This is a genomic window from Pseudomonas sp. NPDC079367 (assembly GCF_044542195.1).
Lineage (GTDB): Bacteria > Pseudomonadota > Gammaproteobacteria > Pseudomonadales > Pseudomonadaceae > Aquipseudomonas.
Window position 1 is genome coordinate 1 of the sequence record NZ_JBITTW010000026.1, and the last position, 57,435, is coordinate 57,435.

The window sequence follows — 57,435 nt, forward strand, 5'->3', positions numbered from 1 at the left end:
GGCCCAACTCTGGTTGTGGCTACATAACTCTGTCACGAGCAGGCTACCGCCCGGTTGCAGCAGGTCGGCCATGTGCCTGAGCGCATCGGCCGGGGCGGCGAAATGGTGCAACACCATGTTCAACACCACGCAATCGGCCTGAAGGCTTGTGCCGTTCAATGCATCGGCCAATTGCAGGCTGACGTTAGCCAGCTGTTCACGTTCACACACCTGACGCGCCAGTTCGAGCATCGCCGGGCTGTTGTCCAGCGCGGTCACGGTGCCGAAGCGACGGGCCAGTTCCGGCAGAAAAGCACCATCGCCGGGGCCGACTTCAATGGCCGTGGCTGCACCATTGAAGTTCAGTTTGTCGAGCAGGGCCAGCACGCTGTCACGGTATTGCGGCAGGCCTGCGATCAAGTCTTGCTGGGCTCGGAATTTTTCCGCCACCCGGGCGAAAAAGTCCTGACTGGCGGCGGCTCGCTGGCCGTGAACCTGCTCGATGCGCGCTTGCACATCATCAGGCAGGTCCAGATTGTCGACTTCTTCCAACAATGCCGCGTGCAGCTTGCCGCCGAGCAATTCGCTGTGGGGCAGGGCGCGACGATAGAAAATCGCATTGCCTTCACGGCGTGTCGCTACCAGATCGGCTTGTGCCAACACTTTGAGGTGATGGCTCATGCCGGACTGGCCCATGCCGAAAATCTGCGCCAGCTCCAGCACGCCGAACGAATCGTTGGCCAGCGCGCGCAAGACATTCAGCCGCAGCGGATCGCCGCCGGCCTTGCACAGGGCCGCCAGCTCGTCGCAATCGTCATGGCGAATGGAAGGCACGCGTAGGTTCATAGGGCTGGCAGTCTAGAGACGGGGGGATAGCATCGCAAGGCCAATATCAAAAAGTTTTGATATTGCTCGATAAATGGCACTTCTCAGCGCACGGCAGTCTCTACAAAACGAATAGCGGAAAGGTTTCACCAAGCGAAACCTGTGCTATCGATTGGAAAAACGCCTGCCGATGACTATCTGTCATTGCCCCGAGGCGCATGGGTGAGGGAAAATGCCCTCCTTTTTTCCGTTTCAGTCTATTCACACCCAGGAGATCAGCGATGCCTAGCCGTCGTGAGCGTGCCAACGCCATTCGTGCCCTCAGCATGGATGCCGTGCAAAAAGCCAACAGCGGCCATCCCGGTGCCCCTATGGGTATGGCAGATATTGCCGAAGTGCTGTGGCGCGACTACCTCAAGCACAACCCGAGCAACCCGTCGTTCGCCGACCGTGACCGCTTCGTGCTGTCCAACGGCCACGGCTCGATGTTGATCTACTCGTTGCTGCACCTGACCGGTTACGACCTGTCGATCGACGACCTCAAGCAGTTCCGCCAGCTGCACAGCCGCACTCCGGGCCACCCGGAATTCGGCTACACCCCAGGCGTCGAAACTACGACCGGCCCGCTGGGTCAGGGTCTGGCCAACGCCGTCGGCTTCGCGCTGGCAGAAAAGGTCATGGGCGCGCAGTTCAACCGTCCCGGCCACAACATCGTTGACCACCACACCTACGTATTCCTCGGTGATGGCTGCATGATGGAAGGCATTTCCCACGAAGTCGCCTCCCTGGCCGGCACGCTGGGCCTGGGCAAGCTGATTGCCTTCTACGATGACAACGGCATCTCCATCGACGGTGAAGTTGAAGGCTGGTTCACCGATGACACGCCGAAGCGTTTCGAAGCCTATAACTGGCAGGTGATCCGCAACGTCGACGGCCACGATCCGGAAGAGATCAAGACCGCTATCGAAACCGCGCGCAAGAGCGCCCAGCCGACGCTGATCTGCTGCAAGACCACCATCGGTTTCGGTTCGCCGAACAAGCAGGGCAAGGAAGATTGCCATGGCGCCCCACTGGGTGACGCGGAAATCGCCCTGACCCGTCAGGCGCTGAACTGGAACTATGGCCCGTTCGAAATCCCGGCCGACATCTATGCCGAGTGGGATGCCAAAGAAGCAGGCCGCGCGGTCGAAGCCGAGTGGGATCAGCGTTTTGCTGCCTACTCCGCTGCATTCCCGACCGAAGCCAACGAGCTGATCCGTCGCCTGAGCGGTGAGCTGCCGGCTGACTTCTCGGAAAAAGCCTCGGCCTACATCGCCGAAGTCGCGGCCAAGGGCGAAACCATCGCCAGCCGCAAAGCCAGCCAGAACACCCTCAACGCCTTCGGCCCGCTGCTGCCGGAAATGCTTGGCGGTTCGGCTGACCTCGCCGGTTCCAACCTGACCCTGTGGAAAGGCTGCAAGGGCGTCAACGCTGAAGACGCCAGCGGCAACTACATGTACTACGGCGTGCGCGAATTCGGCATGACTGCGATCATGAACGGCGTCGCCCTGCACGGCGGTCTGGTGCCTTACGGCGCCACCTTCCTGATGTTCATGGAATACGCGCGCAACGCCGTACGTATGTCGGCACTGATGAAGAAGCGCGTGATCCACGTCTACACCCACGACTCCATCGGTCTGGGCGAAGACGGCCCGACGCACCAGCCGATCGAGCAACTGACCAGCCTGCGCAGCACGCCGAACCTCGACACCTGGCGCCCAGCCGATGCCGTTGAATCGGCGGTGGCCTGGAAAAACGCTCTGGAACGCAAGGACGGCCCGTCGGCGCTGATCTTCTCGCGGCAGAACCTGCAGCACCAGGAACGCGATGCCGGCCAGATTGCCGCCATCAGCCGTGGCGGTTATGTGCTCAAGGACTGCGCAGGCGAGCCTGAGCTGATCCTGATTGCCACCGGTTCGGAAGTCGGTCTGGCCGTGCAGGCCTTCGACAAGCTGACCGAGCAGGGCCGCAAGGTCCGCGTGGTTTCCATGCCGTGCACCAGCGCGTTCGATGCTCAGGACGCGGAGTACAAGCAGTCGGTTCTGCCGCTGCAGGTCAGCGCACGTATCGCCATCGAAGCGGCCCACGCCGACTTCTGGTTCAAGTACGTGGGTCTGGAAGGTCGCGTGATCGGCATGACCACCTACGGTGAGTCGGCGCCGGCTTCGGCACTGTTCGAAGAGTTCGGCTTTACCCTGGAAAACATCCTTGGTCAGGCTGAAGAGCTGCTGGAAGACTAAGCAGCAGGAATGCGGTGGCTACGGCTGCCGCGTTCTCCTGCAGGAGCTGCCGAAGGCTGCGATCTTTTGATCTTGATCTTGAAAACAAGATCAAAAGATCGCAGCCTCGTTTCACTCGTCAGCTCCTACAGGGGTTGTGTGTCAGTGAATTCTATCGAGAACCCCATGCCTCAACCGCGTCCCTACAAAGTTGCACTCAACGGCTACGGCCGCATTGGTCGTTGCGTCTTGCGGGCGTTGTTCGAGCGCGGCGACAAGGCCGGGTTTGAAATTGTCGCGATCAACGATCTGGCCGACATGGCCAGCATCGAATACCTGACACGCTTTGACTCCACCCACGGCCGTTTTCCCGGCGAAGTGCGGGTGGAAGGCGATTGTCTGCATATTAATGGCGACTGCGTGAAGGTCCTGCGCAGTGCCACCCCCGAAGGCATCGATTGGGCGTCGCTGGGCGTCGATCTGGTGCTCGAATGCTCCGGTGCCTATAACACCCGTGAAGACGGCCAGCGTTTTCTCGACGCTGGCGCGCCACGCGTGTTGTTCTCGCAGCCCATGGCCAGCGAGGCGGATGTCGACGCCACCATCGTTTACGGCGTCAATCAGGACTGCCTGACCGGCGACGAATTGCTGGTGTCCAACGCCTCGTGCACCACCAACTGCGGCGTGCCGTTGTTGCGTCTGCTCGATCAGGCGATCGGCCTCGATTACGTGTCGATCACCACGATTCACTCGGCAATGAACGATCAGCCGGTGATCGACGCCTATCACCACGAAGACCTGCGCCGCACCCGTTCGGCGTTCCAGTCGGTGATCCCGGTGTCCACTGGTCTGGCGCGCGGTATCGAGCGCCTGCTGCCGGAACTTGCCGGGCGAATTCAGGCCAAAGCCGTGCGTGTACCGACAGTCAACGTGTCCTGCCTCGACATCACGATGCAGACCGCCACCGCGACTGACGCCAATGAGGTCAACCGGATCCTGCGCGAAGCCGCCATCAGCGGCCCGCTCAAAGGCCTGCTGGCCTACACCGAGTTGCCGCACGCCAGCTGTGATTTCAACCATGACCCACATTCGGCCATCGTCGATGCCAGCCAGACCCGTGTCTCCGGCCCCAAACTGGTGAACATTCTGGCCTGGTTCGACAACGAGTGGGGTTTTGCCAACCGAATGCTGGACGTTGCAGACCACTATCTGCAAACAGCAACTTCAAAAAAACCGTAGGAAGTGCGACCCATGACCGTGTTGAAGATGTCCGACCTCGATCTGCAAGGTAAGCGCGTATTGATCCGCGAAGACCTCAACGTTCCCGTCAAGGACGGTGTTGTCACCAGCGACGCGCGCATCCTGGCTTCGCTGCCGACCATCAAGCTGGCCCTGGAAAAAGGCGCGGCAGTGATGGTCTGCTCGCACCTTGGCCGTCCGACCGAAGGCGAGTTCTCTGCCGAGAACAGCCTCAAGCCTGTCGCCGACTACCTGAGCAAGGCGCTGGGCCGCGAAGTACCACTGGTGGCCGATTACCTGGGCGGCGTTGACGTCAAGGCCGGCGACATCGTGCTGTTCGAAAACGTGCGCTTCAACAAGGGCGAGAAAAAGAACGCTGACGAGTTGGCCCAGCAATACGCCGCTCTGTGCGACGTGTTCGTGATGGACGCTTTCGGCACCGCACACCGCGCCGAAGGTTCGACGCATGGTGTAGCCAAGTTCGCCAAAGTTGCTGCCGCTGGCCCGCTGCTCGCCGCTGAACTGGACGCACTGGGCAAAGCCCTGGGCGCACCGGCCAAGCCAATGGCGGCCATCGTTGCCGGCTCCAAGGTTTCGACCAAACTCGACGTGCTCAACAGCCTGAGCCAGATCTGCGATCAACTGATCGTCGGCGGCGGAATCGCCAACACTTTCCTCGCGGCGGCCGGTCACCCGGTGGGCAAATCGCTGTACGAACCGGATCTGCTCGACACTGCGCGCGCCATCGCCGCCAAGGTCAGCGTGCCGCTGCCGGTTGATGTCGTGGTTGCCAAGGAATTTGCCGAAACCGCCGAAGCCACGGTCAAGCTGATCGCTGACGTCGCGGCTGACGACATGATTCTCGACATCGGCCCGCAAACCGCAGCCAACTTCGCCGAGCTGCTGAAATCGTCGAAAACCATTCTGTGGAACGGCCCGGTCGGCGTGTTCGAATTCGACCAGTTCGGCAACGGCACCAAAGTGCTTGCTCAGGCCATTGCTGAAAGCTCGGCATTCTCCATTGCTGGCGGCGGCGACACCTTGGCGGCGATCGATAAATATGGCGTGGCTGAGCAAATCTCCTACATTTCCACCGGTGGTGGCGCGTTCCTCGAATTCGTCGAGGGCAAGGTGCTGCCGGCCGTCGAAGTCCTGGAAAGCCGGGCCAAGGCCTGAGGCCGCCCGTTTGGCCAGGCAAAGGAGTGTTCACATGGTCAAGTCGTTAGCGCTGTTGTTGCTGAGCGGTACGCTGGCGGCCTGCGGGAGTACCCCGAAGGCCGACGCGACGCCAGCACCGAGCGAGCCGCACAAGGGCTGTTATCAGGCCGACTGGCAGGCCGAAACCAACCCGGTGCTGAACAAGCGATCCGGGCCGGACGGTCTGGAGAAATACGAGACGCAAAGCCCGGCCAAGGAACATGGTTGTCCTTGACGGGTCTGACTCTTAACTCAGGGCTGGCGGCGTGCGCCGTCAGCCGAGGAACACGGATGAAAGGCTTGATCGCCATTGCGGCGTTGGCATTGTTGGGCGGTTGCGCGCAGTTGAACCTGTTTCAGTCGTCTGCTCCGGCGGACAACTGGACCACCTGGACCTGCGACAGCCAGGCCAAGGTGCTGTGGCGTTACGCCGATGCCGGCCAGAAGGAAGTCGATGTGCGACTGGGCGGCGGCGATCAGGTCTATCGCCTGAAAGAAGAGCCGGGCGCGTCGGGCACGCTGTACAGCGACGGCATGCTGGCGTTCCACGTCAAGGGTGATGAAGGCCTGGTGTACTGGGTCGCCACCAATGACCTGATTGGCCGTGGTTGTAAAGCCGAGTAAGACGATTGATTTGATTCACAGCGATCCAGATGTGGGAGCGGGCTTGCTCGCGAAGGCGGTGGATCAGCTCGCATAAGATGTTGAATGTTTAACCGCATTCGCGAGCAAGCCCGCTCCCACAGTGGTTGTCTGTAGTTCTTGAGATTTTGCATCACCGAATTCGCAGCCCGGGCCTCAACCCCCGATCTGCATTAACTTGAATAGCCGCCGCCGCTCCGGCAGGCTGGCACGATCAACGACCCTCAACCGGGAGAGACACACACAATGGCACTTATCAGCATGCGCCAGATGCTGGACCACGCAGCCGAGTTCGGCTACGGCGTTCCAGCTTTCAACGTCAACAACCTTGAGCAGATGCGCGCCATCATGGAAGCCGCTGACAAGACTGACTCCCCGGTGATCGTCCAGGCTTCGGCCGGCGCCCGCAAATACGCCGGCGCGCCTTTCCTGCGTCACCTGATCCTCGCCGCGATCGAAGAATTCCCACACATCCCGGTGTGCATGCACCAGGACCACGGCACCAGCCCTGACGTCTGCCAGCGCTCCATCCAGCTGGGCTTCAGCTCGGTAATGATGGACGGCTCGCTGGGCGAAGACGGCAAGACCCCGACCGACTACGACTACAACGTCCGCGTTACTCAGCAGACCGTGGCCATGGCCCACGCCTGCGGCGTTTCGGTAGAAGGCGAGCTGGGCTGCCTGGGTTCGCTGGAAACCGGCATGGCCGGTGAAGAAGACGGCATCGGCGCGGAAGGCGTTCTGGATCACAGTCAGATGCTGACCGACCCGGAAGAAGCCGCCGACTTCGTCAAGCGCACTCAGGTCGACGCCTTGGCCATCGCCATCGGCACCAGCCACGGCGCCTACAAGTTCACCAAGCCACCGACCGGCGACGTGCTGGCGATCGACCGCATCAAGGAAATCCACAAGCGCATTCCGAACACCCACCTGGTGATGCACGGTTCCTCCTCGGTGCCACAAGAATGGCTGGCGATCATCAACCAGTACGGCGGCGACATCAAAGAAACCTACGGCGTACCGGTTGAAGAAATCGTCGAAGGCATCAAGCATGGCGTGCGCAAGGTCAACATCGACACCGACCTGCGCCTGGCATCCACCGGTGCGATGCGTCGCCTGATGGCCACCAACCCGAGCGAATTCGATCCGCGTAAATTCTTCGGCGCCACCGTGACTGCGATGCGTGACGTGTGCATTGCGCGTTATGAAGCGTTTGGTACTGCCGGGAATGCTTCGAAGATCAAACCGATCTCGCTGGAAGCGATGTACCAGCGTTATCTGAAGGGTGAGTTGAACGCGAAGGTCAACTAAGCCTGAGTGTTGAGCTGACATGAAAAAACCCGCCGAGAGGCGGGTTTTTTTGTGGGCGTAATTAAACAAATATTTCCGCTATCTCTTCAAGCGTGGGCATGACTGCTGGATTGACGGTGAGCTCGTCGACGAAGAGTCCTTTATCAGTGACTATTCCTTCAGTTCAACGTGATCCAGTGCCTGATTCACTGCCAGTTCACCGAGCATGACGACCTGCGCGATCCCCAGCGCGGTTTTGCGATGCGAGTTGTCGAGCATCGCGGCGAAGTTGTTGAGCATGACGCTGGCTGAGCCCAAGGTTTCGCTGGCGTTGGCCAGCAGGGATTCGGTGTTGTATTTCGGGTTTGCGAAGTACATGGGCTCGGGTTCGTTGGTGCTCGCCATGATAAGGGTGACGGGGTTGAGGTAGTGGTCGAGGGCGCGTTCGGCGGCGTCGTTGAGTTTTTTTGAGTTGAGGGATTCGTATGGCGAGGCCGGGTCGGTGACCGGCGGGTGTGGCGTTGATTTAGTCATTTGCTCGAAACCTGATTGGAGTGCCTCCGCTCTGGCTACTAATCAAAGTGGAGGCAACTGTACGCAGGTTAGTAGACCGGGGTTTCGAGCAAGCCGGCGCACCCGAAGGTGCCCTGCGCACAGCTGCCATCAAGCGCAGGAATCGAAATCCCCGACTGACAGATGCTTGTGCATCACGCTTGAAACCGCGGGCTACTAAACCCGATCACTGGGAATCAGTGACACGAATCAAGTTACCGATGGCCCGCCAGGCGCACAAGCCGGCGAATTCTGGCGTAGTGGTAGGCAACGACGCAAGCTGTTGTAAGCATCCGGAAGTAACCGCTGACAGCTCTAAACAGCGCTGTTTAAAGGTAGGAGCTGCCGAAGGCTGCGATCTTTTGATTCTGTCTTTTTAGAATCAAAAACAAGATCAAAAGATCGCAGCCTCCGGCAGCTCCTACAGTAGGATTTGCGTTACTTGTCGTGATCAATATCCAGTTTGGTAAACGTCACCTGCCCACCCTCGCTGGTGTATCCGGTGTTGTCCTGCACATACACCCCGGCTTTGAAATACAACGGCTTGTCCCGCCAGGTCGCGCTGACCTGTGAATCCCACTGATAACCTGCCGCACTCACGCCCAGCGCCCCGCCGGGGCTCAAGTGGATGAGGTAGTTGAATTCGCGATCGAGCTTGATGCCGGTGGCGAGGGTTATGACGCGGCTTTCTTCGTCATCGGGGCGCATGCGCACTTTGATCACCAGGTTGCCGGTCTCGGTTTTGGTTTTGTATTGGTATTCGAGTTTGACCATCGGCCGCTGGCTCTCGTACGCATGAATCTGGCCGATGACAATCTTGCCCGAGCTGGGCACTTTGTTTACCGCGAGGGTCGCGCGCAGCAGGTTATCGGCGTCCGGGTAGTACCAGTTGCGCAGGGTGCCGTTGCTATAGGTTTCGCGCAGTTCAGTGCGCGGGTACACGGCGTTTTCGGTTTTTGACCCGGTAACCGGGGACCAGAAAAACAAGGTGCCGGTGTCGGAATGGAAGTATTGATCCTTGAAGCCGTTCACCAGTTTTTCGGTTTCGACGGTGTACGGCGGGCTGCCAACGGGAACGCTGAGGTTCCAGGTTGCGAGATCGATCATGTCGGTTCTTCCACTCGATTCATCCTGAACGCGGGTGCCAGAAGCTCTAGCCCGCGCCTTTTTCGGGGCGCCTTTATAAGCGTAGCGGCTATTTTTGTTAATGCCCGTCCGGCGGTTGATTGACGTCAACATCCTGTCGAAATGCCATCCTCCCCGGTTTTCGGGGGCTGTAGCGGTGACCGTTAGTCGGCTCGATGGAACATTGGCCAAATGATGGCGAAGCGGCAGCTTCTGCTTTGCCGCATCCGCGACTAGAGTGAAGGCTCAGTATGTCTATGGTTTTGCCGGCAACCGGTCCCGAAAAGAGAAGCAGCATGGAATGCGCGCAACCCCAGCCAGGTGAAGGCAGCTCGGTCCTTTTGATCGTCGATGATTACCCCGAAAATCTGATCAGCATGCGCGCCTTGCTGCAGCGGCAGGATTGGCACGTGATGACCGCGGCCTCGGGTTTCGAGGCGCTCAACCTTTTGCTCGAACACGATATCGACCTGGTCCTGCTTGATGTGCAGATGCCCGGCATGGACGGTTTCGAGGTCGCGCGGCTGATGCGCGGCAGCCAGCGCACGCGGCTGACGCCCATCATTTTCCTCACCGCCAACGAGCAATCCCAGGATGCCGTGATCAAGGGCTACGCCAGCGGTGCGGTGGATTACCTGTTCAAGCCGTTCGATCCGCAAATCCTCAAGCCCAAGGTCCAGGCGTTGCTTGAGCACCAGCGCAACCGCCGCGCCTTGCAGCGCCTGAGTCATGACCTGGAAGTGGCGCGCGCCTTCAACGCCTCGGTGCTGGATAACGCCGCCGAAGGCATTCTGGTGCTGAGCGAGGACGGCGTGATCCGCTTTGCCAATCCGGCGATTTCGCGGCTGCTCAACGCGCCGGTGAAGGAACTCGAAGGCAAGGAGTTTCTCGATTTCCTGCAGAAACCGCACATTGCGCTGTGGGCCGATTCCGAGTTCTACGCCGGCTACCAGCGCGGCGAAACCCTGCGCCTGCATGATGCATTGCTGCGTACTGCGCCCGGGCAGCAAGTGCCGGTGGCATTGTCCTGCGCGCCGCTGCCCTCGGAGCAGCACGCGATGGTGGTGACTGTGCTGGACATGTCGGTGGTGCGTCACTTGCACCAGCAGCTGGAGTTCCAGGCGGTGACCGACCCGCTGACCGGCCTGCTCAACCGGCGCGGGTTCTACCAGACCGTGGAAAACCTGCTGTTGCGCGGGGAGCGCAGCGACAGCAGTTGGGTGTTGCTCTATCTCGATCTCGACGGTTTCAAGCGGGTCAATGATTCACTTGGGCATGATGCCGGTGACCGTGTGTTGCGCTGGGTCTCCGAACAACTGAAGGCGTGCCTGCGGCCCTTCGATATTCTCGCGCGCATGGGCGGCGATGAATTTACCGCGCTGCTGGATCTGGAGTTTCCCGAGCAAGCGGCGAAAATTGCCGAGAAGCTCATCGAACGGGTGTCGGTCTGTCAGCAGATCGAAGGTCTGGATATTGTCCTTGGCGCCAGCATCGGCATTGCCACCTATCCCGACTGTGGCCGCAATCTTGATGGCTTGCTGCGCGCCTCGGACATTGCCATGTACGAAGCCAAACGTGCCGGGCGTCAGCAATATCGCTTCTATGATCCTGAAATGAACGGCCGCGCACGCTCGCGCCTGATGCTTGAAGACAGCGTGCGCGAGGCCATCGAGAATCGCGATTTCAATCTGGTCTATCAGCCGCAGGTCGCGATTGGCAGTGGGCGGATTCGTGGCTTCGAAGCGCTGCTGCGCTGGCAGCATCCGAGTGTCGGCGATGTGCCGCCGGGGCTGTTTCTGCCGCTGCTGGAAGAGGCACGGTTGATCAGTCGCCTCGGCAGCTGGATCTATCACCGTGGCGCTGGCCAGCGTAAAGCCTGGGAAAGGCTGTTCGCTGATGATCTGGTGCTCGGTGTGAGCCTCAGCAACACCCAGTTCGGCCTGCCGAATCTGGTCACCGAGTTGCGCCAGGTCATGGAGCGCCATGCCCTGCAGCCACGTCAGCTGGAAGTCGAGGTCACCGAAGAAGCTCTGATGCAAAACCCCGATGAAACCCGCAAACAGCTGCGGCTGTTGCGTCATTTCGGCGTGCGCGTGGCGCTGGATGACTTCGGTTCCGGGCCGTGCTCACTGGCGCATCTGCGTGATCTGGAACTGGACACGCTGAAGCTCGACCGCCACGTGATCGCACGCTTGCCGGACTCGCCGCGCGACGCTGCACTGGTGCGTATGGTCATCGACCTGTGCAAGCAATACGGTCTGCTGGTAATCGCCGAAGGGGTGGAAACCGTCGAGCAATATCGGTGGCTGCAAGCCCATGGCTGCGAATACGTGCAGGGCTTTCTGGTGGCGCGACCCCTGGTCGCCGAGGAGGCCGTCCGCTTCGCCGAGCCGTTCGACTGGAGCGCGCTGCCCGGCTGAATTCGCTACACTGGCGCACCATTTTTTCCAACCGTGCTGCCCGCCCATGACTGCGTTGAAGTACCTCCAGGCCTATCCCGAGCGTTTGCAGGATCAGGTGCGCCAATTGATCGCCGAAGGGCGGCTGGGTGATTACCTCGATCAGCGCTATTCGGGGCGACATGACGTGCAAAGCGACAAGGCCCTGTACAGCTACGCGCTGGATCTCAAGCAGCAGTACATGCGTAACGCGCCGGCCATCGACAAGGTGCTGTTCGACAACCGCCTCGACCTGACCCACCGCGCCCTCGGTCTGCACACCACGGTTTCGCGAGTGCAGGGCGGCAAGCTGAAGGCCAACAAGGAAATCCGCATCGCCTCGCTGTTCAAGGACGCCGCGCCGGACTTTCTGAAGATGATCGTGGTGCACGAACTGGCGCACTTCAAGGAATCAGACCACAACAAGGCGTTCTATAAATTGTGCGAGCACATGTTGCCCGGGTATCACCAGATCGAGTTCGATCTGCGCGTGTACCTGACGTGGCGGGATATGCAGGTTTAACCAATCAGGAAGATGTGGATGGACGTCAGCAAGACCAAGAGCAGTTTCTACCGCCGTTTATACGTGGCTTATCTGATCGATAGCGGCCTGGCGCCAAGTGTGCCGACGCTGACCGAAGTCACCGGCATGCCTCGACGCACGGCGCAGGACACCATCGCCGCGCTGGCCGATCTGGATATCGTTTGTGAATTCGAACAGGAACAGGGCGCGCGCAATCATGCCGGGCGCTATCGAATTCGCGAATGGGGGGCAATTGATCGCGGGTGGATCGAGCGCAATTTGCGGCAAATAAAAGCGGTGCTGGAATATCCGTGATGTCTGCAGTACCTGAGACTGACGTCTTCGCGAGCTAGCCCGCTCCCACAGTGGACCGGCTTCTGCAGTCAGAGCATGGTCAAATGTGCGCGCGAGCTTGCTTGCAAAGGGCCTCAGGAGCGACGCATTCCGATGTGGGGAATGCCATCCTCCAGATACTGCTCACCCGCCACTTCAAAGCCGTACCTACCGTAATACCCCTGCAAATGCGCCTGCGCCGATAGATAGATTGGCACCTGCGGCCAATGCTTTTGCGCCTGTTTCAGCGCTTGTTCCATCATTGCGTGGCCCAGCCCTTTGCCCCGACCGGCAGGCGCGGTGATCACACGGCCAATCACCACGTCGCCGCCCTGGGATTCCGGATCGAGCAGGCGCAGATAAGCCATCAACTGATCGTCCTCCCAGCCCATCAAATGGTAGGTATCGCCTTCCAGATCCTGGCCGTCGAGGTCCGGATAGGCGCATTTCTGTTCGACCACGAACACGTCCGATCGCAGCTTCAGCAGCGCGTACAGCTGCTCTTTACCCAGATCGCTGTGATGTTTGCAGATCCACTCGATTGTCATTTTTCGATTCCTTGAGCATGTGGCCCGATACTAAGCGCACTGGCTCCGTCTGTCTGTATGGCGCAACAGTCTGTGATAAAGGTCAAAATGCCATCATTCCTTTCGCGCGGCGCCTGCGACTTTGTGTAATCTGCTGAAAAGCGCTGGGCACTGGCTCGCATGAGCCAATGTCCAACGGTTGGGTGTTGCCGGTAAGGGGCCTTGGGTTTTTGGCGTGAAGACGCGTCGGGCGGTGCCCGCTGAGGATGTTCAAGCATGCTGCGATTGCTTCAAGCCGTTGCGTTGATCGGACTGCTGTCGCTCGGCCAGGATGCTGCAGCGCAGAAGCTGCGGCTGGCGTTCGATAACTGGCCGCCGTTTACCGACGATGCGCTGGTCAACGGTGGACTGGCTACCGATATTGTCAGCACCGCACTGGCTCGCGCCGGTTATGCCAGCGGGTACGAGCAAGTGCCTTGGGCACGGGCGTTGCTGGGGATTGGCGAAGGACGTTACGACGTGCTGGTCAACGCCTGGTACAACGACGAACGCACGCAGATCGGCCAGTTCTCCGGCGAGTACCTGATCAACCGCATTCGCTTTCTCAAGCGCAAAGATGCACCTATTGACTACAGCAACCTTGAGCAACTGCACACCTATCCTGTTGCAGTGGTGCGCGGGTATGCCTATTCCGCACCGTTCGATGCCGACACGGCGATGCAGAAAGTGCCTGTGCATAACTTCGCCATGGGCGTGCGCATGCTTGCGGCGGACCGGGTCAAGCTGACGCTGGAAGATGAGTATGTGGCCAAGTATTACCTGGCACGTGAATCGGCCAAGGTACGCAATTCGGTGGAGTTTTTACCCAAGCCGCTGAGTGAGAACAGCCTGCATATTCTGGTCAGTCTGAAAAATCCGCAGCATGAGCAGATTGTCGCCGGGTTTGATCGGGCGATTGCAGCGATGAAGGCTGACGGGACATATGACAAGTTGCTGCGGCGCCATGGCATGTGAGGCTGATCCAGCATCTGCTGTGCGGCTGGTGGCCCTTTGGCGAGCAAGCCCGCTCGCGAAGGCGCTCTTTCAGCCAGCGCTGACCTCACTGGTGTCCTTGATCAAATGCGCCGCCAACGTGCGAAGCGGCCCCAGCTGCCGGCAAATCAGCGCCAATTGCGTCTGCACCAACCGCTGCCCTTCATCAATCTCGTCCGGCATCTGCTCCAGCTCATTGGCCAGCGCTTCCTCTTCATCACTCTGAATGGCAATCGGCTGCTTGCTGGCCAGGCCTTGGGCGATTTCGTCGATGCTGGTCGCCAGTTTCACCCCGGCGCCTTCGATCAGATGCTCACGCACTTCGGCTGGCAACTGCGTCTCGCGGTGGGCGCCCAGGCCTGAGAGGTAACTGAGCAACGTGTGCGACAGCACCAGAAAACGGAAGCCGACATCCGCCTCCTTACGGAAATGCCCCGGCTCCATGAGCATGTTTGCCAGGGTCGTCGACAATGCCGCATCGGCGTTGTGCGCGTTGCGTCGGGCGAGGCGATAGGCGAGGTCGTCGCTCTTGCCGGCGGCGTATTGCTGCATGATCTGGCGCAGGTAGATGCTGTTGCAGGTCAGTGTGTTGGCCAGCACTTTGTTCAGGCGCCGACCCTGCCAGTCCGGCAGGAACAGGAACACCGCCAGCCCCGCAATCAGGCTACCCAGCAACGTATCGAACAGGCGCGGCAGGAACAGCCCGTAGCCATCGCCGACCTGATTGAAGCAGAACAGCACCATGATGGTGATCGCTGCAGTCGCCAGGGTATAGCGGGTCGTGCGGTTGGTGAAGAACACCACGCCGGCAGCGATGGCGAAGCACGATTGCACCACCGGGCTGGGAAACAGATCGAACAGCGCCCAGGCCACCGTCAGGCCAATGGCCGTGCCGATGATCCGCTGGCCGAGCTTGCGCCGGGTGGCGCCGTAATTCGGCTGGCAGACGAACAGCGTGGTGAGAATGATCCAGTAGCCTTGCGACGGGTGGATGAGGTGCACCATGCCGTAGCCGATGCTCAGCGCCAATGGCAGGCGCAGAGCGTGGCGGAACAGCAGCGAGGTCGGCGTCAGTTGCGTGCGCAGGCGAATCCACACGTCCTTGAGATTGCGCGGTGAGCGGTCGAGCAGGCTGCTGTCGGTCGCATCAGCGAGGGCATCCGGATTGCTCGCATCGCTGAGCAAGCGGTCGAGGGTGCCGAGGTTGGCCGCCAGTGCGCGCAGCGAGCGCAGCAGCCCGCGCCATGCCGGGTTGCTCTGGATGCGCAAGTGTTCGAGGGAGGCATGCAGGTCGTTCAGGGCTTCGGCGAAACTGGCGTCATAGATGAACGGCTGGCGCATCTGGATCGATTCGGCCAGGGCGCGGCAGGCCTTGCCTTGCTGGCGCAGCAGGCGCTGGCAGCGGAACAGCACGTCACTGTGGAAGAACGCCTCGGCCAGTGCGTTGTAAGGGTAGTGCGAGGAGCTGGCGCGTTCGTGGATGTCCTGGGCAAGGAAGTACAGCTTCAGATACCGGCTGACTTTGGAGCCCGGCCGACCGTTGCCGACCCGGTGCAGGATGATTTCCTTGGCTGTGTTCAGTGCGGCGACCACGCGCCCATTCTGCTGCGCCAGTTCCAGACGGCGGGCTTCGACGTCCATTTGCCGGATGGGCTCGAACAGCGAGGATTTCAGCTTCAGGTAAAGGCCCAGTTCGCGGAACAGCCGCGCCAGACTCTGCTGCACCGGCTGATTGGAAAACAGCGCCTGCCACAGCACCGAGAGCAAGCCGTACCACGCCGCGCCGGCGACCAGCAGCATCGGTTCGTGCCAGAAATCGGTAACCGCGCCGCCGCGCTGATCGACGCCGATCATCGTGTACACGGAAAGGATCAAGGTTGCCGAAGCGATCGCCCCATAACGCTCGCCCAGCGCACCGAGCATGGTCAGCCCGAAACTGGCCAGCGCCAGGGCTACGGCGAAAATGATCGGGTAGGGGAAGAGCAATTCCACCGACAGCGCGGCGATGCTGAAACACACCAGCGTCACCGCCAGAGCGTTGAGACGACCCTGCCAACTGTCATCGGTCTCGGCCAGGGCGCTGGCGATGATGCCGAGGAACAACGGGATCAGCAGGCCCATTTCATCCTGATGCCAGCACAGCGCCATGCTGCCGGTCAGGGCGATGAATACCCGCACGCTGTAACTGAATTTATCCAGCGCCCACAGGCGCCGCAAAGACTGACGAAACGAGGTCGAGGACATGAAGTGCGAAGGCCTTCCGAGGCGATGCCGCTAAATTGAGCCAGTAATGACGCCGACGCAATGGCGCCGAGCACATCTGACAGCAAAAAGTGTTCCTGACTGCATCACACGGAGCAAATGTGGGAGCGGGCTTGCTCGCGAAAGCAGAGTGTCAGCCAACGATGATTTTGAATGACACACCGCATTCGCGAGCAAGCCCGCTCCCACGGTTTTGATTTGCGCTGGATCAGACGTACTGCGCGGCGGCGTAGCCCGAGGCCCATGCCCATTGAAAGTTGAACCCGCCCAGATGGCCGGTGACATCCAGCACTTCACCAATGAAATACAGACCCGGGCTTTTCAGCGATTCCATGGTTTTGGACGACACTTCACGGGTATCGACGCCACCCAGGGTCACCTCGGCCGTGCGATAGCCTTCGGTGCCTGCCGGCACGACTTTCCAGCTGCCCAGTTTGTCGGCGATCTCGGCCAGTTCGGCGTGGGTGTACTGTTTCATCGGTTTGGAGACGAACCAGTTGTCTGCCAACAGATTGGCCATCTTCTTGGTGAAGATTTCGCCGAGCAGCGTCTTCAGCTCGCTGTTCGGCCGTTCGGCCACTTGCTGCTGCAGCCAGCTTGCGGCGTCGTAATCCGGCAGCAGATTGATTTCCACCGTATCGCCCGACTCCCAGAACGAGGAAATCTGCAGAATCGCCGGGCCACTGAGGCCACGGTGAGTGAACAGGATGTTTTCGCGAAAACTCTGCTCGTTGCAGCTGACCAGGCAATCCACCGAAGTGCCGGACAGCTCGGTACACAGTTCCTTGAGCTGATCGGTGATGGTGAACGGCACCAGCCCGGCGCGGGTCGGCAGCAACTCATGGCCGAACTGTTTCGCTACCTGATAGCCGAAACCGGTGGCGCCCAGCGTCGGGATCGACAAGCCGCCGGTGGCGATCACCAGTGACTGGCACTGCACCTGGCCCAGAGTGGTGTCGAGCAGGTAACCGCTGTCGACTTTCTCGATGGTCTGGATCGATGTGTCCAGATGCAACTCGACGCCGGCCTGATCACATTCATCGAGGAGCATTTCGAGGATGTCGCTGGACTTGTTATCGCAGAACAGCTGGCCGAGTTTCTTCTCGTGGTACGGAACGCCGTGTTTACCGACCAGACCGATGAAATCCCACTGGGTGTAACGCGCCAGAGCGGATTTGCAGAAATGCGGATTCTGCGAGAGGAAATTGCTCGGCTCGGTGTACATGTTGGTGAAGTTGCAGCGGCCACCGCCCGACATGAGGATTTTCTTGCCAGCCTTGTTCGCGTGATCGAGCAGCAACACCTGACGCCCGCGCCCGGCGGCGGTCAGTGCACACATCAACCCAGCGGCGCCAGCGCCAATGATCACGACTTCGGTAGAGCGCAAAACGGTGTCCTCTGAAATGTCACCACAAAACGAACTGTAGGAGCTGCCGCAGGCTGCGATCTTTTGATCGTGCTCTTAAAAAACAAAGTCAAAAGATCGCAGCCTGCGGCAGCTCCTACAGGGGAGTTACGTTGTTCTTACAAAATGCGTACGCGCAACGAGCGGCCCTTGATCTTGCCGTCATTCAAACGCTGCAGGGCCTGCATGGCCACGGTGCGTTCCACGGCAACGTAGGCCTGGAAATCGAAGATCGCGATCTTGCCCACCTGCGCGCCGGGAATGCCGGCTTCGCCCGTCAACGCGCCAAGAATGTCGCCCGGACGCACTTTGTCTTTACGGCCGGCGCCGATGCACAGGGTGGTCATCGGCGGTTGCAGCGGCGCCAGGCCCTGGGACTTGAGATTGTCGATCTGATCCCAGTTCAACGGCGCCTTCTGCAATTGTTCGATGGCTTGCGCGCGGTGCGCTTCGGATGGCGCGACGAGGCTGATGGCAATGCCTTTCTCGCCAGCCCGACCGGTACGGCCGACGCGGTGGATGTGGATTTCCGAATCGCGGGCCAGTTCGACGTTGATCACCATGTCCAGCGCATCGATATCCAGACCACGGGCGGCGACGTCGGTGGCGACCAGTACCGAGGTGCTGCGGTTGGCGAACATCGCCAGCACCTGATCGCGGTCACGCTGTTCCAGATCGCCGTGCAGGCCGACCGCCGAAATGCCTTTGGCGGTCAGGTGATCGACGGTTTCCTGCACCTGCTGCTTGGTGAAGCAGAACGCCACGCAGGACGCTGGACGGAAGTGATGCAGGACTTTGGTCACCGCGCTCATGCGCTCTTCCGGGGAAATCTCGTAGAAGCGCTGCTCGATCTGCGTGTCGTCGTGGAAGGCTTCAGCCTTGACGGTCTGCGGATCGCGCATGAATTTCGAGGCCAGTTGCTTGATGCCCACCGGGTAGGTGGCGGAGAACAGCAGAGTCTGCCGGCGCTCCGGGGTCTTGATGATGATGTCTTCGATGGCGTCGTAGAAACCCATGTCGAGCATGCGGTCGGCTTCGTCGAGGATCAGCGTGTTCAGGCCATCGAGCACCAGCGAACCCTTGCGCAAGTGCTGCTGAATGCGCCCCGGGGTGCCGACGATGATGTGTGCGCCGTGTTCCAGCGAAGCGATCTGCGGGCCGAACGACACGCCGCCGCACAGGGTCAGGACCTTGATGTTGTCTTCGGCACGGGCCAGACGGCGGACTTCCTTGGCGACCTGGTCGGCCAGCTCGCGGGTCGGGCAGATCACCAGCGCCTGACAACCGAAGTAGCGCGGGTTGATCGGGTTGAGCAGGCCGATGCCGAACGCAGCGGTCTTGCCGCTGCCGGTCTTGGCCTGGGCGATCAGGTCCATCCCTTTGAGGATCACCGGCAAGCTCTGCGCCTGGATCGGCGTCATCTGGGCATAACCGAGTGATTCGAGGTTAGCCAGCATGGCGGCGGACAGCGGCAGAGTATTAAAAGCGGTGGCGATGGTGGTCACGGGACTGGCCTGCAAAACAAAATGTCGCGCAGTGTAGCAGCCCCGTGCCCGTTTCCTCGACAGTTCTGGACGAACAGCGATTAATGTTCGATGTGCTCCTGCGGCCGTTTCGCCCGGCGCCCGTCTTCCTTCGACAGCTGCGAGAAGATCGTCGCCGCCAGCATCGCCATCACCCCGACCGTGACGAAGGTCAGCTGGAACGCACCGAGCACGGTTTCCACGCCATCGTTGCCGACTTTCGCGGTGAAGCCGCCGAGCAGCGCGCCGGCGCAGGCCACGCCGAGGCTCAGCGACAACTGCGCCACCACCGACAGCAAGCTGTTGCCGCTGCTGGCGCTGGCATCATCGAGATCGATCAGGGTTACCGTGTTCATCGCGGTGAATTGCAGCGAGTTGATCGCACCCAGCACTGCCAGCAGGCACAGCAGCAACCAGTACGGCGTCTGCTCGCTGACCAGACCCATGCTCGCCAGCATGATCCCCAGCGCCAACGTGTTGCCGGTGAGCACGATGCGATAGCCAAGGCGTTCGATCAGCGGCCGCGCCACCCACTTGGCGACCATCGCCGCCGCGGCCAGCGGCAACATGCTCATCCCGGCTTGCGACGGCGAATAGCCCAACGCCACTTGCAACAGCAGCGGCACCAGAAATGGCAAAGCGCCGCTGCCCAGTCGCGCGAACAGGTTGCCGAGAATGCCGACGGCGAAGGTGCGGGTCTTGAACAATGACGGCGCGAACAACGGGTTTTCGATGTGCCCGGCGCGCAGCCAGTACGCCGCCAGACAGGCCATGCCGGCGAACAGCAGCAACATCACCCGCAGGTGCGGCAGGTGCAGTTCACCAAGGCCTTCCATGGCGATGGTGATGAGGATCATCGCCGCGCCGAACAGCAGAAAGCCGAGGCTGTCGAAGCGCGTGCGCTCCGTGCCGCGCAGGTCGGGAATGAATTTCCACACTGCATAACAACCGATGACGCCGACCGGCAGATTGATCAGGAAGATCCAGTGCCACGTCACGTATTCCACCATCCAGCCGCCCATGGTCGGGCCGATGAGTGGGCCGAGCAGGCCGGGAATGGTGATGAAACCCATGATTCGCACCAGTTCCGAGCGCGGATAGGCGCGCAGCACCACCAGCCGCCCGACCGGTAGCATCAGCGCACCACCGAGGCCTTGAATGACGCGGGCGCCGATGAGCATGCCGAGGCTGCTGGACAACGCACAGAGCAGCGAGCCAAAACTGAACAGCAGGATCGCGCCGAAGAAAATCTTCTTGGTGCCGAAGCGGTCGGCAATCCAGCCTGACGCCGGGATCAACAGAGCCACGGTGAGCATGTAGGCGATGATCACGCCCTGCATGCGCAACGGGTCTTCGGCCAGATCGCTGGCCATGGCCGGCAGCGCAGTGTTGAGGATGGTCCCGTCGAGGGACTGCATGAAGAACGCAATGGCGACGACCCACGGCAACCAGCGGGCGGTGATGGCGTCGAGAGGTGGGCGGTTGGGCATGGAACCTCTGTTGTTGGAGTTAATGCATGTCCATTGTCTAGCGCAGTCAGTGTGGGAGCGGGCTTGCTCGCGAATGCAGTTTTTCAGTCGACAGACAGGGTGACTGATACACCGCGTTCGCGAGCAAGCCCGCTCCCACAGGTTTTGCGTTTACAGGGTCAGGGTCAGTCGGCTGACCAGCGCCCCCGGCAACAGCGATGACGAGGTGTTGCGCTGGCTGTACGTGCTCGCCGACAACAGCAATTCGCGCTCGGCAGTCAACGCTTCCAGCTGCGAGCCGAGCAGGTTGTAGGCGCTGTCGTCGAAACGCATGGTGCTGACCGGCGCCTGGATCTCGCCATTCTCGACCCAGAAGGTCGCGAAACGGGTCATGCCGGTCATGCGCGCCGCCGGTTGATCCGAGTAGTTCAGGTACCACAGGTTGCTGATGTACAGCCCGGTGCCCAACTGCTTGAGGATCTCTTCTTGCGACAGATCACCGGCGGCCATGTTCAACGCACTGGGCATCTCGCCGCCGCCCGCACCGTTGGCCGCCAGGCCGTATTCGGCAGCGCTGCGCGAACCGACCAGTTGATCGCCGGCCCGTCCTTCGATGATCAGACGCAGATCGCTGCGCGGATAACCTTCGGCGGAAAACGCCGGGCTCAGCGATTCGCTGACTTTTTCATCCAGCGACAGCAATGGGCTGAATGTCTGGTCGCCGACGTAGAGCTTCTGCAGTGGACTGCTTTTGCTGGCGATCGATTGCGCCGAGAACCCGCCCCAACTGAGCATGCCCATGATTTCTTCCAGCGCTGCCGGCGCCAGATAGGCGCGGTACTGACCCGGCGCCAGAGTGCGTAACGGTCGGCCGAGAAACTCCAGCTGTTCGCGGGCCAGGGCGAAACGCCGGGCGAAACCCTCGTCGCTCCAGTCGTGCCCCGCGTAGCTGGCCTTCACCGCTTCGCCATTTTCGTGGAACAGGCTGAAGTCGAAATTGAAGCTGTTGGCTTCATGCCAGCCGAACGCGCCGGCGGAACTGGCGAAACCGCGACTGATCGGACCGGCAGCATAAAAACCGACCAGATCGAGACCTTCAGCGGCGGCACAGATTTGCCCGACGACATGTTCGGTGTCCGGCAGCGGATGCGCTTGTACGTGTGTGCTCTGCCAGCTGTTGTGATTGAGCAGCAGGTACGGATCCTGCGGCAGCAGCGGCAGGGTTTCGCGCAATTGTTGCAGGCCTTCAGCGAGCCGTTGCAGATCGGCTTCCGGATCCCCGGACAAGGTGATTTGCAGGTCGGCATGGCGACCGTCGTCGATCAGTTTCAGGCCAACGTTGGCCTGCTGCACTTGCCCGGCCTGGCGCACCTTGGCGTGATTGAAACGCACGAATGCCGAGGCTTCGGCGGCGTAGCTGAGCGTGAACTGTTCCGGCTCGCGCACGCTGTCGCGCAACCAGTTGACCATGACCTTGAAGGCGTCGGACTGACGCTTCGAAATGCTCATCAGGCGTCTCCCCCAAACACATCAATGTTACTGAATACGCAGGCCGGCGAAGCGTGGCCGACGCGAATCACCTGGTTCGGTTCGCCCTTGCCGCAGTTCGGCGTACCCAGCACCTTGACGGTGTTGGCGTCGCCGACGGCGCGCAGGCTTTTCCAAAAGTGCGCGGAAATGGCCCGGTAGTTGGGATTTTTCACCACGCCTTTAAGTTCACCATTCTCGATCAACTGGCCCCATTCGCAGCCGAACTGGAATTTGTTGCGCGCATCGTCAATCGACCATGAACGGTTGGTGCTCATCAGAATGCCGTGTTCGATACCACCGATCATCTGCTCCAGCGTCTGATCACCCGGCTCGATGTTGAGGTTGGCCATGCGGTCGATCGGTGGCCGGTTCCAGCCGCAGGCGCGGCTGTTGGCAACGCCATCGAGGCCGGCGCGATATTGCGACAGCGCGCCGCCCAATGGCCGCAGCAGCAGGCCGTCGCGAATCAGGAATTGTTTGCTGGCCGCACTGCCGTCGTCGTCATGGCCATAGCTGGCGAGTTCTTCCGGGATGCCCGGATCGAAGGTCACGTTGAGCAGCTTCGAGCCGTATTGCAGGCTGCCGAAGTCGCTGGCTTTGACGAAACTGGTGCCGGCGTAATTGCGCTCATCGCCCAGGATCCGGTCGAGTTCCAGCGGGTGGCCGATGGATTCGTGGATCTGCAGCATCATTTGATCGGGCATCAGCAGCAGGTCGCGCGGGCCTTGCGGGGTGTTTGGCGCGAGCAGCAGTTGCAGGGCCTGATCGGCGACTTGCGGACCGGCACCGACCAGGCCGCAACGGCTGATGACATCGGCGCCACCCTGCTGGCCGAAGTTCTCGCGGCCGAGGCTGCGGGTCTGGCTGTCGTTGCCGTCGTAAGCGGTGACGTCGAGGCTTGGATAAACGAAGCGCTGCGCTTGGCGCAATTGGGCCCCGGCGCTGCTCAGGTAAATCTGTTCAACGTGGGTAATGCCAATGCTCACCTGCCAATTGACCAGGCGCTCATCCTTGGGCACCGAGGCGGATTCCGCACCAAGCAGATCGAAGCATTCGCTCAGTGACGGGAAGGGCTGTTCGAGGTTGGGTGAAAAATAATCAGCGCGGTCGCTGGAAAGCGGCTGCTCGCGCAGATCGAGCAAGGCGTGCGGCTTGAGGCGGCGGGCCTGTTGCTCGGCGCGTTCGAGGGCGGCTTGCAGGCCTTGTTGCGAGAGGTCATTGGTCGCCGCGTAGGCTTCGACGCCGTTGACGCGCACGGTGAGCATCGCCCCCTCATCGCGGCTCAAACTCGGCGGTTCGGCGACGTTCTTGCGCACCGACAGGTACTGCCCTGACTCGCGTACATACCGCAGGGAAAAAAATTCAGCGCCCGTGCGCAAGGCAGCGAAGCGCTGCTTGAGCTGGGGGTGGAAATCGAACATTCGTGAACCTCCTTGTAATGGAGTAGCGGCATGGCGACAGCGGGGAGGGGGTAATACGGTTGCGCGAGGTCTAGAGTAGGCCTGCGTGGGGGGAGGATCAAGTGAAGAGGGGTGTATGGGGATTTACTGCGCAGCAGGGGAATTTGTGCTGAATGTGAGGGCCCCTTCGCGAGCAAGCCCCTCCCACAGTAGATCTTCAGTGAACACAAAATTTGTGAACACCAGGATCCAATGTGGGAGCGGGCTTGCTCGCGAAGGCCGCGCCTCGGTATTACGGTTTTATTGAGTAACCGGGGTGATATCACGCATCGGCTTGCCTTTGACCGGCGCGCCGTTCGCGACGTAGTAAGCGGCATTGCTGCGCGGCAGCGGCTTGCGGCCACGGATCCTGTCGGCGATTTTCTCGGCCATCATGATCGTCGGTGCGTTGAGGTTGCCGGTGGTGATGATCGGCATGATCGAGGCATCGACCACGCGCAGGCTCTGCATGCCGTGCACACGGCCTTCACCGTCGACCACCGCCATCTCGTCGGTGCCCATCTTGCACGAGCAGGACGGGTGGAACGCGGTTTCAGCGTGCTCGCGGATGAACTTGTCGAGCTGCTCATCGGTTTGCACGTCAATGCCGGGGCTGATTTCGCGGCCACGGAACGCGTCGAGTGCCGGCTGCTGCATGATTTCCCGGGTCAGGCGGATGCCATCGCGGAATTCCTGCCAGTCCTGCTCGGTGGCCATGTAGTTGAACAGGATGCTCGGGTGCTGGCGCGGATCCTTGGATTTGACCTGGATGCGGCCACGACTCGGCGAACGCATGGATCCCATGTGCGCCTGGAAACCGTGCTCTTTCACACCGTTGCTGCCGTTGTAGTTAATCGCCACCGGCAAGAAGTGGTACTGGATGTTCGGCCATTCGAATTCCGGACGCGAACGGATGAAACCGCCGGCCTCGAACTGGTTGCTGGCGCCGATGCCGGTGCCGTTGAACAGCCACTCGGCACCGATGGCCGGCTGGTTGTACCAGAGCAACGACGGGTACAGCGAGACCGGTTGGGTGCAGGCGTATTGCAGATACAGCTCGAGGTGATCCTGGAGGTTTTCACCGACGCCCGGCAGGTCGTGGACCACCGGGATGTCGAGGCTTTCCAGCAGTTTCGCCGGGCCGACACCGGAGCGCTGCAGAATCTGCGGCGACGCGATGGCGCCGGAGCACAGCAGGACTTCCTTGCGCGCCTTGGCTTCGACGCGCTCTTCAGCGTCGCCGATCAGATAACGCACGCCGACTGCACGCTTGCCTTCGAAGAGAATCTTGTCGGTCAGCGCGTGGGTGACGATGGTCAGGGTCGAGCGCTTTTTGGCGACGTCGAGATAACCACGGGCGGTGGAAGCACGACGGCCGTTCGGCGTCACGGTGCGGTCCATCGGGCCGAAGCCTTCCTGCTGGTAACCGTTGAGGTCTTCGGTGCGCGGATAACCGGCCTGCACGCCCGCTTCAACCATGGCGTGGAACAGCGGGTTGTTGCCGGCTTTCGGTGTGGTCACGCTGACCGGGCCGTCGCCACCGTGGTAATCGTTCGGGCCGATGTCACGGGTTTCGGCTTTGCGGAAATACGGCAGGCAATCAAGGTACGACCAGTTTTCCAGGCCCGGCAGTTTCGCCCAGCCGTCATAGTCCATGGCGTTGCCACGGATGTAGCACATGCCGTTGATCAGCGACGAACCACCGAGGCCCTTGCCGCGACCGCACTCCATGCGGCGACCGTCCATGTGTGGCTCTGGATCGGTTTCATAGGCCCAGTTGTAGCGGCGGCCCTGCAGCGGGAACGCCAGCGCGGCCGGCATTTGCGTGCGGAAGTCGTAACGGTAATCCGGACCGCCGGCTTCGAGCAGCAGAACGGTGACGCCTTCGTCTTCAGTCAGACGGGTCGCCAGGGTGTTACCGGCCGAGCCGGCACCGATGATGATGTAATCGAATTCTTGGGACATTGAATGCACCCTCTTTGATAGTGGTCAGGTCTGACCTCGGCGAGTGCTGCGCACTCGAATCGCTGGCAAGCCAGCTCCCACAAGGATTGGGGGCTGCCACAGATTGATGGACTACCCCGAACCTGTGGGAGCTGGCTTGCCAGCGAAGAGGCCTTCGCGGGCAACGCAAATCTCGGGTTAGAACACCGAGACGTAATCGCCCAGCTCGACCTGTACCGATTTGATGCGGGTGAAGTTGTTCAGCGAGCTGATGCCGTTCTCACGGCCAACGCCCGACTGCTTGTAACCGCCCACCGGCATTTTCGCGTCGGACTCGCCCCAGGCGTTGATCCAGCAGATGCCGGCTTCCAGCTGATGAATTACGCGGTGCGCGCGATTCAGGTCGCGGGTGACGATACCGGCGGCCAGGCCGAAGTCGGTGTCGTTGGCGCGGCGGATCACTTCTTCTTCGGTTTCGTAGGAGAGGATCGCCATGACCGGGCCGAAGATTTCTTCGCGGACAATGGTCATGTCGTCGGTGCAATCGGTGAACACGGTCGGTGCCACGAACGCGCCTTTGGCGAATTCGCCGTCGGTCAGACGACCGCCGCCGCACAGGACGCGTGCGCCTTGTTCCTTACCTTTTTCGATGTAAGCCAGCACGCTTTCCATGTGGGCGTAGCTGACCAGCGGGCCGAAGTTGGTGTTTTCGTCTTCCGGGTTGCCGACGCGAATACGCGCAACGCGCTCAACGATCTTGGCTTCGAACGCGGCTTTCAGGTGCGCGGGTACGAATACGCGGGTGCCGTTGGTGCAGACCTGACCGGAGCTGTAGAAGTTGGCCATCATCGCGGTGTCGGCGGCGCGATCCAGGTCAGCATCGTCGCAGATGATCAGTGGCGACTTGCCGCCCAGTTCCATGGTCACGTCCTTGAGCGACGAAGCCGAGGCGCTGGCCATGACTTTCTTGCCAGTGTCGGTGCCGCCAGTGAAGGAGATTTTCTCGATGCGCGGGTGCTCGGTCAGCCAGGTGCCGACTTCACGGCCGCTGCCGGTCAGTACGTTGAAGACGCCGTTTGGCACGCCGGCTTCGGTGTAGATCTCGGCCAGTTTCAGGGTAGTCAGCGAAGTGACTTCGCTTGGCTTGAAGATCATCGCGTTGCCGGCCGCCAGGGCTGGAGCGGATTTCCACAGGGCGATCTGGATCGGGTAGTTCCATGCGCCGATACCGGCGACCACGCCCAGCGGCTCGCGACGGGTGTAAACGAACGAGGTGTCACGCAGCGGGATCTGCTCGCCTTCGATGGCGGGCACCAGGCCTGCGTAGTATTCCAGCACGTCGGCGCCGGTGACGATGTCGACGTACTTGGTTTCGGAGAAGGATTTGCCGGTGTCCAGGGTTTCCAGCGCGGCCAGTTCGTCGTTGCGCTCGCGCAGGATGTCGACGGCGCGACGCAGGATGCGCGAACGCTCCATGGCGGTCATCGCGGCCCAGATTTTCTGGCCCTTTTCGGCGCTGACCACGGCGCGCTCGACGTCGTCTTTGGTCGCACGTTGCACCAGTGCGAGGACTTCACCGTTCGCCGGGTTGATGGCTTCGAAGGTGGCGTCGCTGCCGGCGTCGGTGTACGCGCCATCGATGTAGAGTTTTTGCAGTTCGAAACGGGCCATAGTGTCCTCGCAAGTGCATTGGTGGTTGGCGTTGACCACCGCGATCACGCTGCGGTGGAGTTCAGGGGCCGAGCATTTTCTGTGTGCTCTAGCTCACCTTCTTGGCCAATTGGAAATCCATGTATTCGTAAGCGATCTGTTGCGCCTGCGCCGTGTCGAAAGCGTCTCCCGACAGCGCGCCGCGCAACCACAAGCCGTCAATCAACGCTGCCAGACCTCGCGCGGCATTGCGCGCTTCTTCGAGCGGCAACACCCGACGGAACTCGCAGCACAGGTTGGAATACAGACGGTGATCGTTGATCCGCTGCAACCTGTGCAAAGACGGCTGGTGCATGCTGGTGGCCCAGAAGGCCAGCCAGGTTTTCATTGCCGGGCCATTGACCTGGCTGGCGTCGAAGTTGCCTTCGATGATCACCTGCAGATGCGCCCGTGGGCTGTCATCTGCCAGCGCCTGACGGCGCGCGGTGACGTTCTCGCTGAGGACGCTCATCAGGTACCGCATCGTGGCGGCGATCAGGCCGTTCTTGTCCTGAAAGTAATGACTGATGATGCCATTCGAGACACCGGCCAAACGGGCGATCAGCGCAATGCTGGCGTCCCCCATTCCGACCTGATCGACCGCTTGCAACGTGGCTTCGATCAGTTGTTGACGGCGGATGGGTTGCATACCGACCTTGGGCATCTTGCACATCTCCTTAGGCCTTCCGAGGGGCGAATGACGCCGATCGGATTGAGGGCCAGTCTATTTTGTTTTGATTGAACGTTCAATCAACAAAGAATAAGATCTGCGACAATTCGTCGCTGCCTACAGCTTTTTCCTACGTGTAATGACGATAAAAACCGACACCTGAAACGGCTCGAAACCTGCGCGGGGCATGGCGCGGTTCGCGATTCGATGGACGTGTTGAAAGGGCAAGACGCTCGGGACCAGGTTTCGGATGAACGTCCGCACACCGGGGCCACGAAAGCGATCAGCGCGCCATTTCGGCAGGTTCGGGCTTTTTTCGGAGTGTCTTTATATCACCCGCCGGTCGGCTGCCAACTAACCGATTGGTCGGGTTCCGTGATGCCTTGTGTTCTTCTCTCGCACTGCCTGGAGCATTTGTGCCATGAGTTCTGCCTCGCTAATAAAGACCCCGCCCGAGAAGGTGACGGTCAACGGTTGGGTGTTCTACACCTCGACCGCGTTGATTCTGTTGTTGACCGCCATTCTGATCATCGCCCCGCAAGAGGCCGGCAGAGTGTTGGGGATGGCTCAGGCCTGGTTGTCGCGCAGCTTCGGCTGGTACTACATGGTGGTGATCGCCGCGTACCTGGTGTTCGTGGTCGGTCTGGCGTTTTCCTCGTACGGCAAACTCAAACTGGGCAGCAAGGACGACACCCCGGATTTCAGTTACGGCGCCTGGGCGGGGATGCTGTTCTCGTCTGGCATCGGCATTTCGCTGTTGTACTTCGGCGCGTCCGAGCCGCTGGATCACTACTTCAATCCGCCGGAAGGCACGTCGGCCAGCAATCTGGCCGCGCGGCAGGCCGTGCAATTGACTTTTCTGCACTGGGGCCTGCATGGCTGGGCAATCTACGCACTGGTCGGTCTGGCCGTTGCTTACTTTGCTTATCGGCATAACCAGCCGTTGGCGTTGCGTTCGGCGCTGTATCCGCTGGTCGGCGAGCGTTGGGTCAAAGGCGCGGCCGGGCATGCGGTTGACGGCTTCGGCATGTTCGTGACGCTGCTGGGGCTGGTGACCAACCTGGGCATCGGTTCGCTGCAAGTATCGTCGGGGCTGGAAAACCTGTTCGGCATGGAGCACAGCAACACCAACCTGCTGATCGTGATTATCGTCATGAGCACCGTGGCGACCATCGCTGCTGTGTCCGGCGTGGAAAACGGCATCCGGCGTCTGTCCAACCTGAACATCGTGCTGTTCAGCGGCTTGCTGATCTTCGTCCTGCTGTTCGGCCCGACGCTGCACTTGCTCAATGGTTTTGTGCAGAACATCGGTGATTACCTGAACGGCGTGGTGCTGAAGACGTTCGACCTGTACGTCTATGAAGGCGACAACGCCAAGTCCGATCGCTGGCTGGGCCTGTGGACGCTGTTCTACTGGGCGTGGTGGATTTCCTGGGCGCCATTCGTGGGCATGTTCATCGCGCGGATTTCCCGTGGTCGCACCGTGCGTGAACTGGTTGCCGGCGTGCTGTTGATTCCGCTGGGCTTCACTTTGGCGTGGCTGTCGATCTTCGGCAACTCGGCGCTGGATCTGGTGATGAACCACGGCGCGGTGGAGCTGGGCAAGACGGCACTGGAACAGCCGTCGATGGCGATTTATCAATTGCTTGAGCACTACCCTGCGTCGAAAGTCGTCATCGGTGTGTCGATCTTCGTTGGCTTCGTGCTGTTCCTGACCCCGGCCGACTCCGGCGCGGTGATGATGGCGAATCTTTCGTGCAAGGGCGGTAACGTCGATGAAGATGCGCCGCACTGGCTGCGGATTTTCTGGTCGGTAGTGATCACGCTGGTGACCATCGGCCTGCTGTTCGCCGGCAACTTCGAAGCCATGCAGACCATGGTGGTGCTGGCCGGCCTGCCGTTCTCGGTGGTGCTGATCTGCTTCATGTTCGGCCTGCACAAGGCGATGCGTCAGGACGTGCAGATCGAGCAGGAGCAGGCGCAACTGGCCGAGCGCGGACGTCGCGGTTTCAGCGAGCGCTTGACGCAACTGGATCTGCAACCGAGCCAATCGGTGGTTCAGCGTTTCATGGACAAGCACGTCACCCCGGCGCTGGAAGACGCCGCCGCGCAATTGCGCAATCAGGGCATTGAAGTGCAGACGCTGCTGGGCAAGGCCAAACGTTGCATGGGCGTGCGGGTCGAGATGGGAGAGGGCAACCCTTTCGTTTACGAAGTCAGCCTGGACGGTTATCTGGCGACCCCGACCGAATCGGCGCAGTCCGATGAAGCGCGGCAGCGTTATTACCGGGCTGAGGTGTATCTGCACAACGGCAGTCAGGATTACGACTTGATGGGCTTTACGCCGGAGCAGATTACCCGGGATGTGCTGGATCAGTTCGAGAGCCATCGGCAGTTGCTGGGTCGGGTTTATAGCTAAACACCGAGCGCGGTGTTTCTCCGGAGACACCGCATTGTTCCTTTAAAAGATCGCAGCCTTCGGCAGCTCCTTCATGGATCGCATTATCCTGTAGGAGCTGCCGAAGGCTGCGATCTTTTGATCTTCAAACAAAAACGCCGCGATCGTCTCGCGGCGTTTTTGCTTCTGCGCTTGTTACCCCAGATTCTTGCCCAACAACGCGTGATACAACTCGCTGTCGCCCAGAATCCCCACCACATGATTGTCATCGTGCAGCACCAGCTTGTTGCCGGTCTGATAACGAATCTGCAGTGCGTCGCGCATGCCGATGTTCGAGTCCACCAGCGTCGGCTTGCGCTCCAGGCCTTCCACCGCTTGCCCCGGTGCCCAGTTCTGCAGGTTCAGCACCGAACCGTTCTGCCGTGCGCCTTTGATGGTATTGCCTTCGGCCAGGTCCAGCCACGAATCGCCGCCCGGGTCCAGGCATACCGAGCCGTTGATGCGTTTGCACTTGTCCAGTGTGCGCATCAGGCTGCGGCCGCAGAGCACGTTGAGCGGGTTGGTATGCGCAACGAAGGTGCGCACATAGTCGTCTGCCGGGTTGAGGACGATCTCTTCCGGCACGCTGTACTGAATGATTCGGCCGTCCTTCATGATCGCGATGCGGCTGCCCAATTTGAGCGCTTCATCGAGGTCGTGGCTCACAAACACGATGGTCTTGCTCAGCTTGCGTTGCAGCTCCAGCAATTCGTCCTGCAGGCCTTGGCGGATCAGCGGGTCAAGCGCCGAAAACGGTTCGTCCATCAGCAGAATGTCGGCATCCATGGCCAGCGCGCGGGCGAGGCCAACGCGCTGCTGCATGCCGCCGGAGAGTTCATCAGGCTTCTTGTTGCGCCATTGGGTCAGGCCGACCAGTTCGAGTTTCTCGTCGACCAGTTTCTTGCGTTCCTTCTCCGGTCGGCCCTGCATTTCCAGACCGAAACTGATGTTCTCGCGCACTGTCAGCCAGGGCATCAGGGCGAACTTCTGGAACACCATGGCAATGCGCTTGGTGCGCATCATCTTCAGCTCGGCGGGCGTGCAGGACGCGATGTCGATCTGGCGGTTTTCATGCTCGACGAACAGCTTGCCGCGGCTCACGGTATTGAGGCCGTTGATGCAGCGCAGCAGGCTCGACTTGCCCGAGCCGGACAGGCCCATCAGCACGCAGATCTCGCCTTTGTTGATGTCCAGCGTGGCTTTCTCCACGCCGACGATCTGGCCGGTCTTCTTCAGGATCTCGTTGCGGGTCATGCCCTGATCGAGCAGCTTGAGTGCCTCGCGCGGGTCCTTGGAGAAGATTACGTCGACGTCTTCGAAGCGAATTATGCTCATGCGTCACCCCCTACTTTGGCGTCGGGTTGTTTGCAGATACGGTCGAGCATGATCGCCAGCAGTACGATTGCCAGACCTGCTTCGAAGCCCAGCGCAATATCAGCAGTGTTCAGTGCGTTGACCACCGGTTTGCCGAGTCCGTCGGCGCCGACCAGTGCCGCGATCACCACCATCGACAGCGACAGCATGATGCACTGGGTGATGCCGGCCGCGATGCTTGGCATGGCGTGCGGCAGTTCGATCCTTGAGAGCAATTGGCGACGCGAGCAGCCGAAGGCCTTGCCGGCGTCCATCAGTTCTTGCGGGACATCGCGGATGCCCAGGTAGGTCAGGCGGATCGGCGCCGCGATGGCGAAGACCACCGTGGAGATCAGGCCCGGTACCACACCCAGCCCGAAGAGGGTCAGGGTAGGAATGAGGTAAACGAAGGTCGGTACGGTCTGCATCAGATCGAGCACCGGCCGCATCATGGTGTAGAACATCGGTTTGTGCGCGGCGACGATACCCAGCGGCACGCCGATCAACACGCAGACCAGGGTGGCGAACAGCACCTGGGCGAGGGTTTCCATGGTTTCCTGCCAGTACCCCAGGTTGAGGATCAGCAGGAACGAGGCGACCACGAACGCGGTCAGGCCCCACTTGCGTTGAATCAGATGGGCAAGGATTGCAATCAGGCCAATCAAGACCAGTGGGTTGAACCAGGTCAGCGCAAACGTCACGCCGTGGATCATCGTTTCCAGTGTCACGGCGATTGCGTCGAAGGTGTTGGCGCCGTGTTGCGTCAACCAATCGACGAAGCCCGCGATGTACTGGCCTAAAGGTATTTTCTGATCAATCAGCATGGTAGTGAACGTCCGCATGCAAGGAAATTAACAGCCCGGGCAGGCACGCCTGCCCGGCATAAGCGATGCTCGTCAAATCAAGGCGCGAGCTTGGCTTTCACGGCCTCCAGGCCTGGTTTACCGTCAATGGTGGTCACGCCAGCGAGCCAGGTATCGAGCACCTGTGGATTCTTTTTCAGCCAGGCCTTGGCGGCCGCGTCAGGCTTCATCTTGTCGTCGAGGATGTTGCCCATCAGTTCACTTTCCATGTCGACGGTGAACTCCAGGTTTTTCAACAGCTGACCAACGTTGCTGCATTCTTCGGCGTAACCCTTGCGGGTGTTGGTCGCCACGGTGGCCGCACCGAAATCGGGGCCGAAGAAATCGTCGCCGCCGGTCAGGTATTGAATCTTGAAACGCTTGTTCATCGGGTGCGGAGCCCAGCCGAGGAAGACCACGGCGGTGTCGCGCTTCTGCGCCCGGTCGACTTGCGAGAGCATGCCGGCCTCGGAGGATTCGACGATCTTGAAGCCTGCGGTCTTCAGGCCGAAGGCGTCCTTGTCGATCATGCTCTGGATCAGCCGGTTGCCGTCGTTGCCCGGCTCGATGCCGTAGATCTTGCCGTCGAGCTCTTTCTTGAATTTGGCGATGTCGGCGAAGTCATGCAGACCTTTGTCGTACAGGGCTTGCGGCACGGCGAGGGTGTACTTGGCGCCCTTGAGGTTGGTGCGCACGGTGTCGACAGTGCCGGCATCGCGATACGGCTTGATGTCGTTCTCCATGGTCGGCATCCAGTTACCGAGAAACACGTCCATGTTCTTGCCGTCGGCCAGCGACTTGTAGGTCACGGGCACGGAGATCATGGTGGTTTTGGTCTTGTAGCCGAGGGCGTTGAGAACAACGGAGGTGGTGGCGGTGGTCGCGGTGATGTCGGTCCAGCCGACATCGGAGAAGTTAACGAGGCTGCACTGGGCCGGTTCTGCGGCTTGCGCCAGTAACGGCAGACTCAGCAGGGCGGCCAACAACAACGACGGGGAACCTTTCATGGATGGACTCCTTGGTGTTTTTTTTGGCAGTGTTCCGACTGTGGACCACCGCACTTATGGGTTGCGGTTGGTGGCGTTCTGAAGACAGCTCTACCGCAGCGCCTTGCAATCGAGTCATCCCGATCATGTACCAGTGAAAATCTGACGCCTACAGGGAGGGTCGTATCCAGTACAGGGATGGTCGCTTCCAGTGTCGGTGACGTCGCTTACAGCTTTTTTCCGCCCTCGATGGCCTTCTGATCTGCATAAAAACGGCGCATTTGCGGGGCTAAACCGTAACGACGCTGCTGGACATGAGTGCGTCGGTGTCAGACGCCGTGCGCGCCGACAAAAGCCCGATGATGCCGGCATTCGGCGGATCGCAGCTTGAGCGTAGCAGCTCCGCCAGCGGGCGCTTTGGCCGCCCGGTCCGGTATTCTCAGGAGCTCTGCAGCAATGGCTATCAGCGTTTTCGACCTGTTCAAAATCGGCATCGGCCCTTCCAGTTCCCACACCGTCGGGCCGATGCGCGCCGCCGCAATGTTCGTCGAGTCGCTGCGCGGCAAGCATCAGCTGGAGCAGGTGCGCCGGATCGAGGTGCAGTTGTTCGGTTCGCTGTCGGCCACCGGCATCGGTCACGGCAGCGATAACGCGGTGATCATGGGCCTGATGGGCGAATGGCCGGACGCCATTGACCCGGCGCAGATCGGCCCGCGCATTCAGGCGCTGCGTGAAACCGACACGCTTCTATTGGATGGCAGCCTAGCGGTGCCGTTTGTCTGGGCGCGCGACATGCGCCTGATCGATGAAAACCTGCCGTTCCATCCCAATGCCATGACGCTGATTGCCGAAGGCGAGTCCGGTGAGCTGCACCGTGACACCTACTATTCGGTCGGCGGCGGCTTTGTCGTGGACGAGGCGCAAGCGGCCAGCGGTGTAGTCGACCTCGACCGCACCGAATTGCCCTACGACTTCTCCAGCGCGGTCGAGCTGCTGCAGTTGTGCAAAACGCACAACCTGCGCGTCGCCGAACTGATGATGGCCAACGAAAGGGTCTGGCGCAGCGAAGAAGAAATCCGCGCCGGGCTGATGAAGCTGTGGCGGGCGATGCAGGATTGCGTCGAACAAGGCTTGAAGCACGAAGGCATTCTGCCTGGTGGCCTGAACGTGCGCCGGCGCGCGGCGAAGTTGCACCGCAGCCTGCAGGAACTGAACAAACCCAATGTCATCGGCTCGACTCTGAGCGCCATGGAGTGGGTCAACCTGTTCGCCCTCGCCGTGAATGAAGAAAACGCCGCCGGCGGGCGCATGGTTACCGCGCCGACCAACGGCGCGGCGGGGATCATTCCGGCGGTGTTGCACTACTTTATGAAATTCAGCGAGGCAGTGACCGACGCCAACGTCGTCGATTATTTCCTCGGCGCGGCGGCGGTCGGGATTCTGTGCAAGAAGAACGCATCGATCTCTGGCGCGGAAGTCGGATGCCAGGGCGAGGTCGGTTCGGCCTGCGCCATGGCGGCGGCGGGGTTGGCAGAGATTCTCGGCGCTACCCCCGAGCAGCTGTGCAACGCAGCGGAAATCGGCCTGGAGCACAACCTCGGCCTGACTTGCGACCCGGTCGGTGGCTTGGTGCAAGTGCCGTGCATCGAGCGCAATGCGATTGCGGCGGTGAAGGCTATCAATGCGGCGCAGATGGCCCTGCGCGGCGATGGCCAGCACTTCATTTCCCTGGACCGGGTGATCCGCACCATGCGTGATACCGGCGCGGATATGCATGACAAATATAAAGAGACCTCGCGGGGCGGGTTGGCGGTCAGTGCGGTTGAGTGCTGAGTCAGCAGCACCGAGTTGAATGCTTCGCGAGCAAGCCCGCTCTCACATTTGAACCCTGGGGTTCACACATTTTGTGTTCACTGGAGATCTACTGTGGGAGCGAGCCTGCTCGCGAAGGGGCCAGACCAGTCAAAACTGCTCACCAAACGATCACCGAAATTCAACCGCGCCACCTTTTGGCGCGTCGCAATCAGATAAGAGTGGTTGTCAGTCGTGACCGATGAGTCGCTACCAGACCGTTCATCGACCGTGCTTGCGGTGACACTCTTTGCAAAACCGCTCCAGCCCTGTTCCCACAAGTGCTACCGATCTGCTCACGGAGCGCGGAGCAGGGCGTTCTCGACGCTTGATGGCACTTCGAAATGCCCTGTTCGCAGGTCTCGAATAGACACGTCGCGAGGTCGTTTTCAGGAGTTATTGAATGGCCATCCAACTTTAGGCATGGCAATTGCTCTGTCATAACAAAGCCTGCTTCCCTTGTGAGAACGCCGGCAATAACAAGAGCCTCCGCCTGAGGCCACCACCCGCTTTGTGTGAGGAGATACCGCGATGACGACGTTCAACTCCGGGGCCCAACCCCAGAACCGTGCGCCTCAATCCATCGGCTTTCTGCTGCTGGACAATTTCACGCTGATTTCCCTGGCGTCCGCCGTTGAGCCGCTGCGCATGGCCAACCAGTTGTCCGGTCGCGAGCTGTATCGCTGGAGCACCCTCACCGTTGACGGCGGCCAGGTCTGGGCCAGTGACGGGCTGCAGATCACCCCCGACGCCTCCATGCACAAAGCCCCGCCACTGGACATTGTTATCGTCTGCGGCGGGGTCGGCATTCAACGCACCGTGACCCGTGAACATGTGTCCTGGCTGCAAAGCCAGGCGCGCCAGTCCAAGCGGCTTGGCGCGGTGTGTACCGGTAGCTGGGCGCTGGCCTGCGCCGGCCTGCTCGACGGCTTCGATTGCAGCGTGCACTGGGAATGTCTGGCGGCGATGCAGGAAGCGTTTCCGCGAGTGGCCATGAGCACACGCCTGTTCACCCTCGACCGTAACCGTTTCACCAGCTCCGGCGGCACCGCGCCGCTGGACATGATGCTGCACCTGATCAGCCGTGATCATGGCCGCGAATTGTCGGCAGCAATCTCGGAAATGTTCGTCTATGAACGCATCCGCAATGAACAGGATCACCAGCGCGTGCCGCTCAAGCACATGCTCGGCACCAACCAGCCGAAGCTGCAGGAAATCGTCGCGCTGATGGAAGCCAATCTGGAAGAGCCGATCGACCTCGATGAACTGGCGGTGTATGTCGCGGTGTCGCGTCGACAGCTGGAGCGGCTGTTCCAGAAATATCTGCACTGCTCGCCGTCGCGTTATTACCTGAAGCTGCGGCTGATCCGCGCCCGGCAACTGCTCAAGCAGACGCCGATGTCGATCATCGAAGTGGCGTCGGTGTGCGGTTTCGTTTCTACGCCGCATTTCTCCAAGTGCTACCGCGAATATTTCGGCATTCCGCCGCGTGACGAGCGCGTCGGCTCCAACACCACCCAGCAAGTGGCAATGCTGCCACTGCCGCAGGCCATCGTGATGTCACCGCTGTCGGGGCCGATGTCGGCGTTGAGTCAGGCGCGTAATGAGTCGACGTTTGCCAGCGTAAGGCTATAAACCGAGTCATCGTTCTTCGCGAGCAAGCCGCTCCCACACTGGAATGCATTTCAAATGTGGGAGCGGGCTTGCTCGCGAAGAGTACCTGTCAGGCGCTATGACTTTGCTGATAGTCCGCGAGTGCCGGCAACAACTGCTTGTCGATCGCCTGACGCACCGCCGGCTGAATGCTCGCGCCACTGGTGTACATGTCCTTGACCATCTTGCGCAGTTCAAAGGCGCGCACGTTGTCCAGCCCGCGCACCGCACACTCGCAGGCCTGCTCGGCGGTGGTACCGCTCGGCACCTGAATACCCAAGGCCTTGAGCTGGCCCAACAGATCTTCCTGGTCAATCAAATCGGCGTACATCATCACGCAAATCCTTCTGTGGCAACGGAGGTCTTGGCTCGATTCTGGTGGCCCCGACCGGACGCGGCAAGGGCGTTTTGTCGCGGTGGCCGGGACGACTATGAACAGGTCGTTTTCGGCTAATCGACTGGCTTGGCGAGTAGGCACACTGGCTCCAGCTCGCTTCACGAAGGTTTGGTCACCCTCGCCTGGCAGCTCCTCAACAGTACCCTCCTCAGCTCCGATCCTGTCACGGCTTGATCGGAGTTTTTTTTGCCTGTGAATCAGGGGGCGGGATGTTGATCGAGCTGACGCCATCGCTGGCAAGCCAGCTTCCCACAGGTCTACCTCTGCAACACCAGAATCCGCGACAACAACTCATCCCGATCGACATAGCAGCCCTGAAAATGCCGCGCCCCGGTGGCCGGATCAAAGGCATTGCGCGCATGCAACGTGCGGCGGTTATCGAAGCACCACAACTCCCCCGGATTGAGCCGTTGCACCAGCCGAAACCGCGGCTCGCGGGTCATCGCGATAAGGCGTCGATAAGCTCGATAGAGCAACGGCATCTGCGCCACCGACGTATCGAACCCCCCGCGCAGGAAGTTGGCCATGCGAATTTCCGCCACCCGGCCCAGCGCATCCAAAGCGATGATTGGCGCCAGGCAGCGATAGTCGCTGTGCCGGTCCTTGTTGCGAAATTCCACGGGGATTTCACACAGGGCCTGAAACAGCTGCGGATCCTCCTGACGCAAGGCATCGGCGATCGCAAAGCCATCGACGAAAACACTCTCGCCGCCCTCGGCATCATTCACCAGGCAATGCAGAAATTGCAGCCCCGGTTGCAACTCACGAGTCGGTAGATCCGTGTGCAATGGCAGGTTGAATGCGGTGTAAGCGTTGCTGTCGGCATCGGCCTTGGACTGCACGTTGAACAGCACGCCAAAATTACTCTCGCGAATGAAGGAAATCCGTTGCGCGATGGATTTCAGCGAGCCGGGCTCGGTCGGCACGCCGCGCACTTGGGTCAGGCCGATGTCGCGCACGGCGAGCAACCATTGCAGCAGTGCAGCGTTGTCGTTCATCAGCGCGGTGTATTCGAACACCGGCAACTGCAGATCGCTGTGCCACAAACGGTTTTGCGGTTTACCGGCCAGGCGCTCGGCGCGGGATTGGTCGTCATAGGCGTGAGCGCGCAACCAGCCCGGGTCGAAGCGGCTGAGGTGACCGTCTTCCCAGTCGAGGCGCAGGCCGCCATCGGTGTCGATGCGCGTGGCCAGCGGTTGCAAATCCTCGGCGGCATCGACGCTTTCAAAGACCTGCTCGCGAGTGACGCTGTAGACACATTGATCACACGGGCAATTGTCGCGCAGCCAGACGTGGTGAAACGGGCTGACACGCCCGTCGGCCCATTCGATGACAACGCGATCCGCCAGACCCTGCACGCCACGCAGCGCGCTGATCAACGGATAAGTACGAAAATCGGCAACAGCGGCAGCGGTATTCATGGCGGCTCCTGATCGAAGGGATTACCGGGCGGGTGGCAGCGCGATCACGCGGCCGATGTAAGCAGGGGCGGGCAGGTCGGTCTGGTCAGCGACGATGGCTTGCAGGCGATGCAACGTATCGGGGCTGAACGGCGTTGAGCGCGGGCCGGCGAGGTCGACGTGCAGCAGCATCTGTTCATTGCCGGCCAGTTCCTGCGCATCACCGACCTTGTGCAGGCTGTGATAGAGATGCAGGCGTTTGTTGTCGTGGCCGATGATCTGCGTACGCACTTCGACCTCGCTGTCGAGCTTCACTTCGTGCAGGTAATTGAGGTGCAGTTCGAGGGTGAACAGCGAATGGCCGCTGGCTTCGCGGTTGTTGCTGTCCATGCCGAGACGATCCATCAGCGCGTCGGTGGCGTAGCTGAAGATCAGCAGGTAGAAGGCATCGCGCAGGTGGCCGTTGTAGTCGACCCAGTCGGCGATGATGGTGGTTTGGTAGGTGGTGAGGTGGGGCATTGCACGGCTCCGATGTTGATGTTGGCGGGACTGCAGCCTTCGCGAGCAAGCCCGCTCCCACACTGAATCTGCGTCGTTCACAACACCAATGTGGGAGCGGGCTTGCTCGCGAAGGGGCCAGACCTGCTGAATGGTTACTCGCTGAACGCCATCCCATGCTTCTCTTTGGTGGTTTTCACCGCCTCGAGCACCGCCAGCAGACAATCATCACGATAGCGCTCCAGCGCCGAAATGCTGTGCCGGCCAAGCTGATCGCTGGTGCCATCGACCACATCATCGATCAGCTTGTCGGTAAGCTCCGGTGCGGGCAGATACGTCCACGGCAATTGCAACGCCGGGCCGAATTGCGCCATGAAGTGACGCATGCCGGCATCGCCACCGGCCAGGGTGTAAGTCAAAAACGTACCCATGAACGACCAGCGCAAACCGGCGCCAAAGCGAATCGCATCGTCGATTTCGCCGGTGGTCGCCACGCCGTCATTGACCAGGTGCAGCGCCTCGCGCCACAGCGCTTCGAGCAGGCGATCGGCGATGAACCCGGGGACTTCCTTGCGCACATGCAGCGGGCGCATGCCGAGGGATTCGTAGACTTGCATCGCCGCTTGCACTGCCTCGGGCGCGGTGTGTTTGCCACCGACCACTTCCACCAGCGGTAACAGATAGACCGGGTTGAACGGATGCCCGACCACGCAACGCTCGGGGTGCGTCGAGCTCTCATAGAACTCGCTCGGCAACAGGCCTGAAGTGCTGGAGCCGATCAACGCATCGGGTTTGGCCGCGGCGCTGATTTTGCTGTGCAGATCGAGTTTCAGCTCCAGCCGCTCGGGGGCGCTTTCCTGAATGAAATCGGCGTCGCGTACGCACTCCTCGATGGTGGTGACAAAGCGCAGACGATCCTGCGAGGCGCCCGGCGCCAGGCCGCTCTTTTCCAAAGCTCCCCAGGCATTGGCCACGCGTTGGCGCAGTGCCGCTTCGGCGCCGGGCGCCGGGTCCCAGGCCACCACGTCGAGGCCATGGGCGAGGGCGCGCGCGACCCAGCCACTGCCAATGACACCGCTGCCGAGCGCGGCGAAGGTTTTGATTTCGGTGATAAAGCGCATAGGTTTTCCCTGATGGTCGAGGACCCTGTAGGAGCTGCCGAAGGCTGCGATCTTTTGATCTTGCTTCTAAAAATCAAAGGCAAAGATCGCAGCCTTCGGCAGCTCCTACAGGTGAAATGGGTGATGGGATCAGCCGCGCTGGGTCAGGCCCATTTTTTTGCGACCTTCCGCCGGGGTGAGCACGCGAGCGCCGAGGCGGCTGAGGATTTCCGTGGCGCGCTCAACCAATTGCCCATTGGTTGCCAGCACGCCTTTGTCCAGCCAAAGATTGTCCTCAAGCCCGACCCGCACGTTGCCGCCCAGCAGCACTGCTTGCGCCGCCATCGGCATCTGCATGCGGCCGATGCCGAAACCGGCCCACACCGCGTCGGCCGGCAGGTTGTCGACCATGGCTTTCATGGTGGTGGTGTCGGCCGGCGCGCCCCACGGGATGCCCAGGCACAGCTGGAACAGCGGGTTGTCGAGCAAGCCTTCCTTGATCATCTGCTTGGCGAACCACAGATGCCCGGTGTCGAAAATCTCCAGCTCGGCCTTTACGCCCAGCTCGGTGATGCGCTTGGCCCCGGCACGCAGTTGCGCCGGGGTGGAGACGTAAATGGTGTCGCCGTCGCCGAAGTTCAGCGTGCCGCAATCGAGGGTGCAGATTTCCGGCAGCAGCTCTTCAACGTGGGCGAGACGGGTCAGCGGGCCGACCAGATCGGTGTTCGGGCCGAACTCCATCGGGTTCTCGCCAGCGCCGATTTCCAGGTCTCCGCCCATCCCGGCGGTGAGGTTGACGATGATGTCGACGTCCGCCTCGCGGATGCGCTCCATGACTTCGCGGTACAGCGCCACGTCACGGCTGAACTTGCCGGTCTGCGGATCGCGGACATGGCAGTGCACGACGGTGGCGCCGGCCTTGGCCGCTTCCACCGCTGCTGCGGCAATCTGTTTCGGGGTGACCGGCACGTGTGGACTTTTGGCGCTCGTGTCGCCAGCACCGGTAAGTGCGCAGGTGATGATGACGTCGTGGTTCATGGTGCGTTTTCCTTCAGGCGTGATGGGTCTGTTCGCAGCCCGTGGCGGGGCTGCGAAGCGTCGTCAAATTCCCCTCTCCCTTGGGGAGAGGGTCAGGGTGAGCGGCTCTTCAATCGAGGGGTTATTTGCTGGTCAGTTGCAGATTTTCAGCGGCCGGTTTGCCATCGAAAGTCGTCACCCCTTCGAGCCAGCGCTGCTTGTCTTCGGGGTGATCCTTGAGCCATTGCTTCGCCGATTCGAAAGCGTCCTTGTGGTCAAGCAGCGGCTGCATCATCCGGCTCTCGTCTTCGGCGGTGAAGGTCAGGTTGGTCAGCAGACGGCCGATGTTCGGGCACTGCTCGGCGTACTTCGGCGCGGTGACCGTCCACACCGTGGCCATGCCTTCGTTCGGGCCGAGGGCGTCTTCGCTGCCGGTCAGGTAGGTCATCTGGATATTGACGTTCATCGGGTGCGGTGCCCAGCCGAAGAACACCACGGCTTCCTTGCGACGCACCGCGCGATCGACGGCGGCGAGCATGCCGGCCTCGCTCGATTCGACGAGCTGGAACTTGCCGAGGCCAAATTGGTTTTTGGCGATCATTGCCTTGATTTGCGTGTTGGCGCCCGAGCCTGGCTCGATGCCGTAGATCTTGCCGCCCAGTTCTTTCTGGAATTTGGCGATGTCGGCAAAGGTTTTCAAACCCTTGTCGGCGAGATAAGTCGGCACGGCGAGGGTCGCGCGGGCGTCTTTCAGGCTCGGTGCTTCGAGCACTTTGACCTGATTGGCTTCGACGAACGGCGTGATGGTCTGGGTCATCAGCGGGTTCCAGTAGCCGAGGAACAGGTCCAGGCGCTGGTCGCGAATCCCGGCGAAAATGATCTGCTGGGAGGCGCTGGTCTGTTTGGTGCTATAGCCGAGGCCGTCGAGCAGGACCTGGGTCATGGCACTGGTGGCGATCACGTCAGTCCAGTTGACCACGCCCATGCGCACGTTCTTGCAGGACGCCGGTTCGGCCGCCATCACGCCGGTGCTGAAGAAAGCGGTACCGCTGAGTGCAAGAACGCAGCTGCTGATCAGTCGTTTCATGTCGGGTTCCTCGGCAGTTCGATTATTGTGGTTCCCGGCATCTGCGCACCGGTGAGGCCAAGTTACGCAGCTATGCGCCCGTAAAAGCGCACTGCGGCGACTGGCAATTGCACTGTAGCGACCTGCGCGCTTGAATGCCGCCGGCAAACGGCGTATCAACGTTCCACGCGACCCGCCAACCGAGTGCGCCCATGTCTCAGGATTTCTACTTTTTGCTGATGCCGGGGTTCTCCGCCATCGGCTTTATCTCCGCAATCGAACCGCTGCGCGTGGCCAACCGCTTTCGCGGCGAGTTGTACCGCTGGCATGTGCTCAGCGCCGATGGCGGCGCGGTACTGGCGAGCAACGGCATGTCGGTCAACGCCGATGCGGCGCTGGAGCCGCTGAAGAAAGGCGCGACCTTGCTGGTGGTGGCCGGCTTCGAACCGCTGAAGTTCATCACGCCGACGCTGGAGCACTGGTTGCGCAGGCTGGATAAGGACGGCGTAACCCTCGGTGCGATCGACACCGGCAGCTTCGTCCTTGCCGAAGCAGGCCTGCTCGACGGCTATCGCCTGACCCTGCACTGGGAGGCGATCGATGCGTTCAGGGAATCTTATCCACAGCTCAGCGTGACCCAGGAGCTGTTCGAGATCGACCGCCGGCGGATCACTTCGGCGGGTGGCACGGCTTCTATCGACTTGATGCTCGACCTGATCGCCCAGGCCCACGGCCCGCAACTGGCGATTCAGGTCAGCGAGCAATTTGTGCTGGGGCGCATCCGCCCGCGCAAGGATCACCAGCGCATGGAAGTCGCCACGCGTTACGGCATCAGCAACAAGAAACTGGTGCAGGTGATCGGCGAGATGGAGCAGCACAGCGAACCGCCGCTGACCACGCTGCAACTGGCGGAGTCGATCAAGGTCACGCGGCGGCAACTGGAGCGCTTGTTCCGGCTGCATCTGAACGATACGCCGAGTAATTTCTATCTGCGCTTGCGCCTGGAAAAGGCCCGGCAGCTGTTGCGCCAGACCGACATGAGCGTGCTGGAAGTCAGCATTGCCTGCGGCTTTGAATCACCGTCTTATTTCACCCGCAGTTATCGCGCACGTTTCGCCCGCTGCCCGCGCGAGGATCGGCGTACCGCACAGGCCTGAAAGTCAAAAGATCGCAGCCTTCGGCAGCTCCTACAGGGAAATGCATTCCAATGCAGGAGCTGCCGGAGGCTGCGATCTTTTGATCTTGCTCTTGGTTACTTTTTCACCAACGCCGAGCACGCCGCTTTATAAGCCTCATGCTGATATTTGTTCAAAGTCCCCGGCAGCTCGAAATTGTGCTTCTTGGCCTGCGCATTGATCGTCTGCGGCGACAGCAGCGTCACCTCACAACCATCCAGCAACTGAAATACGCCCTCAATCTTGAACGTCGTCGGCCCCCCGGCAAACTCACCCTTCTTGCTGCGCTTCTTGATCGCAATCCGGTCCACCGAGTTCTCGCGCACAAACGACGCCACCTGCGCCGCGAACCGCCGCACGTTCGCCGCCTCGTCATCGTCATCCAGAGCAATCTTTTTCGTGGCGAGTGGGACATGGCTCAAGGTCGAACCGTCGAGCGCAGCCACGGCGATGATCGCTTCGCTGCCTTTGATTTCAATGCCGCAGATGTTCATGGGAATCCTTAGACTGGCTTAAGAGGTTCAGCTTACAGCTCAAACACTCACTCCTGCCCGATCGACTCCAAAAACTCCGACCGTTCATCACTCATCCGCGCCACACAATCGTTCTGCGCAATGGTGAACGCTTTGCTGCCTGCGGTCGCCGGAAACGCTTCCACTGCGCAATCGGCGTCGCGGGTTTTCAGCCATTGCTGCTGGGCGGTTTTCAGTTTGGCGGTGATGTCGGCCAGTTGCGTCGGGTTCTTGCCGTACGCGGCCTGCATGCGTTCGTTGAGGCTGGCGTAGTTGTCCTTGAGCAGGTCTTCGGCGGTGCTGCGGCTGTAGGCGGAGCATTCCAGGGTCTGGATGTCGTTTTCCACCGCGTCGCACGGGTTGTTCTCGGACTCTTCGGCGGCGTGGACGCCGGTCGCAATCAATGCCAGGGCGAGGAAGATCGATTTCATTGGGGTCGCTCTAATCCGTGGGTAGGTGCAGGCTGCGGCAGATTCTGGCGCAAGCGCGCGGGCTTGAACAGCCAGCCGAGGAGGGCGGCTGACGACCCTTTGTCGCGGATTGACGCTTTCGGCAATTCCCCTGTCGTTTTTGCACCCGGTCGCCCCGACACCGAGGCATATGCTGGCCCCAAAGCGCCGGCAGACGATTCGGCGCATGAATCGCCAATAAGGGGACGCCTGATGAGCCCAGCCGAATTACACGCCGACAGCATCGTTATCGACGGTCTGATCATTGCCAAATGGAACCGCGAGCTGTTCGAAGACATGCGCAAGGGCGGTCTGACGGCAGCCAACTGCACTGTGTCGGTGTGGGAAGGCTTTCAGGCGACCGTGAACAACATCGCCGCCAGCCAGAAGCTGATCCGCGAAAACAGCGACCTGGTGATGCCGGTGCGCACCACCGCCGACATCCGTCGCGCCAAGGAGCAGGGCAAGACCGGCATCCTCTTCGGCTTCCAGAATGCCCACGCTTTCGAAGACCAGATCGGCTATGTCGAGGTGTTCAAGCAGCTCGGCGTTGGCATCGTGCAGATGTGCTACAACACCCAGAATCTGGTCGGCACCGGTTGCTACGAGCGTGACGGCGGCCTGTCGGGTTTTGGTCGCGAGATTGTCGCCGAGATGAACCGCGTCGGCGTCATGTGCGACCTGTCCCACGTCGGTTCCAAGACCTCCGAAGAAGTCATTCTCGAATCGAAAAAACCGGTCTGCTACTCGCACTGCCTGCCATCGGGTCTCAAAGAGCATCCGCGCAACAAGTCCGATGCAGAGCTGAAGTTCATTGCCGACCACGGCGGTTTCGTCGGCGTGACCATGTTCGCGCCGTTCCTCGCCAAGGGCATCGATTCGACCATCGACGATTACGCCGAAGCCATTGAATACACCATGAACATCGTCGGCGAAGACGCCATCGGTATCGGCACCGATTTCACTCAGGGTCACGGCCAGGACTTCTTCGAATACCTGACCCACGACAAGGGTTACGCCCGCCGCCTGACCAGCTTCGGCAAGATCATCAACCCGCTGGGCATCCGCACCGTCGGCGAATTCCCCAACCTCACCGAAACCCTGCTCAAGCGCGGCCATTCCGAACGCGTGGTGCGCAAGATCATGGGCGAGAACTGGGTGAACGTTTTGAAAGATGTCTGGGGCGAATAAGCCGCCGCACTTCTGAATCCTTTCCCGCGGCCATCCGCGCCGGGGGCAACACACAAAATTTTCTGGAGTTAAGTTTCCATGGCCAAGATCGCCCCGCAATTGCCTATCGAAGTCGACAGCGAGACCGGTGTCTGGACCTCCGACGCCCTGCCGATGCTCTACGTGCCACGTCATTTCTTCGTCAACAACCACATGGGCATCGAAGAAGTATTGGGCGCTGACGCCTACGCCGAAATCCTCTACAAGGCCGGCTACAAATCCGCCTGGCACTGGTGTGAAAAGGAAGCCGAATGCCATGGCCTGGAAGGCGTCGCGGTGTTCGAGCACTACATGAAGCGCCTGTCGCAGCGCGGCTGGGGTCTGTTCAAGATCCAGGACATCGACCTCGACAAAGGCACCGCCAGCGTCAAGCTCGAGCACTCGGCATTCGTCTATGTCTACGGCAAGGTCGGGCGCAAGGTCGATTACATGTTCACCGGCTGGTTTGCCGGCGCCATGGACCAGATCCTCGAAGCCCGTGGCAGCAAGATCCGTACTGTGGCCGAACAAGTCTACGGAGGCTCCGAAGAGGGCCACGATGACGGCTTGTTCATCGTCAAGCCGTTGTAAGCCGAGGACCGTGCCATGGCTTTCGAAGCAATGTTCCAGCCGATCCAGATCGGCAAACTGACCATCCGCAACCGCGTGCTCAGCACCGCGCACGCCGAGGTCTACGCGACTGACGGCGGCATGACCACCGACCGCTACGTCAAATACTACGAAGAGAAAGCCAAGGGCGGCATCGGCCTGGCCATCTGCGGTGGTTCGTCCGTGGTGGCGATCGACAGCCCGCAGGAATGGTGGAGTTCGGTCAATCTGTCCACCGACCGGATCATTCCGCACTTCCAGAATCTGGCCGACGCCATGCACAAGCATGGCGCCAAGATCATGATCCAGATTACCCACATGGGTCGTCGCTCGCGCTGGGACGGTTTCAACTGGCCGACCCTGATGTCGCCCTCGGGCATCCGTGAACCGGTGCACCGCGCCACTTGCAAAACCATCGAGCCGGAAGAGATCTGGCGAGTGATCGGCAACTACGCCCAGGCCGCGCGCCGGGCCAAGGCCGGCGGTCTGGATGGTGTCGAACTGTCGGCCGTGCACCAGCACATGATCGACCAGTTCTGGAGCCCGCGCGTCAACAAGCGCACCGATGAATGGGGCGGCAGCTTCGAGGGGCGGATGAAGTTCGGTCTCGAAGTACTCAAAGCCGTGCGCGCCGAGGTCGGTGACGACTTCTGCGTCGGCATACGTCTGTGCGGTGACGAGTTCCATCCGGACGGCTTGTCCCACGAGGACATGAAGCAGATCGCCAAGTATTACGACGACACCGGCATGCTCGATTTCATCGGCGTGGTCGGCTCGGGTTGCGACACCCACAACACCCTGGCCAACGTTATTCCGAACATGAGTTATCCACCGGAGCCGTTCCTGCACCTGGCTGCCGGGATCAAGGAAGTGGTCAAGGTGCCGGTGTTGCACGCGCAGAACATCAAGGACCCGAACCAGGCCACGCGCATCCTTGAAGGCGGTTACGTCGATATGGTCGGCATGACCCGCGCGCACATCGCTGACCCGCACCTGATCGCCAAGATCAAGATGGGCCAGATCGACCAGATCAAACAGTGCGTCGGCGCCAACTATTGCATCGACCGCCAGTATCAGGGTCTCGATGTGCTGTGCATCCAGAACGCCGCGACCTCCCGTGAATACATGGGCGTGCCGCACATCATCGAGAAATCCACCGGGCCGAAACGCAAAGTGGTGATCGTTGGCGCCGGCCCTGCGGGGATGGAAGCCGCACGCGTGGCTGCCGAGCGTGGCCACGACGTGACCCTGTTCGAGAAAAAAGAATTCATCGGCGGGCAAATCACCACCGCATCGAAAGCACCGCAGCGCGACCAGATCGCCGGCATCACCCGCTGGTTCCAGCTGGAACTGGCGCGGCTGAAAGTCGATCTGCGCTTGGGCACGGCGGCGGATGCCGACACCATCATGGACCTGCGTCCGGACGTGGTGGTGCTGGCGGTCGGCGGCCATCCGTATCTTGAGCAGAACGAGCACTGGGGCGCGGCTGAAGGGCTGGTGGTCAGCAGCTGGGACGTGCTCGACGGCAAAGTTGCGCCGGGCAAGAACGTGCTGGTCTACGACACCATTTGCGAGTTCACCGGGATGTCGGTCGCCGACTTCCTCGCGGACAAGGGCAGCCAGGTCGAGATCGTCACCGACGACATCAAACCGGGCGTGGCCATTGGCGGTACGTCGTTCCCGACCTACTACCGCAGCATGTACCCGAAAGAAGTGATCATGACCGGCGACATGATGCTGGAAAAGGTCTACCGCGAAGGCGACAAGCTGGTGGCGGTGCTGGAGAACGAATACACCGGCGCGAAAGAGGAGCGGGTGGTCGATCAGGTGGTCGTCGAAAACGGCGTGCGCCCGGACGAGGAAATCTACTACGCGCTCAAGGACGGCTCGCGCAACAAGGGCCAGATCGACGTCGAAGCGCTGTTCGCGATCCAGCCGCAACCTTCGCTGAGCGAAGCGGGCGACGGCTACTTGCTGTTCCGTATCGGCGACTGCGTGGCGCAGCGTAATACCCACGCCGCGATCTATGACGCCCTGCGACTCTGCAAGGATTTCTAACGAGGTGAACTCGGTCAAATGTGGGAGCGGGCTTGCTCGCGAAAGCGATGTACCAGGCACTGGATGCATCGACTGACACGCCGCCTTCGCGAGCAAGCCCGCTCCCACATTACGGGCCAGTTTGACGGTAGACCTGTGTGGTCTTTGGGAGCTTCACCATGTTGAACACCCTTCTTCCAATCCTGTTGTTCGCAGCCTTGGGCCTTGCTGTCCTCGGCGCGTTGCGGCGGATGAACATGTGGCGCCGGGGGCGGACGGCGAAGGTCGATCTGCTCGGCGGTCTGCTGGCCATGCCCAAGCGCTACATGGTCGACCTGCACCACGTCGTGGCGCGGGACAAATACATTGCCAACACCCACGTCGCCACGGCGGGCGGTGCGGTGGCGTCGATCGTGCTGGCGATTCTGGTGCACGGTTTCGGCCTGCATAACCGCATCCTCGGTTACGCCTTGTTGCTGATGTCGGCAGTAATGTTCGTCGGCGCGATCTTCATGTACCTGCGCCGCGTCAATCCGCCTGCACGTCTGTCGAAAGGCCCTTGGATGCGCCTGCCGAAAAGCCTGCTGGCCTTCTCCGCGTCGTTTTTCCTGGTGACCCTGCCGGTGGCCGGGATCCTGCCGGAAAACTTCGGCGGTTGGGTGCTCGCCGCCATTCTCGGTATTGGCGTGTTGTGGGGCGTGTCGGAACTGTTCTTCGGCATGACCTGGGGCGGGCCAATGAAACACGCCTTCGCCGGTGCCCTGCATCTGGCCTGGCACCGCCGCCCGGAACGTTTCGGTGGCGGGCGCTCGACCGGTTTGAAGCCGCTGGATCTGAACAATCCCGATGCGCCGCTGGGCGTGGAAAAACCCAAGGATTTCACCTGGAACCAATTGCTCGGTTTCGACGCCTGCGTGCAGTGCGGCAAGTGCGAAGCGGCGTGCCCGGCGTTCGCCGCCGGCCAGCCGTTGAACCCGAAAAAACTGATTCAGGATATGGTCGTCGGCCTCGCGGGCGGCACCGATGCAAAATTCGCCGGTAGCCCGTATCCAGGCAAACCGATCGGCGAACACGGCGGCAATCCGCATCAACCGATCGTCAACGGCCTGGTCGATGCCGAAACCCTGTGGTCGTGCACCACGTGCCGCGCCTGCGTTGAGGAATGCCCGATGATGATCGAGCACGTCGATGCGATCGTCGACATGCGCCGGCATCTGACCCTGGAAAAAGGCGCGACGCCGAACAAGGGCGCCGAAGTGCTCGAAAACCTCATCGCCACCGACAACCCCGGCGGTTTCGCCCCGGGCGGGCGGATGAACTGGGCGGCGGACCTGAACCTCAATCTGCTCAGCGAGAAGCAATCCACCGACGTGCTGTTCTGGGTCGGCGACGGCGCTTTCGACATGCGCAACCAGCGCACCTTGCGAGCCTTCGTCAAGGTGCTGAAGGCGGCGAAAATCGACTTTGCCGTGCTCGGCCTTGAAGAACGTGACAGCGGCGATGTGGCGCGGCGTCTCGGCGACGAGGCGACGTTCCAGTTGCTGGCCAAGCGCAACATCCAGACCCTGGCCAAATACAGCTTCAACCGCATCGTTACCTGCGACCCGCACAGTTTCCATGTGTTGAAAAACGAGTACGGGGCCTTCGACGGCAACTATCTGGTGCAGCACCACAGCACCTACATGGCGGAAATCATTCAGGCCGGCGCGCTCAACCTCGGTCAGCACAGAGGCAACAGCGTGACCTATCACGACCCGTGCTACCTGGGCCGCTACAACGGCGAGTACGAAGCGCCGCGCGAAGTGCTGCGCGCGCTCGGCATCGAAGTCAAAGAGATGCAGCGCTCCGGTTTCCGCTCGCGCTGCTGTGGCGGTGGCGGTGGCGCGCCGATCACGGACATTCCGGGCAAACAGCGCATTCCCGATATGCGCATGGACGACATCCGCGAGACCGGCGCCGAACTGGTGGCCGTGGGTTGTCCACAATGCACGGCGATGCTCGAAGGCGTGGTCGAACCGCGTCCGCTGATCAAGGACATTGCCGAGCTGGTCGCCGACGCGCTGCTCGAGGACGCCGCGCCAAGCAAGCCTGCCACCCCGGCCAAACGTGAACCTGCGGAGGTGCACTGATGAGCGACATTATCCGCCGCGACCCGCGCGCCGAATGGATTGCGCGCAACCGCCTGCATCCGCTGCACGCGGCCATGCAACCGGCGCAACACAGCTGGATGGGGCCTAATGGCGTTATCCGCAAGAACCTGCATGGCATCGGTTTTATCGGCCCTAACGGCATCAAACGCATTGACCGCAGCGGCGCGCAGCAGGGTGGGGCGGTCAAACGTTCGGCTGCTGTTGAAGTGCAGTTGCCGCTGCATCAGGTACCGGCTCCGGCGTTCTACATCAGTGTGGTGCCGGATATGGTCGGTGGCCGCCTGAGCAGTCACGACCGCGATCTGCTGGGCCTCGCTCATCAACTGGCCGGCACGGACGGCGCGGTGTTGGCGGTGGTGTTTGGCGAGCATAAGGAATCCGCTTTCGAAACCGCCGGCGTCGACCGCTTGCTGGTACTCGAGGGCGACGAGTTCAGCGGTTATGCACCGGAACAACGGGTGCAAGGGCTGCGGGCTGTGGATAACCAGTTCAGTCCGCGCCACTGGCTGCTGCCGGACAGTCGCAGCGGTGGCGGCGAACTCGGCCGGCGCTTTGCTGCGGCACTGGGCGAACGCCCGGCAACGCGGGTCTGGCAAGTCAAGGATCAGCAGTGCATCGGCCGCGCTGGCGCCGGGCTGCAAGACCTCGCCCGTCCGGTCGCGCGGTTGATTCTGGCCGCTGCCGAATGCGCAGAACCGGTCAGCGAAACCCATCACGAAGCGTTGCCAGTGAAGTTATCCACAAGCGTGGCGCGCAGCCTGTCGCGGATCGAAGATCTCGGCGCCGTAGCGGTGGACCCGGGCGCGATTCCGATGGCCGAAGCCGAATTCATTTTCTCCGGTGGCAACGGCGTGAAGGACTGGTCGCTGTTCCACGAGACCGCCGCTGCACTCGGCGCCACCGAGGGCGCGTCGCGGGTCGCCGTGGACGATGGCTTCATGGCCCGCGATCGCCAGGTCGGCGCGTCCGGCACCTGGGTCACGGCGCGGGTGTATGTCGCGGTGGGTATCTCCGGGGCGATCCAGCATCTGCAAGGTATCGGCGCCTGCGACAAGGTGGTGGCGATCAACCTCGATCCAGGCTGCGACATGATCAAACGCGCCGATCTTTCGGTGATCGGCGAAAGCGCAGCGATTCTGCAAGCGTTGATCGAAGCGGTCGCGGCTTACCGCAACGAAGCCAAGCGCGATGCGGCTTAAGGAAACCCTATGAACACGAACGTTATCAGTCTGGTTTCGATCGGCGCCCACCCGACCTCCGGCCGGCCACGGCGCGCCGAACAGGACGCCCGCGCGGTCGAACTGGGCCTGCAACTGGCTGGGGATAACCTGCAAGTGCTGCACGCCGGTGATGTTGCCGAACCGGCATTGCGTGCGTATTTGGGCATGGGCCTGGAGCAGATGCACGTGCTTGAACAACCGGCTGGCGCTGATGCGTTGCCGGCGCTGACCGCATACCTGCGCGATGCCGGCGCGCAGGTGGTGCTGACCGGCAGCCAGGCGGAAACCGGGGAAGGCTCGGGGATGTTGCCGTTCCTGCTGGCTGAAAGTCTGGGCTGGCCACTGGTGGTGGGCCTGGCGCAGGTCGAATCGATCAATGACGGCTCGGCGTTGGTCCTGCAAGCGTTGCCGCGCGGGCAGCGGCGGCGCTTGAAGGTGAAACTGCCGTTTCTGGCGACTGTGGATAACGCCGCGCCGAAGCCTCGGCAAAGTGCTTACGGACCGGCGCGACGGGGCGAGTTACAGGCTGATGAAGTTGAGGTGGTGGATGACCAACTCCTGGCCGTCGCCACGCTGCAACCGGCCAAGCCACGGCCCAAGCGTTTGAAAGTGATCAAGGCCAAGAGCGGGGCTGACCGGATGAAAGCCGCTACCGCAAAAGCCAGTGGCGGCGGTGGGCAAGTGCTCAAAGGCGTCACTGCGCAGGCGGGTGCCGAAGCGATTCTCAAACTCCTCATCGAAGAAGGTGTTGTCCGCTGACACTGCACCCAATTCCTTGTGGGAGCGGGCTTGCTCGCGATAGCAGTGTGTCGGGCGACATTGATGTTGACTGACTCGGCCTCTTCGCGAGCGAGCCCGCTCCCACAGGTGCGTGTTCGGCAGGCTGTCATTTGTTGACATGGAAAAACCTCCGCATTCCTTTGCGATCAGCTTCAACCACAGGTTAAAACCCCAACTCGAACGCGAGGAGTCAAGTGAATGGCTGTTGAGTTTCGACCTGCCCGTCGCACGGATGCGCGCGATATCGCACGTTTGTTTCAGATTTCGTCGGAGGGCGCTTCGGATTACATCTGGAGCCAGTTGGCGGCGCCCGGAGAGGCGCTGCTGGACGTCGGGGAGCGACGTTATGCCCGCGACGATGTGGATTTTTCCTGGCAGAACTGTCTCATCGCCGAGGCGGAAGGGGGCGTCGTTGGCATGATGCACAGTTACGCCATGCGCGAAGATCCTGAACCGACGCCGCCCACCGATCCGGTACTGGCGCCGTATGCGGATATGGAAGTGCTGGATTCGTTGTACATCTCCAGCCTGGCGCTGCACGAAGGCTGGCGCAACCAAGGGTTGGGTGTGCAGTTTCTTCGGCATGCCAAGAAGCGCGCCGAGCAGTTCGGACTGAATGGTCTGAGCCTGATCGACTGTGCGGCCAACACTGGCGCGCGCCGCTTTTATGAGCGTCATGGCTTCGGCATTGTCAAAACCTGCCAAGTTGTTCCCCATCCGATGATACGGGTAACGGGCGAAGCCCTTTTGATGTACCGAGCATGAATCAGGTTATCCACTCCTGAGGGGTTACACACAATCGCTGTTGGTCAGTCTGTGGATAACGTGTTCGTCCCTCGCTGCAAGCCATATCCGCCGCGGCTTGCAGGCCTCAGATCAAAAAACAATCAATCTAAGTGGCGGTTTTTACAGAGTTTTCCACGGGATAACGCTTCGAGTTGCCCCCAATCTCTGTTGGCGCCTCTGTGGATAAGATGTTCGTCGTCTGCCAAGAGCCTTATAAATCGAGGCCTACAAAGAATTGCTCAGATTTTGCTCAAATGGAGCTCTGCTGCAACGAAATCCTCTTGAGCGCGGGTTTTTCCCGAGTTTCATGCGCTTTTCCACAGACGAGACAAAGTTACCCCCGTTCTCTGTTGGCGCTTCTGTGGATAACGTGTTCGCTACCCGCTACGGGCCTTATTTTGCGTGGCTTACAGCGAGCTGATCAAAAAACAATCAGACGTTTTGGCGATCCGTGCTTTTGCAAAAGTCACGGTTTTTCTTTGCAAATCAGCAGGATAATTTCCGACTCACACACAGTTACCCCCATTTGCTGTGGGTGGGCATGTGGATAAGTTGTTCGCGGAAGGCTGGAGGGCTTGGTGGGTATGGGTGGGGGGTGGTTGATCAGAAATTGTGCAATCTGCTTTGGGGGTGTGGTATTTGGCAGGACGCCTTCGCGAGCAAGCCCGCTCCCACAGCTGGAATGCATTCCAGCTGTAGGAGCTGCCGAAGGCTGCGATCTTTTGCTCTTGATCAGCCCTGAACCGGTACGCCTTTGAGATAAGGCGCAGGCTCGGCCCCGAGGTTGTTCAGCATCCGCTCGCTGTACCAATCGACGAAGTTGACCACGCCAAACTCGTAAGTCTTCGAGTAAGGCCCTGGCTGGTAGGCCGTGGAGTTGATCCCGCGCTGGTTTTCTTCAGCCAGACGCCGGTCCTGATCGTTGGTCGCGTCCCACACCTGACGCATGCGCTCAACGTCGTAATCGACACCTTCCACCGCGTCTTTGTGCACCAGCCACTTGGTGGTAACCATGGTTTCCTGGGCGCTGATCGGCCAAACGGTGAAGACGATGATGTGATCGCCCATGCAGTGGTTCCACGAATGCGGCAGGTGCAGGATGCGCATCGAGCCCAGGTCCGGGTTCTTGATCCGGCCCATCAGTTTCGCGCAGCCTTGCTTGCCGTCGAGGGTCATCGACACGGTGCCCTTGAGCAGCGGCATGCGCACGATACGGTTGCGCAAGCCGAAACTGGCGTGGGCGTAAGGGATCTTCTCGGCTTCCCAGGCAGCGGCGGAGGCGGCGACGTGATCCTTGAACGCCTGATCGGCGCGCGGGTCGGTGACGTCGTCCCACTCCAGCAGGGTCTTCAGCAGCTCCGGGTGCGACGCGTTGCAGTGGTAGCACTCGCGGTTGTTTTCCAGCACCAGTTTCCAGTTGGCCTTTTCCATCAAGGTGGTGGTGATCGCCACCTTGGTGTTCTCCATGTCGTACGGTTCCATGTAGTGGTTGAGCGTCGACAGGAAATCATCGATGGCCGGCGGGTTTTCCGCCAGGCTGATGAAGATGTAGCCACCGGCGGTTTTCACGTTCACCGGTTTGAGGCCGTACTGCTTCATGTCGAAGTCGGCGCCCATCTCGGTGCCGGCGAACAGCAGGCGCCCGTCCAGTTCATACGTCCACTGGTGGTAGTGGCAGACCAGTTTCGCGACCTTGCCTTTTTCACTGGTGCACAGGCGCGAGCCACGGTGGCGGCAGACGTTGTGGAAGGCATGCACCACACCTTCGGCGCCGCGAATGACGATGATCGGGTTCTTGCCGATCTGCAAAGTCAGGTAGTTGCCCTTGGCCGGGATTTCGCAGGTCATGCCGGCGATCAACCACTCTTTCTGAAAGATCTCCTGCATGTCGATATCGAACAGGCGCTCGTCGCTGTAGAACGGCTGCGGCAGGGAAAAGGTCCGCTCGCGTTCCTGGAGCATTTGTGCGGTGGCCTTGCGTGCGGGTTCCAGCGGATCGCCCAGGCTGATTTTTGCGGTGACGTCCATCGATGTAATCCTCATGGCCCTCTGCGTGGCCGGCGAAAGTGGCTGATCAGGTGTACTGCAAAACGGTTGCTACGCAAGGTGTAAAGAAATCGTCTTGTGTTGGGGCGAGTGTGGGGCCGGCGCTGCCCCGAACCTTATCCATGGGCGACATGGTGCAATCTGTTCCCGACGCGCAAGGCCCGGTGTTCAAGGGCTGGTCGCGATAAGTATGTCAATGTCGCGGATAGGTAAACGCACGGTCTGCGCTATACGCAGAATCGCCGACAAGAGGCCGACAGTCGGCCGTGGAGAACAGCATGTCCAACAGCTTCCTGAATCCGGTCACCACCCAGACCTGGGCCAATGGCCGACACATTGTCCGTTGCGTCAAAGTCATCCAGGAAACCTGGGATGTGCGCACCTTCTGCTTTATGGCCGACCAGCCGATCCTGTTCTTCTTCAAGCCGGGGCAGTTCGTCACCCTTGAGCTGGAAATCGAAGGCCAGCCGATCATGCGCTCGTACACGATTTCCAGCTCGCCGTCGGTGCCGTACAGCTTCTCTGTGACAATCAAACGCGTGCCGGGCGGCAAGGTCTCGAACTGGCTGCACGACACCCTGCATGAAGGTCAGGAGCTGGCGGTGCACGGCCCGGTCGGGCTGTTCAACGCGATCGACTTCCCGAGCCCGAAAGTCCTGTACCTGAGCGGCGGCGTCGGCATCACCCCGTGCATGTCGATGGCGCGCTGGTTCTACGACACCAACGCCAACGTCGACATGACCTTCGTGCACAGCGCGCGCTCGCCGAAAGACATCATTTACCACCGCGAGCTTGAGCACATGGCGTCGCGGATCGATAACTTCAGCCTGCACCTGATCTGTGAGAAGCACGGCCTCGGTGAGCCCTGGGCTGGTTATCGCGGTTATCTGAATCACAAGATGCTCGAACTGATGGTGCCGGATTTCCTCGAGCGCGAAGTGTTCTGCTGCGGCCCGACGCCGTACATGACCGCAGTCAAGCGCTTGCTGGAAGCGGCCGGCTACGACATGTCGCGCTATCACGAAGAATCTTTCGGCGCCACGCCACCCGAGGCGCGTGCCGACGCGGTGGAGCAGGCCGAGCAAGCCGCCGATGCGCCGGAAATCGACGCGGCGGATCTGCACCAGGTCGAATTCACCGCTTCTGGCAAGAGCATCCGTGTCGGCCCGGGCGAAACCGTGCACGCAGCCGCCGCCAAGCTCGGCCTGATGATCCCCAAAGCCTGCGGCATGGGCATTTGCGGGACATGCAAGGTGATGAAACTGGGCGGCGAAGTGGAGATGGAACACAACGGCGGGATTACCGAGGACGACGAGGCGGAAGGATTTATCCTGTCGTGCTGCAGCGTGCCGAAGGGGGATGTGCGGATTGAGTTTTAAATAGCCATGAACTTGGGTCGATCTCCTAAATGAGGAGATCGACCGGGAAAGTGCAATTTCAAATCAGCCCGAACAAAGCGAGCAGGCCGAAGCCCACAAAGGCAAAGCCAAATATTTGCTGGTATTTATTCAGTGTGAGCAGGTCGCGTTTGAGTTTTGGCGGGAAATTCTTAACGTCTCTTGCGCTGACTTTGCCTTGAGAAATGTACCGTGCGGGTTTTTTGAGGATGCCGAAAATCTCACCCAACATATAAATACGTCCCCCCAGGCCCGCTTGCCATAACATGAGCAAAGACGATGTGATTGAACTGCGTTTCAGGCTATTTAGGATCGTTTCCAGTCTTCTCTTGGCGGTATAAAGTAAAATTCCATTTACCACTAAAAGACCTGTGAAACTCACCAGTGTCATGATCACAATTGGATCTTTTACGATATTGTTAATTTGATCTACGGATGAGCTTATTCCCAAGCACATCATAATTGCAAAAAAAATGAAAACCAGTTTGTATAAAATAATCAGGTTCTTTTTCAGTTTTTTGGGGAAGTTTTCGAAGTCTTTCGCGCAAAGTTTTCCGGTGTAAATGTAAAGTTC

General features: G+C 60.6%; 47 protein-coding genes and 1 pseudogene (1 of these 48 only partly in view). 22 read left to right on the forward strand and 26 right to left on the reverse strand.

The window, feature by feature from the left end; genetic code table 11:
• Positions 1–825, reverse strand: an 825-nt coding sequence (locus ACIGDJ_RS18890; RefSeq protein WP_397504590.1) for an ArsR/SmtB family transcription factor, incomplete at its 3' end; no start/stop codon positions are given.
• Between the two features lie 260 nt (positions 826–1,085).
• Between ACIGDJ_RS18890 and tkt the strand changes: the two genes are divergently transcribed.
• From tkt to fba, 6 genes are all read left to right on the forward strand, one after another.
• On the forward strand, positions 1,086–3,083 hold the full coding sequence (gene tkt, locus ACIGDJ_RS18895) for a transketolase (RefSeq protein WP_312999585.1): 1,998 nt from the start codon (positions 1,086–1,088) through the stop codon (positions 3,081–3,083).
• Positions 3,084–3,248: 165 nt separating this feature from the next.
• Complete coding sequence (epd, locus tag ACIGDJ_RS18900) at positions 3,249–4,301, forward strand: erythrose-4-phosphate dehydrogenase (protein WP_312999584.1); 1,053 nt, start codon at positions 3,249–3,251, stop codon at positions 4,299–4,301.
• 12 nt (positions 4,302–4,313) lie between these two features.
• Positions 4,314–5,477: a phosphoglycerate kinase gene (locus ACIGDJ_RS18905; RefSeq protein ID WP_090287056.1), complete on the forward strand. Its 1,164-nt coding sequence runs from the start codon at positions 4,314–4,316 to the stop codon at positions 5,475–5,477.
• A 34-nt stretch (positions 5,478–5,511) separates the two neighbouring features.
• Entirely contained in the window at positions 5,512–5,733 is a 222-nt protein-coding gene (locus ACIGDJ_RS18910; RefSeq protein ID WP_101161117.1) for a hypothetical protein, read from the forward strand.
• A 56-nt stretch (positions 5,734–5,789) separates the two neighbouring features.
• Positions 5,790–6,122 (forward strand): MliC family protein, encoded by a 333-nt coding sequence (locus ACIGDJ_RS18915; protein WP_093097536.1) that lies wholly within the window; start codon positions 5,790–5,792, stop codon positions 6,120–6,122.
• Between the two features lie 264 nt (positions 6,123–6,386).
• Positions 6,387–7,451, forward strand: coding sequence for a class II fructose-bisphosphate aldolase (fba, locus tag ACIGDJ_RS18920; protein WP_008081027.1), 1,065 nt, complete (start codon positions 6,387–6,389; stop codon positions 7,449–7,451).
• Between the two features lie 150 nt (positions 7,452–7,601).
• Here fba and ACIGDJ_RS18925 read toward each other — a convergent pair whose 3' ends face one another.
• Positions 7,602–7,964 (reverse strand): DUF6124 family protein, encoded by a 363-nt coding sequence (locus tag ACIGDJ_RS18925; protein WP_101161116.1) that lies wholly within the window; start codon positions 7,962–7,964, stop codon positions 7,602–7,604.
• Between the two features lie 456 nt (positions 7,965–8,420).
• Entirely contained in the window at positions 8,421–9,089 is a 669-nt protein-coding gene (locus ACIGDJ_RS18930) for a polysaccharide lyase family 7 protein (RefSeq protein ID WP_101161114.1), read from the reverse strand.
• Between the two features lie 314 nt (positions 9,090–9,403).
• Between ACIGDJ_RS18930 and ACIGDJ_RS18935 the strand changes: the two genes are divergently transcribed.
• Genes ACIGDJ_RS18935 through ACIGDJ_RS18945 form a run of 3 tightly spaced genes read left to right on the forward strand, consistent with a single transcriptional unit; the run spans position 9,404 to position 12,383 of the window.
• Positions 9,404–11,527, forward strand: coding sequence for a bifunctional diguanylate cyclase/phosphodiesterase (locus tag ACIGDJ_RS18935; RefSeq protein ID WP_101161112.1), 2,124 nt, complete (start codon positions 9,404–9,406; stop codon positions 11,525–11,527).
• A 46-nt stretch (positions 11,528–11,573) separates the two neighbouring features.
• Positions 11,574–12,068 (forward strand): M48 family metallopeptidase, encoded by a 495-nt coding sequence (locus tag ACIGDJ_RS18940; protein WP_312999573.1) that lies wholly within the window; start codon positions 11,574–11,576, stop codon positions 12,066–12,068.
• 18 nt (positions 12,069–12,086) lie between these two features.
• Positions 12,087–12,383 carry a helix-turn-helix domain-containing protein gene (locus ACIGDJ_RS18945; RefSeq protein WP_101161107.1) on the forward strand — a complete coding sequence of 99 codons (297 nt, stop codon included), beginning with the start codon at positions 12,087–12,089 and terminating at the stop codon, positions 12,381–12,383.
• A gap of 113 nt (positions 12,384–12,496) precedes the next feature.
• On the opposite strand, the gene ACIGDJ_RS18950 is transcribed toward ACIGDJ_RS18945, so the two are convergent.
• Entirely contained in the window at positions 12,497–12,949 is a 453-nt protein-coding gene (locus ACIGDJ_RS18950) for a GNAT family N-acetyltransferase (RefSeq protein WP_101161104.1), read from the reverse strand.
• 255 nt (positions 12,950–13,204) lie between these two features.
• On the opposite strand from ACIGDJ_RS18950, the gene ACIGDJ_RS18955 reads away from it, so the two are divergent.
• Positions 13,205–13,942, forward strand: a complete 738-nt coding sequence (locus tag ACIGDJ_RS18955; RefSeq protein ID WP_101161102.1) for an ABC transporter substrate-binding protein — start codon at positions 13,205–13,207, stop codon at positions 13,940–13,942.
• A 69-nt stretch (positions 13,943–14,011) separates the two neighbouring features.
• Here ACIGDJ_RS18955 and yccS read toward each other — a convergent pair whose 3' ends face one another.
• The 9 genes from yccS to betI form a co-directional block, all read right to left on the reverse strand.
• Positions 14,012–16,204, reverse strand: coding sequence for a YccS family putative transporter (yccS, locus tag ACIGDJ_RS18960; RefSeq protein ID WP_101161099.1), 2,193 nt, complete (start codon positions 16,202–16,204; stop codon positions 14,012–14,014).
• 226 nt (positions 16,205–16,430) lie between these two features.
• Complete coding sequence (locus tag ACIGDJ_RS18965) at positions 16,431–17,609, reverse strand: NAD(P)/FAD-dependent oxidoreductase (protein WP_397478623.1); 1,179 nt, start codon at positions 17,607–17,609, stop codon at positions 16,431–16,433.
• 137 nt (positions 17,610–17,746) lie between these two features.
• Positions 17,747–19,132, reverse strand: coding sequence for an ATP-dependent RNA helicase DbpA (gene dbpA, locus ACIGDJ_RS18970; protein ID WP_024014613.1), 1,386 nt, complete (start codon positions 19,130–19,132; stop codon positions 17,747–17,749).
• A gap of 80 nt (positions 19,133–19,212) precedes the next feature.
• Positions 19,213–20,640, reverse strand: a complete 1,428-nt coding sequence (gene mdtD / locus ACIGDJ_RS18975) for a multidrug transporter subunit MdtD (protein WP_397478622.1) — start codon at positions 20,638–20,640, stop codon at positions 19,213–19,215.
• A gap of 150 nt (positions 20,641–20,790) precedes the next feature.
• Positions 20,791–22,128 (reverse strand): TldD/PmbA family protein, encoded by a 1,338-nt coding sequence (locus tag ACIGDJ_RS18980; RefSeq protein WP_101161092.1) that lies wholly within the window; start codon positions 22,126–22,128, stop codon positions 20,791–20,793.
• Positions 22,128–23,570, reverse strand: coding sequence for a TldD/PmbA family protein (locus ACIGDJ_RS18985; RefSeq protein WP_397478621.1), 1,443 nt, complete (start codon positions 23,568–23,570; stop codon positions 22,128–22,130). Before ACIGDJ_RS18985 ends, ACIGDJ_RS18980 begins: the two co-directional genes overlap by 1 nt.
• A 279-nt stretch (positions 23,571–23,849) precedes the next feature.
• A complete protein-coding gene (gene betA, locus ACIGDJ_RS18990; protein ID WP_101161086.1) occupies positions 23,850–25,553 on the reverse strand; it encodes a choline dehydrogenase in 1,704 nt (567 codons plus the stop codon).
• A gap of 177 nt (positions 25,554–25,730) precedes the next feature.
• Positions 25,731–27,203, reverse strand: coding sequence for a betaine-aldehyde dehydrogenase (gene betB, locus ACIGDJ_RS18995; protein WP_397504591.1), 1,473 nt, complete (start codon positions 27,201–27,203; stop codon positions 25,731–25,733).
• An 88-nt stretch (positions 27,204–27,291) separates the two neighbouring features.
• Positions 27,292–27,885 carry a transcriptional regulator BetI gene (gene betI / locus ACIGDJ_RS19000; RefSeq protein WP_101161080.1) on the reverse strand — a complete coding sequence of 198 codons (594 nt, stop codon included), beginning with the start codon at positions 27,883–27,885 and terminating at the stop codon, positions 27,292–27,294.
• Positions 27,886–28,312: 427 nt separating this feature from the next.
• Between betI and betT the strand changes: the two genes are divergently transcribed.
• Positions 28,313–30,310, forward strand: coding sequence for a choline BCCT transporter BetT (gene betT / locus ACIGDJ_RS19005; protein WP_101161077.1), 1,998 nt, complete (start codon positions 28,313–28,315; stop codon positions 30,308–30,310).
• Between the two features lie 174 nt (positions 30,311–30,484).
• Here the strand turns inward: betT and choV are convergent, their stop codons facing one another.
• The 3 genes from choV to ACIGDJ_RS19020 all read right to left on the reverse strand — a co-directional run bounded on the left by choV (position 30,485) and on the right by ACIGDJ_RS19020 (position 33,530).
• The gene (gene choV, locus ACIGDJ_RS19010) at positions 30,485–31,663 is read right to left on the reverse strand and encodes a choline ABC transporter ATP-binding protein (RefSeq protein ID WP_034153601.1); all 1,179 of its coding nucleotides are present in this window, start codon (positions 31,661–31,663) and stop codon (positions 30,485–30,487) included.
• Positions 31,660–32,505, reverse strand: coding sequence for a choline ABC transporter permease subunit (gene choW / locus ACIGDJ_RS19015; RefSeq protein WP_397478618.1), 846 nt, complete (start codon positions 32,503–32,505; stop codon positions 31,660–31,662). The genes choV and choW overlap by 4 nt, the downstream gene beginning before the upstream one ends.
• Before the next feature lie 77 nt (positions 32,506–32,582).
• Positions 32,583–33,530, reverse strand: coding sequence for a choline ABC transporter substrate-binding protein (locus tag ACIGDJ_RS19020; protein WP_016772806.1), 948 nt, complete (start codon positions 33,528–33,530; stop codon positions 32,583–32,585).
• 435 nt (positions 33,531–33,965) lie between these two features.
• Between ACIGDJ_RS19020 and ACIGDJ_RS19025 the strand changes: the two genes are divergently transcribed.
• Positions 33,966–35,342, forward strand: a complete 1,377-nt coding sequence (locus ACIGDJ_RS19025) for an L-serine ammonia-lyase (RefSeq protein WP_397478617.1) — start codon at positions 33,966–33,968, stop codon at positions 35,340–35,342.
• A gap of 549 nt (positions 35,343–35,891) precedes the next feature.
• The gene (locus ACIGDJ_RS19030; protein ID WP_312999553.1) at positions 35,892–36,995 is read left to right on the forward strand and encodes a GlxA family transcriptional regulator; all 1,104 of its coding nucleotides are present in this window, start codon (positions 35,892–35,894) and stop codon (positions 36,993–36,995) included.
• An 88-nt stretch (positions 36,996–37,083) separates the two neighbouring features.
• Here ACIGDJ_RS19030 and ACIGDJ_RS19035 read toward each other — a convergent pair whose 3' ends face one another.
• From ACIGDJ_RS19035 to ACIGDJ_RS19060, 6 genes are all read right to left on the reverse strand, one after another.
• Positions 37,084–37,347, reverse strand: coding sequence for a hypothetical protein (locus ACIGDJ_RS19035; RefSeq protein WP_008083190.1), 264 nt, complete (start codon positions 37,345–37,347; stop codon positions 37,084–37,086).
• A 320-nt stretch (positions 37,348–37,667) separates the two neighbouring features.
• Positions 37,668–38,831, reverse strand: a complete 1,164-nt coding sequence (locus tag ACIGDJ_RS19040) for a gamma-butyrobetaine dioxygenase (RefSeq protein WP_313004975.1) — start codon at positions 38,829–38,831, stop codon at positions 37,668–37,670.
• A gap of 21 nt (positions 38,832–38,852) precedes the next feature.
• The gene (locus tag ACIGDJ_RS19045; RefSeq protein WP_397478616.1) at positions 38,853–39,329 is read right to left on the reverse strand and encodes a thioesterase family protein; all 477 of its coding nucleotides are present in this window, start codon (positions 39,327–39,329) and stop codon (positions 38,853–38,855) included.
• A 134-nt stretch (positions 39,330–39,463) separates the two neighbouring features.
• Positions 39,464–40,429, reverse strand: coding sequence for an L-carnitine dehydrogenase (locus tag ACIGDJ_RS19050; RefSeq protein WP_101161061.1), 966 nt, complete (start codon positions 40,427–40,429; stop codon positions 39,464–39,466).
• 129 nt (positions 40,430–40,558) lie between these two features.
• A complete protein-coding gene (locus ACIGDJ_RS19055) occupies positions 40,559–41,446 on the reverse strand; it encodes a 3-keto-5-aminohexanoate cleavage protein (RefSeq protein WP_101161058.1) in 888 nt (295 codons plus the stop codon).
• 121 nt (positions 41,447–41,567) lie between these two features.
• Entirely contained in the window at positions 41,568–42,512 is a 945-nt protein-coding gene (locus ACIGDJ_RS19060; protein WP_101161054.1) for a choline ABC transporter substrate-binding protein, read from the reverse strand.
• A gap of 191 nt (positions 42,513–42,703) precedes the next feature.
• On the opposite strand from ACIGDJ_RS19060, the pseudogene ACIGDJ_RS19065 reads away from it, so the two are divergent.
• Positions 42,704–43,731 (forward strand): annotated as a pseudogene (locus tag ACIGDJ_RS19065) (GlxA family transcriptional regulator).
• Between the two features lie 12 nt (positions 43,732–43,743).
• Here ACIGDJ_RS19065 and ACIGDJ_RS19070 read toward each other — a convergent pair.
• Together ACIGDJ_RS19070 and ACIGDJ_RS19075 are read right to left on the reverse strand one after the other, a co-directional pair.
• On the reverse strand, positions 43,744–44,160 hold the full coding sequence (locus ACIGDJ_RS19070) for a DUF3010 family protein (RefSeq protein ID WP_016772815.1): 417 nt from the start codon (positions 44,158–44,160) through the stop codon (positions 43,744–43,746).
• 47 nt (positions 44,161–44,207) lie between these two features.
• Complete coding sequence (locus ACIGDJ_RS19075; protein WP_341638071.1) at positions 44,208–44,609, reverse strand: lysozyme inhibitor LprI family protein; 402 nt, start codon at positions 44,607–44,609, stop codon at positions 44,208–44,210.
• Positions 44,610–44,840: 231 nt separating this feature from the next.
• Between ACIGDJ_RS19075 and ACIGDJ_RS19080 the strand changes: the two genes are divergently transcribed.
• The 7 genes from ACIGDJ_RS19080 (at position 44,841) to ACIGDJ_RS19110 (ending at position 53,397) form a co-directional block, all read left to right on the forward strand.
• Positions 44,841–45,818 (forward strand): dipeptidase, encoded by a 978-nt coding sequence (locus ACIGDJ_RS19080; RefSeq protein ID WP_007962626.1) that lies wholly within the window; start codon positions 44,841–44,843, stop codon positions 45,816–45,818.
• Positions 45,819–45,896: 78 nt separating this feature from the next.
• Positions 45,897–46,427 (forward strand): 4-vinyl reductase, encoded by a 531-nt coding sequence (locus ACIGDJ_RS19085; protein WP_186549244.1) that lies wholly within the window; start codon positions 45,897–45,899, stop codon positions 46,425–46,427.
• A 15-nt stretch (positions 46,428–46,442) separates the two neighbouring features.
• Positions 46,443–48,503 carry a dimethylglycine demethylation protein DgcA gene (dgcA, locus tag ACIGDJ_RS19090; RefSeq protein WP_397478615.1) on the forward strand — a complete coding sequence of 687 codons (2,061 nt, stop codon included), beginning with the start codon at positions 46,443–46,445 and terminating at the stop codon, positions 48,501–48,503.
• A 158-nt stretch (positions 48,504–48,661) separates the two neighbouring features.
• A complete protein-coding gene (gene dgcB, locus ACIGDJ_RS19095) occupies positions 48,662–50,611 on the forward strand; it encodes a dimethylglycine demethylation protein DgcB (protein ID WP_397478614.1) in 1,950 nt (649 codons plus the stop codon).
• Positions 50,611–51,831, forward strand: coding sequence for an electron transfer flavoprotein subunit alpha/FixB family protein (locus ACIGDJ_RS19100; protein ID WP_397478613.1), 1,221 nt, complete (start codon positions 50,611–50,613; stop codon positions 51,829–51,831). The genes dgcB and ACIGDJ_RS19100 overlap by 1 nt, the downstream gene beginning before the upstream one ends.
• Before the next feature lie 9 nt (positions 51,832–51,840).
• Positions 51,841–52,611, forward strand: coding sequence for an electron transfer flavoprotein subunit beta (locus ACIGDJ_RS19105; protein ID WP_101161040.1), 771 nt, complete (start codon positions 51,841–51,843; stop codon positions 52,609–52,611).
• A gap of 219 nt (positions 52,612–52,830) precedes the next feature.
• Positions 52,831–53,397, forward strand: a complete 567-nt coding sequence (locus ACIGDJ_RS19110) for a GNAT family N-acetyltransferase (RefSeq protein WP_397478612.1) — start codon at positions 52,831–52,833, stop codon at positions 53,395–53,397.
• Between the two features lie 753 nt (positions 53,398–54,150).
• Here the strand turns inward: ACIGDJ_RS19110 and gbcA are convergent.
• Positions 54,151–55,446, reverse strand: a complete 1,296-nt coding sequence (gene gbcA / locus ACIGDJ_RS19115) for a glycine-betaine demethylase subunit GbcA (protein WP_039757637.1) — start codon at positions 55,444–55,446, stop codon at positions 54,151–54,153.
• 296 nt (positions 55,447–55,742) lie between these two features.
• Between gbcA and gbcB the strand changes: the two genes are divergently transcribed.
• Positions 55,743–56,843 (forward strand): glycine-betaine demethylase subunit GbcB, encoded by a 1,101-nt coding sequence (gbcB, locus tag ACIGDJ_RS19120; protein ID WP_016772824.1) that lies wholly within the window; start codon positions 55,743–55,745, stop codon positions 56,841–56,843.
• A 58-nt stretch (positions 56,844–56,901) separates the two neighbouring features.
• On the opposite strand, the gene ACIGDJ_RS19125 is transcribed toward gbcB, so the two are convergent.
• Positions 56,902–57,435: the 3' portion of a hypothetical protein gene (locus ACIGDJ_RS19125; RefSeq protein WP_101161034.1), read on the reverse strand. 231 nt of this gene lie beyond the right edge of the window; only the last 534 of its 765 coding nucleotides appear in the window; its start codon lies beyond the right edge, outside the window; the stop codon is at positions 56,902–56,904.

What these genes read in the sequence shown, in the direction of transcription:
- ACIGDJ_RS18940 (WP_312999573.1), top strand. Translation starts at nt 11,574, where the DNA reads ATGACTGCGTTGAAGTACCTCCAGGCCTATCCCGAGCGTTTGCAGGAT.
- ACIGDJ_RS18945 (WP_101161107.1), top strand. Translation starts at nt 12,087, where the DNA reads ATGGACGTCAGCAAGACCAAGAGCAGTTTCTACCGCCGTTTATACGTG.
- ACIGDJ_RS19075 (WP_341638071.1), bottom strand. Translation starts at nt 44,609, where the DNA reads ATGAAATCGATCTTCCTCGCCCTGGCATTGATTGCGACCGGCGTCCAC.
- ACIGDJ_RS19050 (WP_101161061.1), bottom strand. Translation starts at nt 40,429, where the DNA reads ATGCGCTTTATCACCGAAATCAAAACCTTCGCCGCGCTCGGCAGCGGT.
- choV (WP_034153601.1), bottom strand. Translation starts at nt 31,663, where the DNA reads ATGAGCATAATTCGCTTCGAAGACGTCGACGTAATCTTCTCCAAGGAC.
- ACIGDJ_RS19080 (WP_007962626.1), top strand. Translation starts at nt 44,841, where the DNA reads ATGAGCCCAGCCGAATTACACGCCGACAGCATCGTTATCGACGGTCTG.
- ACIGDJ_RS19085 (WP_186549244.1), top strand. Translation starts at nt 45,897, where the DNA reads ATGGCCAAGATCGCCCCGCAATTGCCTATCGAAGTCGACAGCGAGACC.
- ACIGDJ_RS18935 (WP_101161112.1), top strand. Translation starts at nt 9,404, where the DNA reads ATGGAATGCGCGCAACCCCAGCCAGGTGAAGGCAGCTCGGTCCTTTTG.
- ACIGDJ_RS18985 (WP_397478621.1), bottom strand. Translation starts at nt 23,570, where the DNA reads ATGTTCGATTTCCACCCCCAGCTCAAGCAGCGCTTCGCTGCCTTGCGC.
- dgcB (WP_397478614.1), top strand. Translation starts at nt 48,662, where the DNA reads ATGTTGAACACCCTTCTTCCAATCCTGTTGTTCGCAGCCTTGGGCCTT.
- ACIGDJ_RS19110 (WP_397478612.1), top strand. Translation starts at nt 52,831, where the DNA reads ATGGCTGTTGAGTTTCGACCTGCCCGTCGCACGGATGCGCGCGATATC.
- choW (WP_397478618.1), bottom strand. Translation starts at nt 32,505, where the DNA reads ATGCTGATTGATCAGAAAATACCTTTAGGCCAGTACATCGCGGGCTTC.
- yccS (WP_101161099.1), bottom strand. Translation starts at nt 16,204, where the DNA reads ATGTCCTCGACCTCGTTTCGTCAGTCTTTGCGGCGCCTGTGGGCGCTG.
- betI (WP_101161080.1), bottom strand. Translation starts at nt 27,885, where the DNA reads ATGCCCAAGGTCGGTATGCAACCCATCCGCCGTCAACAACTGATCGAA.
- ACIGDJ_RS18910 (WP_101161117.1), top strand. Translation starts at nt 5,512, where the DNA reads ATGGTCAAGTCGTTAGCGCTGTTGTTGCTGAGCGGTACGCTGGCGGCC.
- ACIGDJ_RS19025 (WP_397478617.1), top strand. Translation starts at nt 33,966, where the DNA reads ATGGCTATCAGCGTTTTCGACCTGTTCAAAATCGGCATCGGCCCTTCC.
- ACIGDJ_RS18980 (WP_101161092.1), bottom strand. Translation starts at nt 22,128, where the DNA reads ATGAGCATTTCGAAGCGTCAGTCCGACGCCTTCAAGGTCATGGTCAAC.
- gbcB (WP_016772824.1), top strand. Translation starts at nt 55,743, where the DNA reads ATGTCCAACAGCTTCCTGAATCCGGTCACCACCCAGACCTGGGCCAAT.
- ACIGDJ_RS19040 (WP_313004975.1), bottom strand. Translation starts at nt 38,831, where the DNA reads ATGAATACCGCTGCCGCTGTTGCCGATTTTCGTACTTATCCGTTGATC.
- mdtD (WP_397478622.1), bottom strand. Translation starts at nt 20,640, where the DNA reads ATGCCCAACCGCCCACCTCTCGACGCCATCACCGCCCGCTGGTTGCCG.
- gbcA (WP_039757637.1), bottom strand. Translation starts at nt 55,446, where the DNA reads ATGGACGTCACCGCAAAAATCAGCCTGGGCGATCCGCTGGAACCCGCA.
- ACIGDJ_RS19030 (WP_312999553.1), top strand. Translation starts at nt 35,892, where the DNA reads ATGACGACGTTCAACTCCGGGGCCCAACCCCAGAACCGTGCGCCTCAA.
- betA (WP_101161086.1), bottom strand. Translation starts at nt 25,553, where the DNA reads ATGTCCCAAGAATTCGATTACATCATCATCGGTGCCGGCTCGGCCGGT.
- ACIGDJ_RS18925 (WP_101161116.1), bottom strand. Translation starts at nt 7,964, where the DNA reads ATGACTAAATCAACGCCACACCCGCCGGTCACCGACCCGGCCTCGCCA.
- ACIGDJ_RS19020 (WP_016772806.1), bottom strand. Translation starts at nt 33,530, where the DNA reads ATGAAAGGTTCCCCGTCGTTGTTGTTGGCCGCCCTGCTGAGTCTGCCG.
- dgcA (WP_397478615.1), top strand. Translation starts at nt 46,443, where the DNA reads ATGGCTTTCGAAGCAATGTTCCAGCCGATCCAGATCGGCAAACTGACC.
- betB (WP_397504591.1), bottom strand. Translation starts at nt 27,203, where the DNA reads ATGGCCCGTTTCGAACTGCAAAAACTCTACATCGATGGCGCGTACACC.
- ACIGDJ_RS18930 (WP_101161114.1), bottom strand. Translation starts at nt 9,089, where the DNA reads ATGATCGATCTCGCAACCTGGAACCTCAGCGTTCCCGTTGGCAGCCCG.
- ACIGDJ_RS18905 (WP_090287056.1), top strand. Translation starts at nt 4,314, where the DNA reads ATGACCGTGTTGAAGATGTCCGACCTCGATCTGCAAGGTAAGCGCGTA.
- ACIGDJ_RS19070 (WP_016772815.1), bottom strand. Translation starts at nt 44,160, where the DNA reads ATGAACATCTGCGGCATTGAAATCAAAGGCAGCGAAGCGATCATCGCC.
- ACIGDJ_RS19105 (WP_101161040.1), top strand. Translation starts at nt 51,841, where the DNA reads ATGAACACGAACGTTATCAGTCTGGTTTCGATCGGCGCCCACCCGACC.
- ACIGDJ_RS18950 (WP_101161104.1), bottom strand. Translation starts at nt 12,949, where the DNA reads ATGACAATCGAGTGGATCTGCAAACATCACAGCGATCTGGGTAAAGAG.
- ACIGDJ_RS19060 (WP_101161054.1), bottom strand. Translation starts at nt 42,512, where the DNA reads ATGAAACGACTGATCAGCAGCTGCGTTCTTGCACTCAGCGGTACCGCT.
- epd (WP_312999584.1), top strand. Translation starts at nt 3,249, where the DNA reads ATGCCTCAACCGCGTCCCTACAAAGTTGCACTCAACGGCTACGGCCGC.
- fba (WP_008081027.1), top strand. Translation starts at nt 6,387, where the DNA reads ATGGCACTTATCAGCATGCGCCAGATGCTGGACCACGCAGCCGAGTTC.
- ACIGDJ_RS19055 (WP_101161058.1), bottom strand. Translation starts at nt 41,446, where the DNA reads ATGAACCACGACGTCATCATCACCTGCGCACTTACCGGTGCTGGCGAC.
- tkt (WP_312999585.1), top strand. Translation starts at nt 1,086, where the DNA reads ATGCCTAGCCGTCGTGAGCGTGCCAACGCCATTCGTGCCCTCAGCATG.
- ACIGDJ_RS18915 (WP_093097536.1), top strand. Translation starts at nt 5,790, where the DNA reads ATGAAAGGCTTGATCGCCATTGCGGCGTTGGCATTGTTGGGCGGTTGC.
- betT (WP_101161077.1), top strand. Translation starts at nt 28,313, where the DNA reads ATGAGTTCTGCCTCGCTAATAAAGACCCCGCCCGAGAAGGTGACGGTC.
- ACIGDJ_RS19100 (WP_397478613.1), top strand. Translation starts at nt 50,611, where the DNA reads ATGAGCGACATTATCCGCCGCGACCCGCGCGCCGAATGGATTGCGCGC.
- ACIGDJ_RS18955 (WP_101161102.1), top strand. Translation starts at nt 13,205, where the DNA reads ATGCTGCGATTGCTTCAAGCCGTTGCGTTGATCGGACTGCTGTCGCTC.
- ACIGDJ_RS19035 (WP_008083190.1), bottom strand. Translation starts at nt 37,347, where the DNA reads ATGATGTACGCCGATTTGATTGACCAGGAAGATCTGTTGGGCCAGCTC.
- ACIGDJ_RS19045 (WP_397478616.1), bottom strand. Translation starts at nt 39,329, where the DNA reads ATGCCCCACCTCACCACCTACCAAACCACCATCATCGCCGACTGGGTC.